Annotated in this window: 44 protein-coding genes, 1 pseudogene and 2 riboswitches; of the genes and pseudogenes, 31 read left to right on the forward strand and 14 right to left on the reverse strand. The window is 38.3% G+C overall.

Annotated features, from left to right (window positions below; translation table 11 throughout):
- The first annotated feature begins 264 nt into the window (after positions 1-264).
- Positions 265-390: riboswitch (FMN riboswitch) on the forward strand.
- A gap of 117 nt (positions 391-507) precedes the next feature.
- A riboswitch (FMN riboswitch) is annotated at positions 508-633 on the forward strand.
- 180 nt (positions 634-813) lie between these two features.
- From ribE to ACP3VS_RS18755, 4 genes and pseudogenes are all read left to right on the forward strand, one after another.
- Complete coding sequence (gene ribE, locus ACP3VS_RS18740) at positions 814-1,452, forward strand: riboflavin synthase (protein WP_036162654.1); 639 nt, start codon at positions 814-816, stop codon at positions 1,450-1,452.
- A gap of 26 nt (positions 1,453-1,478) precedes the next feature.
- A pseudogene (gene ribB, locus ACP3VS_RS18745) lies at positions 1,479-2,087 on the forward strand (3,4-dihydroxy-2-butanone-4-phosphate synthase); the annotation flags it as partial.
- Positions 2,088-2,113: 26 nt separating this feature from the next.
- Positions 2,114-2,581 (forward strand): 6,7-dimethyl-8-ribityllumazine synthase, encoded by a 468-nt coding sequence (ribH, locus tag ACP3VS_RS18750; protein WP_008176574.1) that lies wholly within the window; start codon positions 2,114-2,116, stop codon positions 2,579-2,581.
- Positions 2,582-2,731: 150 nt separating this feature from the next.
- Positions 2,732-4,198 carry a spore germination protein gene (locus tag ACP3VS_RS18755; protein WP_099806417.1) on the forward strand — a complete coding sequence of 489 codons (1,467 nt, stop codon included), beginning with the start codon at positions 2,732-2,734 and terminating at the stop codon, positions 4,196-4,198.
- A gap of 244 nt (positions 4,199-4,442) precedes the next feature.
- On the opposite strand, the gene ACP3VS_RS18760 is transcribed toward ACP3VS_RS18755, so the two are convergent.
- Entirely contained in the window at positions 4,443-5,750 is a 1,308-nt protein-coding gene (locus ACP3VS_RS18760) for a GHKL domain-containing protein (protein ID WP_012293715.1), read from the reverse strand.
- Between the two features lie 485 nt (positions 5,751-6,235).
- On the opposite strand from ACP3VS_RS18760, the gene ACP3VS_RS18765 reads away from it, so the two are divergent.
- The 5 genes from ACP3VS_RS18765 to ACP3VS_RS18785 all read left to right on the forward strand — a co-directional run bounded on the left by ACP3VS_RS18765 (position 6,236) and on the right by ACP3VS_RS18785 (position 9,423).
- Positions 6,236-6,802, forward strand: a complete 567-nt coding sequence (locus ACP3VS_RS18765) for a histidine phosphatase family protein (RefSeq protein WP_012293716.1) — start codon at positions 6,236-6,238, stop codon at positions 6,800-6,802.
- A 10-nt stretch (positions 6,803-6,812) separates the two neighbouring features.
- Complete coding sequence (locus ACP3VS_RS18770) at positions 6,813-7,679, forward strand: GNAT family N-acetyltransferase (RefSeq protein ID WP_426389608.1); 867 nt, start codon at positions 6,813-6,815, stop codon at positions 7,677-7,679.
- Between the two features lie 51 nt (positions 7,680-7,730).
- The gene (locus tag ACP3VS_RS18775) at positions 7,731-7,952 is read left to right on the forward strand and encodes a DUF2829 domain-containing protein (RefSeq protein WP_012293718.1); all 222 of its coding nucleotides are present in this window, start codon (positions 7,731-7,733) and stop codon (positions 7,950-7,952) included.
- 56 nt (positions 7,953-8,008) lie between these two features.
- Positions 8,009-8,764, forward strand: coding sequence for a 3-oxoacyl-ACP reductase (locus tag ACP3VS_RS18780; RefSeq protein ID WP_099806418.1), 756 nt, complete (start codon positions 8,009-8,011; stop codon positions 8,762-8,764).
- Positions 8,765-8,913: 149 nt separating this feature from the next.
- Complete coding sequence (locus ACP3VS_RS18785) at positions 8,914-9,423, forward strand: QueT transporter family protein (RefSeq protein ID WP_227256869.1); 510 nt, start codon at positions 8,914-8,916, stop codon at positions 9,421-9,423.
- 88 nt (positions 9,424-9,511) lie between these two features.
- Here the strand turns inward: ACP3VS_RS18785 and ACP3VS_RS18790 are convergent, their stop codons facing one another.
- The 3 genes from ACP3VS_RS18790 to ACP3VS_RS18800 all read right to left on the reverse strand — a co-directional run bounded on the left by ACP3VS_RS18790 (position 9,512) and on the right by ACP3VS_RS18800 (position 15,673).
- Positions 9,512-12,607: a copper amine oxidase N-terminal domain-containing protein gene (locus ACP3VS_RS18790; protein ID WP_426389611.1), complete on the reverse strand. Its 3,096-nt coding sequence runs from the start codon at positions 12,605-12,607 to the stop codon at positions 9,512-9,514.
- 330 nt (positions 12,608-12,937) lie between these two features.
- Positions 12,938-14,281: a TldD/PmbA family protein gene (locus ACP3VS_RS18795; RefSeq protein WP_031417192.1), complete on the reverse strand. Its 1,344-nt coding sequence runs from the start codon at positions 14,279-14,281 to the stop codon at positions 12,938-12,940.
- Positions 14,282-14,284: 3 nt separating this feature from the next.
- Complete coding sequence (locus tag ACP3VS_RS18800) at positions 14,285-15,673, reverse strand: TldD/PmbA family protein (RefSeq protein ID WP_012293723.1); 1,389 nt, start codon at positions 15,671-15,673, stop codon at positions 14,285-14,287.
- A 177-nt stretch (positions 15,674-15,850) separates the two neighbouring features.
- On the opposite strand from ACP3VS_RS18800, the gene ACP3VS_RS18805 reads away from it, so the two are divergent.
- The 4 genes from ACP3VS_RS18805 (at position 15,851) to ACP3VS_RS18820 (ending at position 19,528) form a co-directional block, all read left to right on the forward strand.
- Positions 15,851-16,075, forward strand: coding sequence for a transcriptional regulator SplA domain-containing protein (locus ACP3VS_RS18805; RefSeq protein WP_012293724.1), 225 nt, complete (start codon positions 15,851-15,853; stop codon positions 16,073-16,075).
- A gap of 12 nt (positions 16,076-16,087) precedes the next feature.
- The gene (gene splB / locus ACP3VS_RS18810; RefSeq protein WP_426389614.1) at positions 16,088-17,116 is read left to right on the forward strand and encodes a spore photoproduct lyase; all 1,029 of its coding nucleotides are present in this window, start codon (positions 16,088-16,090) and stop codon (positions 17,114-17,116) included.
- Between the two features lie 144 nt (positions 17,117-17,260).
- On the forward strand, positions 17,261-18,196 hold the full coding sequence (locus ACP3VS_RS18815; protein ID WP_036161210.1) for an arginine deiminase family protein: 936 nt from the start codon (positions 17,261-17,263) through the stop codon (positions 18,194-18,196).
- 15 nt (positions 18,197-18,211) lie between these two features.
- Positions 18,212-19,528, forward strand: coding sequence for an amino acid permease (locus tag ACP3VS_RS18820; protein WP_012293727.1), 1,317 nt, complete (start codon positions 18,212-18,214; stop codon positions 19,526-19,528).
- 11 nt (positions 19,529-19,539) lie between these two features.
- Here the strand turns inward: ACP3VS_RS18820 and ACP3VS_RS18825 are convergent, their stop codons facing one another.
- On the reverse strand, positions 19,540-20,286 hold the full coding sequence (locus tag ACP3VS_RS18825; protein WP_031417189.1) for a YqcI/YcgG family protein: 747 nt from the start codon (positions 20,284-20,286) through the stop codon (positions 19,540-19,542).
- A gap of 248 nt (positions 20,287-20,534) precedes the next feature.
- The gene (locus tag ACP3VS_RS18830) at positions 20,535-20,972 is read right to left on the reverse strand and encodes a MarR family winged helix-turn-helix transcriptional regulator (protein ID WP_036166027.1); all 438 of its coding nucleotides are present in this window, start codon (positions 20,970-20,972) and stop codon (positions 20,535-20,537) included.
- Positions 20,973-21,091: 119 nt separating this feature from the next.
- On the opposite strand from ACP3VS_RS18830, the gene ACP3VS_RS18835 reads away from it, so the two are divergent.
- Positions 21,092-21,679 (forward strand): NAD(P)H-dependent oxidoreductase, encoded by a 588-nt coding sequence (locus ACP3VS_RS18835; protein ID WP_012293730.1) that lies wholly within the window; start codon positions 21,092-21,094, stop codon positions 21,677-21,679.
- A 23-nt stretch (positions 21,680-21,702) separates the two neighbouring features.
- On the opposite strand, the gene ACP3VS_RS18840 is transcribed toward ACP3VS_RS18835, so the two are convergent.
- The 4 genes from ACP3VS_RS18840 to ACP3VS_RS18855 form a co-directional block, all read right to left on the reverse strand.
- Complete coding sequence (locus ACP3VS_RS18840; RefSeq protein ID WP_036161214.1) at positions 21,703-22,776, reverse strand: sensor histidine kinase; 1,074 nt, start codon at positions 22,774-22,776, stop codon at positions 21,703-21,705.
- Complete coding sequence (locus ACP3VS_RS18845) at positions 22,773-23,450, reverse strand: response regulator transcription factor (RefSeq protein WP_198696023.1); 678 nt, start codon at positions 23,448-23,450, stop codon at positions 22,773-22,775. The genes ACP3VS_RS18840 and ACP3VS_RS18845 overlap by 4 nt, the downstream gene beginning before the upstream one ends.
- A gap of 17 nt (positions 23,451-23,467) precedes the next feature.
- Complete coding sequence (locus tag ACP3VS_RS18850; protein WP_012293733.1) at positions 23,468-25,222, reverse strand: ABC transporter ATP-binding protein; 1,755 nt, start codon at positions 25,220-25,222, stop codon at positions 23,468-23,470.
- A 531-nt stretch (positions 25,223-25,753) separates the two neighbouring features.
- Positions 25,754-26,209: a hypothetical protein gene (locus ACP3VS_RS18855; protein ID WP_332291564.1), complete on the reverse strand. Its 456-nt coding sequence runs from the start codon at positions 26,207-26,209 to the stop codon at positions 25,754-25,756.
- Positions 26,210-26,445: 236 nt separating this feature from the next.
- On the opposite strand from ACP3VS_RS18855, the gene ACP3VS_RS18860 reads away from it, so the two are divergent.
- Together ACP3VS_RS18860 and ACP3VS_RS18865 are read left to right on the forward strand one after the other, a co-directional pair.
- On the forward strand, positions 26,446-26,658 hold the full coding sequence (locus tag ACP3VS_RS18860) for a DUF3955 domain-containing protein (protein WP_012293735.1): 213 nt from the start codon (positions 26,446-26,448) through the stop codon (positions 26,656-26,658).
- A gap of 500 nt (positions 26,659-27,158) precedes the next feature.
- A complete protein-coding gene (locus ACP3VS_RS18865; protein ID WP_197150512.1) occupies positions 27,159-28,406 on the forward strand; it encodes an MFS transporter in 1,248 nt (415 codons plus the stop codon).
- 327 nt (positions 28,407-28,733) lie between these two features.
- Here ACP3VS_RS18865 and ACP3VS_RS18870 read toward each other — a convergent pair whose 3' ends face one another.
- Positions 28,734-30,581 carry a multicopper oxidase family protein gene (locus ACP3VS_RS18870; RefSeq protein WP_197150515.1) on the reverse strand — a complete coding sequence of 616 codons (1,848 nt, stop codon included), beginning with the start codon at positions 30,579-30,581 and terminating at the stop codon, positions 28,734-28,736.
- Between the two features lie 287 nt (positions 30,582-30,868).
- Here ACP3VS_RS18870 and ACP3VS_RS18875 point away from each other — a divergent pair, with 287 nt between their 5' ends.
- From ACP3VS_RS18875 to ACP3VS_RS18905, 7 genes are all read left to right on the forward strand, one after another.
- On the forward strand, positions 30,869-32,302 hold the full coding sequence (locus tag ACP3VS_RS18875) for a tetratricopeptide repeat-containing diguanylate cyclase (protein WP_197150518.1): 1,434 nt from the start codon (positions 30,869-30,871) through the stop codon (positions 32,300-32,302).
- Positions 32,303-32,634: 332 nt separating this feature from the next.
- Positions 32,635-33,117, forward strand: coding sequence for a DUF5590 domain-containing protein (locus ACP3VS_RS18880; protein ID WP_012293740.1), 483 nt, complete (start codon positions 32,635-32,637; stop codon positions 33,115-33,117).
- 16 nt (positions 33,118-33,133) lie between these two features.
- Entirely contained in the window at positions 33,134-34,327 is a 1,194-nt protein-coding gene (locus tag ACP3VS_RS18885) for a pyridoxal phosphate-dependent aminotransferase (protein ID WP_012293741.1), read from the forward strand.
- A gap of 28 nt (positions 34,328-34,355) precedes the next feature.
- Positions 34,356-35,651, forward strand: a complete 1,296-nt coding sequence (gene asnS / locus ACP3VS_RS18890; RefSeq protein WP_197150520.1) for an asparagine--tRNA ligase — start codon at positions 34,356-34,358, stop codon at positions 35,649-35,651.
- Between the two features lie 77 nt (positions 35,652-35,728).
- Complete coding sequence (locus ACP3VS_RS18895) at positions 35,729-36,457, forward strand: DnaD domain-containing protein (protein WP_031419397.1); 729 nt, start codon at positions 35,729-35,731, stop codon at positions 36,455-36,457.
- Positions 36,458-36,469: 12 nt separating this feature from the next.
- Positions 36,470-37,132, forward strand: a complete 663-nt coding sequence (gene nth / locus ACP3VS_RS18900) for an endonuclease III (RefSeq protein ID WP_012293743.1) — start codon at positions 36,470-36,472, stop codon at positions 37,130-37,132.
- On the forward strand, positions 37,129-37,443 hold the full coding sequence (locus ACP3VS_RS18905) for a YpoC family protein (RefSeq protein ID WP_012293744.1): 315 nt from the start codon (positions 37,129-37,131) through the stop codon (positions 37,441-37,443). Before nth ends, ACP3VS_RS18905 begins: the two co-directional genes overlap by 4 nt.
- A gap of 73 nt (positions 37,444-37,516) precedes the next feature.
- On the opposite strand, the gene ACP3VS_RS18910 is transcribed toward ACP3VS_RS18905, so the two are convergent.
- Both ACP3VS_RS18910 and recU read right to left on the reverse strand, forming a co-directional pair.
- On the reverse strand, positions 37,517-40,195 hold the full coding sequence (locus tag ACP3VS_RS18910) for a penicillin-binding protein 1A (RefSeq protein WP_197150523.1): 2,679 nt from the start codon (positions 40,193-40,195) through the stop codon (positions 37,517-37,519).
- Between the two features lies 1 nt (position 40,196).
- On the reverse strand, positions 40,197-40,841 hold the full coding sequence (gene recU / locus ACP3VS_RS18915) for a Holliday junction resolvase RecU (protein WP_012293746.1): 645 nt from the start codon (positions 40,839-40,841) through the stop codon (positions 40,197-40,199).
- A 380-nt stretch (positions 40,842-41,221) separates the two neighbouring features.
- On the opposite strand from recU, the gene ACP3VS_RS18920 reads away from it, so the two are divergent.
- The 3 genes from ACP3VS_RS18920 to ACP3VS_RS18930 all read left to right on the forward strand — a co-directional run bounded on the left by ACP3VS_RS18920 (position 41,222) and on the right by ACP3VS_RS18930 (position 44,265).
- Positions 41,222-41,416 (forward strand): hypothetical protein, encoded by a 195-nt coding sequence (locus ACP3VS_RS18920; RefSeq protein ID WP_008176489.1) that lies wholly within the window; start codon positions 41,222-41,224, stop codon positions 41,414-41,416.
- A 217-nt stretch (positions 41,417-41,633) separates the two neighbouring features.
- Positions 41,634-42,017, forward strand: a complete 384-nt coding sequence (locus tag ACP3VS_RS18925; RefSeq protein ID WP_031419398.1) for a YppE family protein — start codon at positions 41,634-41,636, stop codon at positions 42,015-42,017.
- Positions 41,992-44,265 carry a DEAD/DEAH box helicase gene (locus ACP3VS_RS18930; protein ID WP_332291550.1) on the forward strand — a complete coding sequence of 758 codons (2,274 nt, stop codon included), beginning with the start codon at positions 41,992-41,994 and terminating at the stop codon, positions 44,263-44,265. Before ACP3VS_RS18925 ends, ACP3VS_RS18930 begins: the two co-directional genes overlap by 26 nt.
- Positions 44,266-44,488: 223 nt before the next feature.
- Here the strand turns inward: ACP3VS_RS18930 and ACP3VS_RS18935 are convergent, their stop codons facing one another.
- A complete protein-coding gene (locus tag ACP3VS_RS18935; protein WP_332291548.1) occupies positions 44,489-44,845 on the reverse strand; it encodes a hypothetical protein in 357 nt (118 codons plus the stop codon).
- A 544-nt stretch (positions 44,846-45,389) separates the two neighbouring features.
- Here ACP3VS_RS18935 and ACP3VS_RS18940 point away from each other — a divergent pair.
- The 5 genes from ACP3VS_RS18940 to ACP3VS_RS18960 all read left to right on the forward strand — a co-directional run.
- Complete coding sequence (locus ACP3VS_RS18940) at positions 45,390-45,857, forward strand: GNAT family N-acetyltransferase (protein WP_036215411.1); 468 nt, start codon at positions 45,390-45,392, stop codon at positions 45,855-45,857.
- Between the two features lie 41 nt (positions 45,858-45,898).
- Positions 45,899-46,423: a phage tail protein gene (locus ACP3VS_RS18945; RefSeq protein WP_289449232.1), complete on the forward strand. Its 525-nt coding sequence runs from the start codon at positions 45,899-45,901 to the stop codon at positions 46,421-46,423.
- A gap of 24 nt (positions 46,424-46,447) precedes the next feature.
- On the forward strand, positions 46,448-46,942 hold the full coding sequence (locus tag ACP3VS_RS18950) for a phage tail protein (RefSeq protein WP_031419402.1): 495 nt from the start codon (positions 46,448-46,450) through the stop codon (positions 46,940-46,942).
- A gap of 19 nt (positions 46,943-46,961) precedes the next feature.
- Positions 46,962-47,498 (forward strand): phage tail protein, encoded by a 537-nt coding sequence (locus ACP3VS_RS18955; protein ID WP_012293753.1) that lies wholly within the window; start codon positions 46,962-46,964, stop codon positions 47,496-47,498.
- A 24-nt stretch (positions 47,499-47,522) separates the two neighbouring features.
- Positions 47,523-49,536 (forward strand): cadherin-like beta sandwich domain-containing protein (locus tag ACP3VS_RS18960; RefSeq protein ID WP_426389626.1); only part of this gene is annotated, 2,014 nt, incomplete at its 3' end.

Consider the following 49,536-nt stretch of genomic DNA (forward strand, 5'->3'; position numbering starts at 1 on the left):
AAGAAACTAGCTACTTGGACGTGGCAGACAGCTTAAGAGAGCCTCTATGCTCGAAGAGTATGTTGGATACAGCAATGATTTACCAAATATTGAAAATGAAAGAGAAAGAAACATGACAAAAGCCATCGAGAATAACTTCTCGATGACTTTTGTCTACAGTCTGAGCCACCTCTATAGTAAGGGGTGGCACCTTTTTTAAAAAATACAGACAGAAGTATAGATAATATAATTAAATAGTGTTATCGTAAGAACTAGCTAAATAAAATGATCCTTCGGGGTAGGGTGAAATTCCCAATCGGCGGTGATGAAGTCATTCAAAGTCCGTGAGCGCAAGCTGATTTGGTGCAAATCCAAAACCGACAGTAACAGTCTGGATGGGAGAAGGGTATAAGTGTGAGCTTTTTAAATTCAATGTAATTTAAAAGGTCTATTTGATTATGCATTTATTACACTACTTCCCGCAAACTTGTAGGGAAGTTTTTTATTTAGCCAATCAATTGAATAGAAGATGTTCTTCGGGGTAGGGTGAAATTCCCAATCGGCGGTGATGAAGTTATTCAAAGTCCGTGAGCGCAAGCTGATTTGGTGCAAATCCAAAACCGACAGTGATAGTCTGGATGGGAGAAGAACAAATAAGATACTAGTCTATGGAAAAAATGTATATCCAAGTAGGCTTATTTATTGATGTCTTATACTCCCAAAACCCCTTTGTGAAAGGGGTTTTTCTTTTTATAGAAGCTTCAGAAGGGAGACGGATAGAAAAGAAAGAGTGACGGATAAAAGCTACGTAAATGAGTGAAAGCAGGTGAAGAAATGTTTACAGGTATTGTAGAGGATATTGGCACTATTAAAGCCTTGCAAAGCAATAAGAACAGTATGAAAATCACTGTTCACTCTTCAAAAGTTACAGAAGATGTAAGGCTAGGGGACAGTATAGCCGTCAATGGAGTTTGTTTAACGGTGACCCATTTTACGGATCAAGAGCTGACGATGGATGTCATGCCTGAAACCGTCAAAGCTACAAATTTACATCAGCTTGCAGTAGGCGATCCGGTTAATTTGGAGCGTGCGATGCCTGCGAACGGGCGATTTGGTGGTCATTTTGTTGCTGGCCATGTTGATGCAGTTGGGAAAATTTTACGAAAGCGTCCAGTCGCTAACGCGGTCTATATTGATATCGAATTGTCTGAGGAACTAACAAGTTTCTGTATTCCAAAGGGCTCCATAACGATTGATGGCACAAGCTTAACAATCTTTCATGTTGAATCGAATTATGTCACTATTTCACTGATTCCTCATACTTACAAGGAAACAATTTTAGGCATGAAAAAAATTGGCGCATTCGTCAATATTGAAACAGATTTAGTAGGTAAGTATATTGTAAACCAATTGAAGAACGGGCAAGACAAGTCTATGATAACAAGAGATTATTTGGCACGGCATGGTTTTTAAGATCACATAATAAGGAGATGACAAGAGTGCTACATGCAATTGAAGATGCCATAGAGGATTTAAAACAAGGGAAAGTGATTGTCGTGGTGGATGATGAAGATCGGGAAAATGAGGGGGATCTTCTTGCACTTGCTGAATATATCACTCCTGAAACGATTAACTTTATGGCGACTTATGGGAGAGGTTTAATTTGTACGCCGATTTCGCAGGAGCTAGCACATAAGCTAGAACTGCACCCAATGGTTCAGCATAATACGGATAACCATCAAACAGCATTTACCGTAAGTATCGACCATATAGACACAACAACAGGGATTAGTGCCTTTGAGCGGGCTTTCACTATACAAAAGATGCTGAAGTCTCAAGCAAAAAACACTGATTTTCGTCGGCCAGGACATATTTTTCCATTAATCGCAAAGGATAACGGTGTCTTAGAGCGAAGAGGCCATACGGAGGCGACCATTGATTTAGCTAAGCTTTGTCATAGTATTCCTGCTGGGGTGATTTGTGAAATCATGGGAGACGATGGTCACATGATGCGCTTTGAAGAACTGACAAAGTATGCAGCACATCATGGTTTAAAAATGATTTCCATTGAGGCGTTAGCCGCTTATCGTAGCCAAACATTAACAACAAACTACTAACAAAGGAGTTATAAAAAATGGGTCAAACATTTGAAGCACAATTAATAGGAACGGATTTAAAAATTGCAGTAGTTGTAGGTCGATTCAATGAGTTTATTACAAGCAAATTATTAGATGGAGCAATGGATGGGTTAAAGCGACATGGTGTTGATGAAGCATCTATTGATGTTGCATGGGTGCCTGGAGCTTTTGAGGTGCCTTTTATTGCGAAACAATTAGCAGAGACAAAAAAATATGATGCGATTATTGGTTTAGGAACGGTTATTCGCGGTTCTACAACACATTATGATTATGTATGTAATGAGTCGGCAAAAGGTATAGCAAATGTATCGTTAACGACCAATGTGCCAGTTATTTTCGGTATTGTTACAACAGAAAATATTGAACAGGCGATTGAACGTGCGGGGACAAAATCAGGTAATAAAGGGTATGATTCGGCAATATCGGCAATTGAGATGGCGAATCTACAAAAAATGATTGGCTAAGAACATACTGAATAGGTTATCACCGTACTGGTTGCTTGAATAATTTTTATATCCATGGGAAAAATATGCCTAAGTATATTTATTAAACGTCCAAGTTTTCATAAATGTACTAAATTTGAGCAGGCTCAGTAGGAGATGAGAAGTATTTCAATGGAACAAATGATGAATTTGAAAATGTTGAAATCACTATTTCAACGCTCTGCTGATGTGATATTCCAACAGTATAAATTTCAGCAACATACCGTCCATATGATAACCTGTGACGCCATGATAGACGAAGAACTTCTTCAAACCGTTGTAGTCGAACGTGTCCAATCCTTATTTAATAGTGGTTCTGATGAAACGTTAGAAGAACTAATTGAACAGCATCTTCATGTTCCTTATTTACAAAAGGTCATGAAGAAAGAGGATATTATTACAAGAGTCTATAAAGGCCACGTCTTATTATATTTTGAGGAAGATCACTTGATTTATTCCAGTGATATTTCAAATAGACCTAATCGTGAGCCTGGGGAAACAACGCTTGAATTAGTTGTGAAAGGGCCAAAAGATGATTTTATTGAAGATGTATTTATTAATGTAGCTTTACTACGAAAACGTTTACCTACAAATTCATTTAGTGTAGAAACATTAGAGATTGGTCAACGCTCTAAAACAACGGTAGCTGTGTTATATATGGAAGACATTGTGAATTTGAATATGCTAGAACAAATCCGTTTACAATTACAAAAAATTGATACAGATATTGTCGTTAATGGCGATTTGCTGATGGAGGCAATTGAACAAACGGCTAAAGTTCTCCCTAGACATGATTATACGGGAAGACCAGATTTTGCTCTTCAGGCATTAATGAGAGGACGAATACTAATAATGATCGATGGCGTTTCGTATGCCATGATTATTCCGGCCAATATTATGCTGCTCTTTAAAACAGCTGAGGACAATGAATATCCCATCATCGTCAGTTCAATGGAACGGGTGCTCCGAATATTTGGAATACTGATCAGTATGTTACTTCCTGGTTTTTGGCTTGCCGTAACCACCTATCATCAAGAACAGCTTCCATATCTTCTTCTTGCGACAGTGGTCGAGTCAAGAACGGGATTACCATTTCCGACAGTACTTGAAATAATGATGATGCTATTTATGTTTGAAATGTTTCGCGAGGCCAATTTGCGTTTGCCTAGTGCGATTAGTGGTTCAATCAGTGTGGTGGGAGGATTAATCATTGGAGATGCTGCGATTAAAGCTGGTGTGACAAGCCCTTCGATGATTGTTATCATTGCAATTTCAAGCATTGCTGCATTCACACTGGTCAATCAAGCCTTTGTGACAGCAATGAGTATTTTCCGATTAATCATCATTTTATTTTCAGCTTTTTTGGGTCTGTTTGGATTTTTTATTTCGGTCTTTTTCATTATCCTCTATGCAGCAAATATGCGTGTTTTAGGTGTGCCCTATATAAATTTTAGTGCTGATTACGAAAGTGGTGGAAATATCGGCAAGTCCTTACTACGTTTATCGCCAAAGGGCTATAGTCTACGACCGTCCTTCTTAAAACCACAAGATCGGACACGAACTGCTACTAATAAGGCAAAAAAAAATCAGGGTGTCTGACCGTTGACTAATATTTGGCTGTAGACAAGCTCAAAAAGTTTTTTTTCTTTCTTTTTCATGGAAATAACATGAGGCCGTTGGTTTTCATTACGGAAGGGGTCTAGCCGCATCTCTTGCTCTTTCCGAAAAAGTTGTTATGCTGTGCTGTACTTCTATTACTATGCGTACGAGGATGAGAAAAAACAAAGGCCATTGAGAATCATTTTCTCAATGGCCTTTGTCTAATGGTCTCTACATTTTGTAGCTATTTGAACGGAATATGGACGATGGCAGTCGTTTCAAGATGTTTCGATGATTCAATCGAAATATCTCCATGATATTTATGGACAATTTCTTTCACGATAAATAAACCTTGCCCTCGAATTTTACCATTTTCATGCTTTTTCGTAGAGAATCCTTGTTTAAAGATTTGATTCTCATCTACAATATTCGGTCCTGTATTCGTAATTTTAAATTCATATTGTGTTTCATTTGCTTGACAACAAATCATAATTTTACGTTGCCCCTCAGGCAATTCATTGGCAGCATCAATCGCATTGTCAATTAAGTTCGATAGAATCTTGATTAAATCTGTCGTTTTAATTTTATTAAAGTCGCCCTGAGAGATGGTAAAATCCATATCAATATTATGATTCTGTGCAGTTAGCTTTTTTGTTTGTAATAATATGGATAAACCTGGATGATCAATATTTAATTTTAAAGATTTAATCGCTTGTACTTCTTTAGACAGTGATGCTAAATATTGTTTTGCTTGATCTGTTTTTTCTAATTGTAAAAGGCCATGTAAAACTTGAATATGGTTCGTGAAATCATGACGTAACGAAGACACCGAGGTAATCAGCGTTTTGATTTCTGCTTGGTAAGTATCTTCTGTAGCGCCTACTTCCTTCGCTACCTCTTTTTGGTACCATCTTTGTAAAAATAAAAAAGAACCAGCAACAATTAAAATAAAGACACCATTGAAAATAAAAATAAATAGGTTATCTTCAATGACTTTTCCTTTAATACCATTTAAAGTATCTGCGCTTATATCAATACCTAGATAACCAATTATTTTGCCTGTATCATCTTTAATGGGCGCACCAACAGATAAATAAGAACCGTGGACTGAATCATGGATTACCTCTGTAACATAGGTTTCACCATGATAGGCTTTTTCTACTTGTTGAGCAGGAACAGTACAAACCTCACCTATTTCAAATCCTTTTTTTAGTTCACTCGGCATACCCATTACCATTGCTTTTGATACTTTTGGGTTATCCACCTGTAATGTATAAACAAATAATGCACCTAGCTTTACCCTTGCATCATTTAAGTAACTTCTTACTTCCCAATAATAATCATTCTTGTGCGGATTATCTAAAAATTGCTGATAGGCAATGGTATCGATGGAAGATGCAATGGTAGTGGCAGCCTCTAGACTTTGATTAGCAATTGATTCTTCAACGGTCTTTTTAATTTTTACATAGGATGTAATGATGTTTAAACTTGTAAACAAACATAATAAAATTGTTGATAGAATTAATATAAGCTTTATTTTTGGATTTTTCATATAACTCGGGACTTCCTCATCTATTAATATTCTAGAATATTAATTAACTCTATTTTTTGTTTGTAAACCAAACAATGCTTGTTTATCCTACATAAAATAAAACACAAAATCAATATGACTTTAAAATTACACACCGTAAACACTAGTTTAATAATCCTTTACAAGAAAGTAAACTAAAAAGGTGAAATAGCACATTTTATGTCTCAGTTCCTATACTCAAGGAAAGTTCATAAAATTCCTGAAACAAAGGTCGCATAAAAAAATCCCTTGCCTGTCATACATCATCTGTTCCATATTTTTGGTAGATAAAGTACTTTATCGAAAAATTAATTGGAACGAGGGAATGCGACTCCTGCTGAGAGCGTCTGCCAGAAGTGGAGATCGACAGCGTTACTTTATTTCCCTGTAAAAGAAAGAAGTTTCCTAAAAAATAGGGAGCTTTTTTCTATTTGTAAGACATACATTACAAAGAATAAAGTGATAAAATGAAGGGGATGAAAGAATTGGAAAAGGATCTCCTGCAATTATTAAAAGAAGGAGGACTTATTTTATATGCAAGGCATGGGACTGCAACAGTAGGTGTAGATCAAGCGAATGCTCTATTTCAAAGTTGTCAGTATCAAAGAAATTTATCAGAACAAGGTCGTCATGAGGCTGTATATTATGGCCAGATGCTACGTTATTGGCAAATCCCCATCCTTGCGCCTATCACAGCTAGTCCTTTCTGTCGAACGATTGAAACAGCTCAGTTGGCTTTTCCAAATGTTCAGGTACAGATTGACCCTTTTTTGTTTGAGATCTTTATGTTAGGTGGAAATTTGTCGACTGTTCAACAAAATACAATTTTAATGGCTTTTCAATCTATGATGGAAATGCAACCACCGAAGGGAATCAATAGAGTCATGATTGGCCATAGTTTTCCGAAAGATATGGGGCTAGGGGATATTTCGAGTATGGGCACCGTTATTGTAAAACCTAAGGGCTTAGGTCATGGGTATGAAATTTTGGGAAAACTGACATTAGAAGATTTAGCAAAATTAGATACAATTTGAGATGAGGGAAATGATGAATATCAAAACAGTTTCTCAATGTACATTTGAGGAAGTATTGCGGGCGTGGAACAAAGGCTTTGAAGGATACTTTGTGCCAATTGACATGTCGACAGAAATGTTTTTGCAGCGACTTGTTGGGGAGGGGCTGTCAGCTGAGCACTCCATTGTCGTTTTTGACCATGATGAACCGATTGGTATTGTTATGAACGGCTTTCGCATTATTAATGGTAAGAAAGTGGCTTGGAATGGCGGCACAGGCATTTCACCCTTTTATCGTGGGAAAGGCGTTTCACGATTACTAATGGAGGAAACACTAGCAATCTATGAACGTGAAAATGTTGAAATTGCTGTACTGGAAGCAATAAAGGAAAATTCAGTAGCGATTGCTTTGTATGAGAAATATGGCTATGCTATAACCGATCAACTTCAATTTTTAAGTGGGGAATATGCAGCGAGAGTAGAACAAACATCAGCTATTCGAGCAGAAATAATTCGTCCAGAGCAATTACCTCACGTGCCATTTTATCAGGAAGATGTCCCTTGGCAATGTAGCTGGCATAGCGTTAAGCAAGGAGAAGCTCGGGTTTTCTATAACGAAGCAAATGATGTGCTGGGCTATATGTTATATAAAATAGTTTGGGGTAAACAGGGTGAGTTGGAGCGGGTTATTCTTTATCAATTAGAAGTATTAGACGTGAGTAATGTCAAATTACTGCCGCATTTTTTAGCCAGTTTGACAGCTCAGAAGGTGAATATATCAGCTGTTAATTTCTTAGCAAGTAATCCAGCAACAAGCTATTTAGTGGCAAATGGACTAAAGGTGACGACAGAGCAGGTACAGATGAAAAAGCAATGCTACCCATTGTTGTCAACCTAATGAAAATCCAGTATACTAATGCGATAATGAATGGGAATAGAGGATGAAGACATGACGTTTGAAGAAATATTACCACGCTTAAAAGCAGGAGAAAAAGTAATTCGTAAAGGCTGGGGCGGGGCTGAACTATATGTGAAGCTAGTCGGCCAAAGTCAACACGATGGAGAGACTTTGAATCCTTATTTTTTGATTAATGTACGTGGAGAAGGCTATACAATGTTCACGCCTACAGTATGTGATTTATTAGCGGAAGATTGGATAGTAGTTGAATAATAATAGGAGAAGTCATCTCAATTTTGAGGTGGCTTCTTGTTGTAAGGAGACATGTTATGAGATTCGAAGAATATACAAATAAAACGATTTTTATTACGGGGGCTGCATCAGGAATTGGATATGCTCAAGCACTTGCTTTTTTAGAAAATGGCGCGAATGTATTTGGTTTTGATATAGAAGCGCAAGGGTTAGTCCAATTACAGCAGCAATATCCAGAGCATTTTGCCTATATGGTTGGTAGTGTTTGTAGCCAACAAGATGTGGAACAGTCGTACGAAGCTGCTATTTCTTCATTTACACAAATTGATATTTTATGTAATACAGCAGGTATTTTAGATGGCTTTGCAAAGACGCTGGATACGGACGAAGCATTATGGGATAAAATTATGAACACCAATGTTAAAGGAACGTTTTTTGTGACGAATAAAATCTTGTCTCATATGGTTGCAAGAGGAGCTGGTACGATTGTCAATATGGCTTCTATTGCTGGACTTGTTGCTGGTGGTGGTGGAGCGGCCTACACAGCCTCTAAGCATGCCATTGTTGGCTATACAAAGCAGTTAGATTTAGATTATTGTAGAGCGGGAATACGAGCAAATGCAATTGCACCTGGAGCCATTCAAACTCCGATGAATCAGGCAGATTTTGAGGGTGACGGAGAAATGGCGAAATGGGTAGCACAGGAAACGCCGGCTGGTCGCTGGGCACAGCCTCAGGAGGTTGCAAATTTAACCTTATTTTTAGCAAGCTCAGCAGCAGATTATATGCATGGTACTGTATTACCAATCGATGGTGGCTGGTTGACTAAGTAGGATTGTTTATCAAGTTATTCTTCTGCTATAATACGCAAGTAAGCAAAATTGCTTGCACTACGGCACTTCAGATAGGGCGCTAAGCTCTCTTCCTTTGGTCGTAGTTATTACTAAAATAGCGATTAGCTATTTTACAAAGGAGAATAAAATTGCATACATCGATTGTAAAAGATTCAAGCCGTATGTCAGTGAGTGAACTGACAAAGACGGCTCTTGTTGCAGCACTATATGTTGCTGTAACGGTTTTATTGTCAGTCATTAGCTTTGGCGCTGTTCAACTACGATTGTCAGAAATGTTTAATTATCTGGCCTTGTACAATAAGCGTTATGTATACGCAGTGACATTAGGCGTCATACTAGCAAATTTTATGTCGCCCACATGGATAGTAGATGTGCCAATTGGCGGGATTGCCACCTTCCTAGTACTAGTACTTTGTAGAAGCATTACAAAGCATATCGCCAATGATATCGTAAAAATGGTAGTGACAGCATTGATTTTTGCTGTATCCATGTTTACGGTTGCAGGGCAATTAACCATTCTTTATGACCTTCCTTTTTGGGCTACATGGTTCACAGTGGGGGTTGGAGAATTATTGTCTATGACAGTTGGTGGACTATCAATATATTTATTAAATAAAAAAATAGATTTGTCCAAATAATTTATTATAGCATGATCCATACAGCAAGAAGGGACTCCCATTGGTCGATGAAGACCATTGGGAGTCCCTTCTTTATAAACTATTTGTCTTATGGGTTAATTTGAGCGTCTTGGGACGCCGCACCACTAGTATTATCAGGCTTTTCCAGAAGCATCACTGAATTGGACGTAGTTGATAGATAATTTCCTTTGCCCACAGCTAAAACCTTAGCCACATATTCTATGGATGCTGTGAGTGGTTTTCCAAATGCATCTAAATCTATATTTAGACTTTGACTTACATTGGGGAGACCATTCTGATAAATTCTAGTACTATAATTATTGTTAATGGCATCACTATCTTTGAAACCATCTGCGGCATCTTTAGGTAGCATAAACACTCTATATTCCGTTACGTTTTGTCCGTTTTTGACATCGAAGCTAATGGTAATATCGGAATATCTATTTTGTTGACCTTGAATACTCAGTTGTACATTCTCTACCGCTACAGGTGCTGAATGATCCACTAAAGTAATAGAAGAAGATGGGTAGGATAAGTTATACATTGCCTTTGACGTGCCATTACCTACGGACAATATATAGATGCGATATTCTTCGCCATTCGTTATCAGTCTTCCTTCTGTATCTTTACTACCAGTTCCCAAACTTATACTAGATTGACCTTTATTTATATCCATAAAATTAGTGGCTTTAATAGCTGCGTTCACATCAAATCCATTTGCTTTTGATGCGGGTACGACAAGTATACGGTAGCTACCAATATTGGATTCATCAGAAGGCTTCGAGAACGATATTTGTAAATCTCGACCATCTCCATAATCACCAACATCGCTTACATTAATATTACTTACCGCCTGAACAGCTTTACTTTTACTAAGTGTAATGACAGGCGAAGCAGAGGATAGAGCATAGGTATTTGGAGAATTTCCATTGGATACAGTCAGTACATAGACGCGGTAGCTAGTTCCTTCCGTAATAAAATTACCACGTACATCCCTAATCCCATCCAACGTTCTCGTTGTAGTTATATTCCCACCTTTGCTTTCAGTGATGTAATAATTACTACTATTGGCTTGTGAAAGATTAAAGCTACTGTAATAAGCTGTCGGTACAATTAGAATTCGATAATGATTGACATTTGATTCATTCGAAGGCTTTGTAAACGTTACTTGCACATCACGGCCATCTCCATTATCGTCTATATCTGCCACATTTAGATTGGATACAGCTTGCACATTAAAGTTCTTATTTAGCGTAATCGTAGATGTCGGCGCAGATAGTGCATTGCTTCCTATTCCATTCGCTACAGTTAAAACATAAATGCGGTAGCTAGTACCTTCTTTGATTGTATTACCGCGCACATCTCGAGTATTTTCAGATAACGTTTGCTCGTATATGGATTTTCCAGATTTGTATACAGTTGTATAATTGCTGCTGGATATATTATTTGCTTCCGTCAGACTGAAGCTATTGTAATAAGCTGTTGGTACAACTAGAATCCGATAGTGACTAATAATGGACTCGTCTACAGCTTTATTGAAAGAGACAAAGAGGTCACGTCCGTTGCCATAATCACTTACATCGTTAGCATATAGATTCGATACTGCACCCGCATTGCTGCTATATAGCGTAATCGTATTCGAGGCTGAAGATAGCGTATTATTCGCTGAGTTATTTGTTACAGCCATAACGAACACACGATAGCTAACGCCATTCTGAATGGGATATCCGTCAGTATCTCTTGCTCCTGAAGAGAGTACCTGAGTAATATTGTAGCCTGTTTTGTTTACTTGTGTGTAATAAGTGCTAGATAAGCTGTTTGCCTTTGTCAATGTAAAATTTGAATAGTTGTTAGCTCTTACTACAAAAATTCTGTAAGCGCTAAGAGTAGATTCATCGGACACTTTATTGAAGCTAACTCTTAAATCACGCCCATCCCCAAAGTCATTGATATCACTCACTTGTGTAATAATCGGAGTAGACATTGTATTTTGACTAAGTGTTACGGATGATGAGCCCGATGACAGTTTATTTCCTAATGAATTCGTGTTACTTACAGACATAACGAACGCTGTATAAGGTACGTTATTCTTAATGAGATCACCGGCAGTATCACGTGCTGTGGAAGATAAAGTTCCTGTCAAAATACTGCCGTTATTTCCCGATTTATTCACGGTTGTATAGTAGCTGCTTGATAAATTATTGGCAGTAGTAAGACTAAAATTGCTAGCATCCCTAGACTTTACGATATACATACGATAATTGGAAATATTGTTATCATTTTGCGGACGAGTGAAGCTAACTGAGATATCGCGTCCATCGCCAAAATCGTTAATATCATTCATTTTCACATTTGTTACCTCTGTAACAGACGACAAATTCGTTAAGGTAATCTTTGCGGAAGAACTCGATAAAACGCTAGAATAAGAACCTTTCCCAACCGCAAGTATACGAACTACATAAGGCTGATCATTTCTAATGAAGTCTCCATCCACATCCCTTGAATTCTGCGATAAAGTAACAGCACGATTCGAATTTGATGTAGATACTACTGTATAATTAGAAGGGGAGACCTTCAAGGCAGATGCTAAATTGAAGCTTTTGGATGCCTTCAAAACCATTACCCGATAATGATCGACGTATGATTCTGTAGACGATCTGGAAAAGCTAATCTCCATGTCACGCCCATCTCCCTGATCATTAACATCGCGTACAGATACATTGCTCGCAGGAGAAATACTGATATAGCTTGGAGTGTCAGATATAATAGTGACAGTCTGATTTTTTGAGTTCCAGTCAACCTCCTGACCAAGCGCTTCACTAACGAAGCGAACTGGTACCATAGTTCTGCCTCTTAAAATTTGTGCTGGTACATCAAGCGTAACTGACTGGCCATCAATAGTAGCTACCTTCGATTTCATTTTGAGAACTACTGTAGTATCTCCTTTATACCCTGTTACAGTTTGACTCCTTGAATCCCAATTTACATTGGCACCCAATGCCTCAAAGATTGCTCTAAGTGGCAGCATAACACGCCCTTGAATCATCGCTGGCGGCTGATCGGTCTTCAATTGAACCCCGTCCACAGTAATTGTGATGGCTTTTGCCGCTTGTGCGGTTGCCGGTTGCAGCAATAGCGGTACAATAAGCATTGCTGCAAAAAATAAAGTCCATATTTTTTTCATATATTCCACCCTTCTTCATGCCATATAACTGACGCAGCATGACAACTTATTTAACGTATCAAAGGCCTAAAAGTTTCACCATTTTACCTCTAAAAGAAAATTTAACCATCAGTTGCTATGTCGCAGTATTTCCTTGTCTACATATCGTAGAAGCTGTAAGAGAATTTTAAGAGGGAAGGTGGTAGGAGGATTAGCAAAAATAGTGGATGACACTGGCTTTATACAATAAAGAAGGCAACTCTCTCACCCATAGTCACTTCCACTGAATGAGAGGTTGGTGACTATAGATAAAAGAATTGCCGAGAAATTAGAATGGCTTACTTTTTGGTGTTATTCCACTGTTACAGATAGTTCATTTACAAGTAGCGATGAGGAGCCATATCCTCCTGGTAGGAAGTAAAGCTCAGAGCTAGTTTCTTTAATATCCTGTAAAAACTCGAAAAAATTACCTGCTATCGTCATTTGCTTAACAGGGGAGGAAATTTTACCATTTTGAATTTGAAATCCTTTAGCAGCGACTGAAAAATCACCTGAAACCGTATTCGTACCAGAATGAAGCCCAGATAATTCAGTAATCAATACACCGTTACCAACCGACTGAATTAATTCATCTAGAGATTTCTCACCAGTTGAAATATATAAAATTTGGGGCGCAATCGTTAAGGCTCCTTTATAGGAATCTTTATGGGCATGCCCTGTTGTTTCACAGTTATCTTTTTTGGCCGTTTTTCTATTATGCAGAAGTGTTTGGAGTGTCCCCTCTAAAATAATTTCCTGCTCTTTTGTTGCAACACCCTCACCATCAAAGCTTGCTCCAGACAATGCGGCAGGATGGAATGGAGTACTTAGTAGGGAAACTGCCCCTGATGCCACCTTTTGTCCCACCTTTCCCTTTAATAGAGATTGATCTTTTTGAGCATTTTCAGCTGACAGTATCGGCATAAATGTTTCTAATAATGATGCTGATGCATCAGAGCGAAGTATGATTGGATACTTTCCACTAGGAATCGATTTTTCACCTAAATTCGCAAGAGCTTCCTCAGCTGCTTCCTTGGCAATATCATCAGCATGCAGAGAAGGAAAATCACGTGTCATTTTCAAATAACGTCCTGTTTTCATCTCTTCACCCTCTTTTACAACGGTGGAGAGGAAAATCACGAGGCCGTTCTCCTTATGTGATAAGGCAAGATTTTTACTATTCACTAATGAGCGTTCAGTCGTATATTCTTGCAGGAAACAATAATCAAGAGCAATGATACGTGAATCGTATGCGCGAATTTTTTCTTCGATGGAACGAAGGAGCTCTATTTTTTCTGGAATTCCGATAGTCTCTAATTCTTCATTGTAATATTCATAGGATGGGTATTTAGCGCTGCCATGAAAAATGGCTACGCCCTCATCTTCATCAAGTATGTTTGCATTTGCTTTTGCGCTATTAATTAAAAAGGAAATCGAATCATCGTCTAGTTTTTCTGTATAGGAATAGCCCATTTTTCCGTTGTAAAGCCCTCGTAGACTTAGCCCTCCGTCCTCAGACGTTTCGTAGCTATCTATCTCGCCCTTGTAGAGCATGCATCGAATTGATTTATTTTGTTCATAATAAACCTCCGCTTCTATAAATCCCGCTTCTTGTGCCTTGTCTAATAGTCTTTCCTGGTATTTAGCAATGTTCATTCATCATTCCCCCTTCGTTCCACCAACTGTTATTTCGCTTACCCGAATCATTGGCTGACCAACATTGACAGGAAGACTTCCGCTTAGAGAACCACACATACCTGCTCCATGAGCGAGATTATTACCTACTCGATCAACGAGCTGCAATGTTTTTGCGCCATTGCCAATGAGTGTTGCGCCCCGTACAGGGCGGTCAATTTTTCCATTTTTAACGATATAGGCCTCCATTACGGCAAAATTATAATCGCCAGTAGAAGGGGAAACTTGTCCACCTCCCATATACTTTGCGTAAATACCATACTCGGTCGATGCAATAATATCGGCTGGCGTAGATGTGCCTGGGGCAATATACGTATTTGTCATACGTGATGTGGGGTTAAATCGATAGGATTGTCGACGAGAAGAGCCAGTTGGCTGTGCATCCATACGGCGAGCATTAAATTTATCAATTAAATAGCCCTTTAAAATCCCATTTTCAATTAAAATGTTCTTTCTAGTTTTTTCTCCCTCGTCATCAATATTTAATGATCCCCACTCGTTCGGAAGTGTACCATCATCAATATATGTAACAATTTCAGGAGCGACTTGTTCACCGATACGATTGGCAAATACTGAATTATTTTTAGCAACAGCAGTTGCCTCTAAGCCATGTCCACAAGCCTCATGGAAAATGACACCACCAAATTCATTATCAATAATGACAGGGAATTTACCGCTTGGACATTCATCTGCATGAAGCATTGTGACTGCGATACGTGCAGCTTCTCCTGCATAATGGTTTAGGTCTAGCTTTTCAATAAATTCAAAGCCTGCATGTGCACCTGGGCCATAGAAGCCCGTTTGTACCTCAGTACCCTCTGTAGCTGTCGCTTGCATACTAAGTCTACTGTGAACGCGTGTATCCTCAACAAGCTTACCCTCTGAATTTGCAATCAGTACGTTTTGTTGTTCATCAAAATATCGAACTTTTACCTGATGAATTCGGGGATCATAATGTCTGGCAATAGAGTCTGCTTGTCGCATAATAGCTGTTTTTCTTGCGTGTTCCACTGTATGAGGCATGCGGAGAATTTGATGAATAGGAGTGATGATTTCTTTATGCAAAGGGTGAATGGTACCCGATTTACCGCCTTTGATGGCCAGGGCTGCACGCTCTGCCGCTGCTAATAAACCTGCCTCAGAAAAATCATTGGTGTAAGTATAGATGCTTTGAAGTCCTGAAAAAATGCGGATACCAATTCCAAAATCACGCCCAGTAATACTTTGTTCAATTTTGCCGCTTTGTAAGACAAAGTCATTGACATATTTATCTTCAATAAAAATTTCTGAAAAATCCCCACCAGTTGCTAGCGCTGCTTCAAGGACATTTTCAATAATGGATTGTTTGATCATATATCTTCCTCCTTTTCTTGATTATACCAAATAATTAAAAAATTCTGCATTATTCTATTTTCCTAGATTTGAAGATAGCTTCACATAAATTTATGTATATTACGTAAAAAATTTTTTTATGACATATTTCTCTAACCATTTCACCACACTAACAGAAAGACAGAGGAAGGTGAAAAGATGCAACAACCATATAATGTCGGTGATATCGTTTATATTTTTTATCGGAATCCTCATATTCAGGATGTAGCGAATATACAGGAAGCCGCGGTGGTTAATCATCCAGAGCAACCAGAGGAGCTAGCCGTATTCCTATTTGAAACCTATTATCCGATAACGAATGATATGTTAATTTTTTCAAGTGAAATGGCGGCTGAGCAAGCCTACCACCAGTATTTTCATTGAGGGAGGATAACGATGAATAAACCATTTATCCCTCAGCTCGTCTATTTTGAGCCTGATGCGCTCTACTATCCGTTAGGTCAGGAGTTAAAAGAAAAGTTTGAGCAGATGGGAATCGAAATACGCTATACAACTTCGCATAACCAAGTAAGAAATCTCCCTGGAGAAAATGATTTTCAAAAGTATCGAGTAGCCAAATCTACTTTGGTAGTGGGCATCCGGAAAACGTTAAAGTTTGATACATCCAAGCCTTCCGCTGAATATGCCATTCCATTTGCCACTGGCTGTATGGGTCATTGCCATTATTGTTATTTACAAACAACGATGGGTAGCAAGCCTTATATTCGTACGTATGTTAATGTGGATGAAATATTGGAGCAGGCTGATCATTATATGGCTGAACGTGCTCCTGACATTACACGTTTTGAGGCATCCTGTACGTCCGATATTGTAGGGATTGACCATCTCACACATACATTGAAACGTGCTATTGAGCATTTTGGACAAAGTGAATTAGGTCAATTACGATTTGTGACGAAGTTCCATCATGTGGATCACCTATTGGATGCTAAACATAATGGTAAAACAAGATTCCGTTTTAGCGTCAATGCGGATTATGTGATTAAGCATTTTGAGCCTGGAACTTCTCCATTAGCAAAAAGAATTGAGGCGGCTGGGAAAGTGGCAAGGGCTGGCTATCCGCTCGGTTTCATCGTTGCCCCCATTTATCTACATGATGGATGGCAGGAGGGGTATTATCAGATGTTTGAGCGATTAGATGCTGAATTACCAAAGGATGTGCGTGAGGATATTACGTTTGAGTTTATCCAGCATCGCTTTACGAAGCCAGCTAAACGTGTGATTGAAAAAAATTATCCGATGACAAAGCTAGAACTTGACGAAACCGTGAGACGATATAAATGGGGGAAATATGGAATAGGTAAATACATTTATCAAAAAGATGAGGAAGAAGATATTAAAGAACATTTATATGGCTATATGAAAAAGTTCTTCCCGCAAGCGAAATTAGAATATTTTACGTAATGAGAGAGAGCCTTTGTCGTTCTCTCTAAATTTTTATTTATGCTACATATAGTTCATGACATTGTTTGTGACTGTTCCTATTGTATAATCTCCCTTTCAATGGTAACGCTAACAGAGAACGACAAGCAGAAGAGGAGAACAAAGATGGACTCATTTCAAGTAAATTGTTGGTCGGAGCATGAGGAACTAAAGGTGGTCATGCTTTGTGCACCTTCGATAGTAGATGTAACTGATTCAAAAATAGCTGAGCAGGTTGGGTGGAGTGAGCCTGTCAACCATCATAAAGCTATGGAAAATTTCCTGGCATTGAAGACAACGCTTGAAAACGCTGGGGTAAGAGTAATCGATTATGCCAAAGAATTAACAAAAGAACAGCAGCTGTTAAGTGAACAGCTCATTAATCGTTATTTTGTGCGCGATTTAGCCTGTGTTGTGGGGCAGCAGCTTTTACCTGGTAACGCTGGAAGCTCGTTAAGACGCCCTGAGTATCCATATGCTCATGCTATTTTAGCCAAGTGGTTTCCCGAACAATTTATAAGCAATGCACAGCCTTCTCAATCCCTTGAATGTGGGGATGTCATGCTATTAAATAAGGATGCAATCCTCATGAATCTAGGGATGAGAACTTCATTAGAGGCTGTTGAAAGCTTGAAGGAGCGCTTCTTTCAACAAGGATTTTCAGAAATTGCGGTTATTGATTTACCGAAAGGCAATGATACGCTTCATTTAGATATGAATTGTAATGTTGTGAATCATAACTTAATGATTGCTAAAAGCTTTGTGCGTTATTTTCCTGTACAGGTGTTTACAGCCCAGGGAAGTTATTTTGATATGCCCGCACCATTTTTACAGCGTCATGGTTTTGATGTTTACTGGCTGGAAACCTATAAAACCATTCCGGACATTAACTTAATTAATCTTGATCCAGAAACGTTAGTAATCAGTAAGCAGGCATCTAAGCAGCAGTTATTGAAGCATCCAATATTAAGTAAAAAGAAATTACTGGAAGTGGACATCACAGAGCTTGAAAAAGGTGGTGGAGGCATTCGATGTATGACATTGCCTTTAGTAAGAAAGTAGTGAAGGGTTGATTACATGACATCAAATACAAGTAAGGGCAGGTTGTCCTGGTGGCAGCTTTCGCTTATCGGTATAGGCTGTACGCTAGGAACAGGTTTTTTTCTTGGAACAAGTATGGCCATTCATAAAAGTGGTCCGGCTGTTTTAATTCCTTTTTTATTAGCGGCTATTTGTACGTATATTGTTTATGATGCACTTGTTAAAATGTCTGTTGAGAATCCTGATAAAGGTTCATTTCGTACTTATGCTAAACAAGCATTTGGCAGGTGGGCTGGATTTAGTAATGGTTGGGTCTATTTAATCTCTGAAATTCTTATTATGGGGAGCCAGCTTATGGCGCTCGGAATTTTTACAAAGTTTTGGTTTCCCGCATTGCCATTATGGGTTGCAGCCTCTATCTATGCTGCTATAGGGTTAGTTGTGATTCTCACAGGGATGAAGGGTTTTGAAAACTTCCAAAACATATTTGGAGCTTTAAAGGCGGCAGCGATTGTGATGTTTATTATCGTAGCCATTGTCATCATCACGAAAGGGTCACAAGCCTCTACATTGGATTCACTCTATGCGAATTATGAAGAATTTTTCTCACAAGGTATAAAAGGAATTTGGCTCGGGCTATTGTATGCCTTTTACGCCTATGGAGGCATTGAAGTAATGGGGTTAATGGTCATTGATTTAAAAAATCCAAAAGAAGCACCAAAAGCAGGCAGAATAATGTTAGTAGTTATTACGATCATTTTTTTAATGGCCATTGCACTTGCGTTAGCGCTTGTCTCTTGGAAGGACTTTACGATTGATGAGAGTCCCTTTATTACAGCCCTTCAAGGTTATCACATTCCCTTTGTGGCAGATATTTTTAATGGTGTTTTAATCATTGCTGGATTTTCAACAATGGTAGCTTCTCTCTATGCGGTGATTACGATTCTTATTACACTGGCAGAGGATCATGATGCACCCAAAATACTAGCGAAGAAAGGGAAAAGAAAAGTTCCTATGCCTGCCTTTATATTTTTAACTGGTGGCTTAGTCATAACAATCGTTATTGGCTTTCTCATGCCTGAAAAAATCTTTGAATATTTGATGACAGCAGCAGGTTTAATGTTGATTTATAACTGGCTCTTTATTTTAATAACCTATATGAAGCTTATGGAGTTATCTAAGTGGGAGCATGTGAAAAATGGGTTGGGGATGCTGCTCATAGCGGTTACAGTATCGGGTACGCTAGGAGAAAAAACAAGCAGACTCGGCTTTTTCGTGAGCCTGCTCTTTCTTGTCCTTATAGGGATAGCAACCTGGATTGTTGTGAAAAGGCAAAGTCATAAGGAAGCCTAATGGTTTGGACGTTATTTTTGCGACCTTCGTAAGAACGGACATTTGGACGGACTTTGATGATCATCACTTAAAAAATATTGCTTCCATTCATAACTATCTTCTTGACCGTACCATTTTAAATCGGGATGTCCAGGGAGTGCATCATAATGGGCTATGCGTTGACGGATGAGCTTCTTTAATTTTCGCCCAAATGCAGTAGAGTCGTTTATTTCTTCAAAAATCCAGCGTGGCTGAATGGCCATGAGCAAAGTAGAGAAATGGCGACTCCTGCGCATTTTATGTGCGGGTGTTGCGCAGGAGATAAAATAGGGCTCACCGTTAAAACAAAACTCCCATTCATTGTGTGCGGGGTCGGTTGGTATTTGTTCAGGCCAATCGAGATCGTCGATGTTAGTTAATTGGTTAAGTATGGTCCAAAACAATTGCTGATAATCCTCGACTTTATAATTACCGAGCATATCTTGAGGGGTATGAAAGAATACAGTGAGTGTTGTATATTTACCAAAAGTTTGCGAGGATTTTGTGAATTCCTTTAAACAGTGTGCTAGCTCATGAATGGATTGCTCCTTCCGTGGATCTCCAATAAAACTATAGCGCAGATGATTCGATAAAAACCCCATTCTGGCAGGTACACACGGAAAGGTATTTTCTTCATCAGCAATCGTGTTGGCAAAATCCATGTAGGCAGACTGTTGCCAAATTGGAAGTGTATCCAAATTTTCCTCAATCCACTTCCTGTCAAATATTCCTACGTCCACTTGAGTCTCCTCCTTCTATACACCTTTATTCTATTAATGAAAAAGCCAATAGGTTACGAAATTATGATGAATATGTAAGGACATATGGATCAATTATAAATTACTCAATGGATGGCATGAAGAGTAGAGTCTTGCTTAATTTAGATTGTTTTGAGCATGGGAGGAGCGGCATATAAACTAAAGATATTTGTTTTGAAAAATAGTGCAGCTTCAATGGCTGACTGATAAGAACATTGAAGCTGCACATATTATTCTTTTCGTTGAAAGACCTTTTGTTCCAGGATAGTTAGGGCATGTTGAATATCCTTTATATCCTCCTGTGAAGCATGTTGAATAAGCTGTAAAAAGCGCTCCTCAATGCATGCAAAGGCCTCCTCCATCATTTTATCTCCCTCAATGGACAAGCGAATGTACTGCTTTCTTCGGTCCTCCGTGTCGTTGTATTTTTCAATGAGGTTTTGGTCTTGTAATTTTCGCAATTCACGACTTGTGTTGGGTAAAGACATATGCTGACATTCGCTTATTTCGGTAGGCGTTACGGGCTGGCTTACTTTAATATATTCAAGAATTTTATATTGAAGCGGTGTTATATTGGCAACGGTCACGTTTTGTGACAGCTCGTGTGTCACTTGATGGACACTTGCTGTAAACGTTACGAATTGATGAAATAAACTGCTTTTATCCATTTGGATCACCTCTTATTGTCAAGATAACAAATAACTTATCTTAAAACAATTATCATTTGACAATAAAAAATGAATCGATTATTATTTAGTTATCAAATGATAAGTAATGGAGGCGTAGTATGAAAACATTAATTGTCTATACATATCCAAACCACAAGAGCTTAAATTATGCATTTTTACAGGAAGTGATGAAGGGCTGTCAAGAGAATCCTGCCATTGATGAGATACAGCTACTAGATTTATATAAAGAAGAATTCGATCCGCGTTTAATTTTCCATGAGCATAAACGACGTCGGGATATGTATCGTGATCCGCAATTGGAAAAGTATCGTCAACAGCTGATTTGGGCAGATCAGATTGTATTTGTCTATCCAATATGGTGGGGGAGACCACCTGCTATGCTGTTAGGCTATTTCGATCAATTGTTTGCATCGAATTTTGCGTATCGAGATACTAAAGGATTATTCCCAGAAGGACTCTTGAAAGGGAAGTCGGTTGTATGTGTGTCCACGATGAAGGGACCAACCAATTATCCGCTGCTATGGCTGAATAATGCGCATAAAATTTTGATGAAAAGAGCGCTATTTAGTTTTGTGGGAATGAAGAAAGTGAAGTTTTTTGAGTTTGGTAACATGGAAAGTAAAAAAGGGAAGCACCAGCAAAAGCTGAACAAAGTGTATCAATATTTTAGAAAGGTGGCTTACTAATAAAAAAACTCGTGCAGACATCTCTAGTCGTTTGCACGAGTTTTTGTAGTATCAATGGGCAATGTAATCAAAAAGGCTGTAAATTCACCAAGCTTGCTTTCAACGGTGATGGTCCCGTGATGCATATCAATAATTTTTTTAACAATGGCTAAACCAAGCCCACTCCCACCATTTGTAGCTGTCCGTGATTGGTCGGCCTTATAAAATCGTTCAAATATATGCATTTGCTGTTCTTCGGATAGGCCTATGCCAGTATCTTGGACAATGATGGTAATGGTATTGTCATGCTGCGTCATAGACAAAGTGATTATTCCATTGTCGGGTGTGAATTTAATACTATTCGTTAGCAAATTCATCCAAACCTGATTCATTAAATCCTCATCTGCGGTAATAGTTATATTGTCTAGCTGGAGATCAAAGTCCAGTTGTTTAGCTACCCAATTAGGTTCAAGAGCCAGAATGACATTTCGCAATTGTTTATCCAGTCGATAGGTTGTTGTTTCAAATGGATGATGCTGTGATTCTAACGAAGTCAGCTTCAGTAAATTATCACTAATCTTGGACAACCGATTACTTTCCAATTCTATAATGTCTAAGTAATGTAGCCGCTTTTCTTCCGGTAGATGTATGTTCTTAAGAGCCTTCGCAAAGCCATTAATAGACGTTAAAGGTGATTGGATTTCGTGGGAGACGTTTGAAATAAATTCTTGTCGCATTCTTTCAAGCTCTCCTAATTCAATAGCCATATGATTGATGCCATGGATTAATTGACCGAATTGGTCTTCCTCATTGCCTTTTACATCTAATTGGATATTAAAATCTCCTTTCGCCATTTGTCTTAATGCTTCCACAATAGCGTCCCAGTAGTTCCGTTGTCGATTGAGCCCAATTAGGAAGATAATAGCGGCCGAACAGGCAAAGAGTACGAAAACACCGAGGACGGTGCCTAATTGCTGCCAAAAATCATGGGGTTCTGTACCTAACTGACCATACAGCCATTCCATTACATGATAAGAAATAAAAGCAAATAGAGTATTGGTAATGAGAAAGAGGAATAGAACAAATAGAACTCTGACAAGAAATTTTCGTTTTCTCATGAGGCTAGTTCCAAGCGATAGCCAAGACCGCGAAGAGTGCGGATGGCAAAGCCGCTGATCTCCTGAGGAAAACGCTCACGTATTCTTTTTATATGGACATCTATTGTGCGTTCGTCTCCTTCATAATCATAGCCCCAAATTTCTTCAATCAATTGTTCGCGTGAAAATGTTTTGCCCACATAGCTCGCTAATGTAAATAGTAGTTCGAATTCCTTTAAACGAAGGACAATGATTTCTCCATTCAGATCCACTTCATGTGTATGACGATTGAGTTTAACGTTGCCAGCTTCTACTACTTGAGAGAGCGCAATACGATAGCGTTTTAATATCGATTTTACACGTACAATTAGCTCGGCAGGCTCAAAGGGTTTTACTAAATAGTCATCTGTCCCTAAATGGAAACCCTTGACCTTTTGGGCGGTTTCTCCTTTTGCAGTGAGCATGAGAATAGGCAGGTCTGTATGATATGAACGAATTTCCTCACATAAAGCCCAACCATCCATTTTTGGCATCATAATATCCATGATAACCATATCAACCTTTTCAGAGGCTAGCTTGGACAGTGCATCGACACCGTCCGTTGCTTCAATCACCTCGAGACCTTCATTTTGAAGAAATACTCTTACTAATTCTCGAATATGGGCATCATCATCTACCATTAATAGTTTGGTCATTTAAATAATTCCCTTCGTTAGTTCTCTTTAATTCGTAATTGCTGCATGGCAAACTCACGATACATGGCATGCGTCTCAAAGAGTGTTTCATGTGTGCCACACCCTGTAATCTGTCCTTTTTCTACAAATAGTATTTGATCGGCATCTACTACCGTTGATAGGCGGTGAGCAATGACTAATGTTGTGCGACCTTGCATTAAATTATCTAACGCTTTTTGTACATATATTTCAGATTTACTATCTAAACTTGATGTAGCTTCATCCAGCATTAAAATTTGCGGGTTCCGTAATAGCGCTCTCGCAATAGAAATGCGCTGACGTTGCCCTCCTGAAAGCTTGATGCCTCTTTCGCCTACTTCTGTATCAAACTTATCGGGAAGATCGTTAATAAATTGATCAGCATAAGCCATTTTGGCCACTCTTTCTAGCTCATCATCCTGCACTTCACGGTCAACACCATAACAAATATTTTCTCGAATCGTTCCAGACAACAGGGCACTTTCTTGAGCTACATAGCCAATTTGACTACGCCAGGAGTGAAGTGAAAATGTCTCGATGGGCGTTTTTCCTAGCGTAATAGTACCGCTAGTTGGTTGGTAATACCGTTCTAATAGAGAGAATGTAGTTGTTTTACCGCCACCACTTGGACCTACAATGGCCGTTACTTTGCCGGGCTCTATTGTGAAGGTTATATTGGATAAAATCGGATCCTCACCGTATGAAAAGTCAACATTGTTAACATAAATAGGCTGATCTATTTTATTAACTGTGATGCCTTCTTCGATATGCTCCTCTTCATGCTCCAATAAAGCACTAATACGTTCAGTGGCACCCATTGCTTTTTGAAGTTGAGTAAAGAACATGGTCAATTGTGTCATGGGCATGATGATTTGGATTAAATATAAAATAAAAGCCACCATATCACCAGCAGTCAGTTCACCAGAGGAAACACGAACGCCTCCATAGCCAATAATAGCAACTAGAACCGACATCAGAACGAATGAAATTAATGGTGAAATAAGTGCATGGATTTTAGCCTCTTTTAAACCAAAGTTAAAGAGATTCGTAATGCCCTTTTTCCCACGCTCATATTCTACTTGCTCCGCATTAGAAGCTTTAACTAAGCGTGTTTCAGGTAAAACTTGATTTAATACCGAAGTAAACTTAGCAGTTTCGTCTTGCATCCCTTTCGAAATCACAAACATGCGTTTTCCTAGTAGCATTAAAATAACCATCGCTAGGGGCACAGCGATTAACATCACTAATGTCATTTTCCAATCTAAAAATAAAAGAATAATAATGGAGCCGATGATGGAAATAACACCCGATAAACAGTTTGCTAGATGCTCTGTAATGAGCTCTTTAACGACTGCTGTATCATTTGTTACACGACTTAATGTTTCACCTGTATCGTTTTCGTCATAATAGGGGATAGGTAAATGCAGCAGCTTGCGCCAAAGTTGATCACGTAATTTTGCCACTACATGATGACCTACACGATTCAAATAATAGATCGATAATCCACTTGCAATGGCTTGAGCGATAAAAGCAATACCAAGCAAAATGATTTGCCAATAATTAAGCGATTCTAATGAAAAGCCGTCCACTAATTGTTTTGTAAATAATGGGACGATAAAACCTACGCCCGTAGTCGCTAAACTCATAATTAAAGCGATAACTAGGAGCCAAATAGGTGGTTCAGCTCGTTTTACTAATTGTATAAATCGTCGCCAATCTGGTTTTTTTGTAGTTTCTTTTGATGTTTCTTGCAAAGCAATAAGCCTCCTTCAATGTCTTCAAACAACGTAAATCGTTCCTATGGCTTTTACTATAGCACGCGTTTATGAACTGAATGTGAAATGAAATAAAAGGTGATGTTCAAATCATCATCACCTTCAACATAGGGCTAGTGAGCGAGGCATAGATGTTTTAGAAGAAGCGGTTTTAAGATCAGCTTCAAACAACTAGCATTATACGGGACTAAGTTTTATCAGGAAGTTTAAAATATAAAAGAGTGTTTTGCAATAGGGGGAGCCTGATATAAAAATTATTGGTGGAAAAATAGTGGCTATGCCTAGTAATTAAAGGTGTTTTCTCTTGTGTATCCGATCAAGGAGATTAAGATATATTTCAAGAGGTGAATATCAGAAATCTATTAAACAAGATAATACCATTTATAGAAGTCTAACCTTCATTGTTCAGTTAGACTTCCTTTTTTTCATACTATGCTTGATCGGCAAGGGGCCAAGTTTGCGGGTTATATTTATCGGAATGAAACAGGCAACAAAATAACGTTTCCTGTTTTAGAAATTATTCACTTGCTTATATAGAGTAGGTTTATCGAATGAAACAATATCAATTATATGGTCTAAACAAACAATCTGATAATGGAATAGCTCTTTATAGGAGTATATATCTAAAGCTATAGTCCCTTTGCTTATAAAATCTAAATAAGCTGATTTTGTAAATAAACGTACGGAATTACCTATGAATTCATCCTCCTGACTTACAAAATGAAATGACTCATCATAAATAGAATAGGATACATAAGAATCGAATTCTATATCTATGACTGGGAGGGTCGTATCAATTTCAATAGAATAGACATCGTTAAATGTAAATTCATCAAAGCTTACATCATCACTTTTAGAACTAATGGCAGCTCGTTTAATAGATATTCTCAAAGAGTTTGTCCCTGGCTCTACTAAATTATCTAAAAACAAATAACCTTTCCATTGCATTAAATCTTCATAGCTCATAAAATCACCCTTCCAAATTTACAATAGAGCTTTATGGTCATTCTATCGATAGGGTTTTATAATGTCAATTAAAAAACAAAGTGCATAAGAATAAAAATTTATTGTTTTTCGATAAAAAATGATTGACTTAAAATATATCCGTGATGTATCCTATTAACGAAATCATAGGATGATTGCGGTAAAGGTTAAAAAAAGTTTTGTACAGGAATATTAGTAATTTAAGGAGAGTTATAATAATGAAAAAATACATTTTAGCTTCAACCCCATTTATTTTAGGGTTACTTAGTTTTTTGATCTTTATGATAAAAGGAAGTAGTGTAGCATCAGATGGCACACTAGAGGAGCCATTCTTTTTAATTCCTATTGGATTTTTATTGTTATTTATTGGGGTAGTTTGTGTAGTAGGGCTAGCATTAATTTCACTAATAAAGAAAACTCAACATATTTAAATATTTGGTTATATAGTAGAAACAAGGACCGTTCTTTTCATCAAAAATTTCCACGGGTAAAGCTTAAAATCCTTGCTTCTATTGATATCATGAAGCAGATGAATAGGGACGAATGTTTTCTAGTTCGTGCGAATATAGGGCTACGGGCAGCCGTATCTATTAATTCAGCAAATGAATGATTCGTAATTGCGTATCATTCGTATGATAGATGCTACTCCTAGTCTAAGTGCGTTTCATTATTTACCGAGTGAACCGCTATGTAAGTCATGCCATGACAGCTTTTATTGACCAAATAAACATTTAGTCAACAGAGGAATTTTGAAAAATTATTAAAATAAGTTCCTTTTTTTGGAGAGTTCCCATATACTAATCATAAACCGACAGTCGGTCTAAAAGTGTGGTATAAGTTTTAGTCACAACCAAAATCTAAACTTATCACTACACTTTTTTTATACAAAAACAATGACAGACAGTCGGTCTAATTAGGGGGGAGTCATTACATGGAAACATACGTAAAAGGTAAAGGATTTTCAAAAGATTTTAAAATCCTTGTATTTGGGCAGATTATCTCTATTTTAGGTTCTGCCTTATTAAGATTTGCACTATCCCTTTTTGTTTTAGATGTGACGGGTAGGGCAGACCTTTTTGCCGTCCTTTTTGCTATTTCAAGCATACCTATACTTCTCACGCCATTCGGAGGTGCCCTTGCCGATCGTTTTAATCGACGTCATTTAATGGTGTTATTTGATGCCATTAGTTGTGTCGTTGTATTGATTTTCTATATTACATTGTGGACAGAATATCATTCAGTTCTAGGGATAGGGGTAGTTATGGTGCTCCTGTCCATCATTAGCGCTATGTATTCACCAGCGGTAATAGCTAGTATTCCATTATTAGTAAAAGAACAGCACCTTGAGCAGGCAAATGGGATTGTGAATGGGGTGCAAGCTTTAGCTGGTGTGGCTGCACCTGTCCTAGGAGGAATACTTTATGGAATGCTTGGCATCAAAATTCTTGTCCTAGTAAGTGGGCTATTATTTTTCTTTACAGCAATTGTAGAAATGTTTTTGACCATCCCTTTTGAGAAACGGGATGACGATGGACAATTAGTTTTGACTTTATTCAAGGATATAAAAGAGGGATTTAAATATGTTGTGAAGCAATCCTTTATTTTAAAATGCACGATACTGGCGGCTTTCTTAAATTTATTATTTACACCGCTCTTTATCGTAGGAGTCCCCATCATCCTTCGTGTCACATTAAATGTTAGTGATTCATTATACGGAATAGGGATGGGTATGATTGATTTAGCAACCATATTTGGAGCATTAACGATGGGCTATTTTGCTAAAAAGCTAAAAATTAATAGGCTATATGTTTGGGTATTGCTAACTGCTATTTTGGTCATTCCTATGGCCATAGCCGTTATTCCACCAATGCTTCAAATAGGCTATTATGCTTCATACTTATTATTTATTGGCTCTGCTCTTGTCATGGCAATGATGATGACTATTATTTCAATTTACGTAATGACCCTTGTGCAAAAGGAAACACCCAATGAAAATTTAGGTAAGGTTATGGCTATCATGATGGCTGTTTCACAATGTATGGCCCCCATTGGGCAAATGGGATATGGCCTATTGTTTGAGACCTTTCGCGTCAACATCTTTATACCGATTCTAACGATTTGTATGATGATGCTGCTATTAGCGATCCTCACGAATAGATTATGGCGTGTACACACTTGAAAACAAAAAAACTACCGCTTACACGGTAGTTTCAGACTGTGGACAAACTCAATGAATTTCGAGTTTGCTTACAGTCTTTTTTCTTTACAGTAAAATAAAGTAAAACCGTTGATTTCCTTTACGGGCGGGGGCGAGCTGCTTCCCAAGCTTCGTTGCTGCCGCTTCACTTTCGTACAGAACACATCCACTCCATCCAGCATCTCGACTTTCTAGCTTTTCCTGCAAGAGTCGCCACCCTTCGTTCCCATCAACCTCTACATAAAAACTCCTTATTCCTACATATATCTATCCTTTTGTAGAAAACCTCTACTTTTCAATGGTTAGTGACTAAAATCTTCTATGTCCACGTCGTCTTGGCCTACTCGTACCCGCAGGTGTGGACTTAGTTGGGAAAAGCAAAATGGGCCTGTGTTGAACATTATTTCCGATATGCACAGACTCCTCTACTAATGATTCCTTTATTTCCTCTTCCTCTGTGGAAGGAATTTGAGAAGTATTTAATAATGGTACGGGTGACTCATTATGATGTGTCGTACTAGTATTTGTTGTAGGTGTAGAAGTGGTAGTAGTAGTAACCTCCTGATGGGATGACGGCTCTATTTCAGCATGAGGCTGTTGAACAGCATGGACATCTTTCATCACAAGAATAGGTCGCATCATATCATGGTCTTCGTGCTCAAGGAAGTGACAATGCCACATGTAATTCCCCACATGATCCTTCCAATGCATAATAATTTTCGTAATTTTGCCCGCATCTACTTTCACTGTATCTTTCCAACCACGCTCATAGTCCCGTGGTTCCTCAGGGGGGCCTGTAAATGATACTATTCCCTCATTTTGATAGAGGTCTAAATCAAATGGGCGACGTTCAAGAATTTTAAATTGAATGAGATGCAAATGAATAGGATGAATAAAAGGCGTTGTATTAATAAAACTCCAAATTTCAATAGTATCTAAAGAAGGTTTTTCTGTCGCTGGGTCATGGTACATTCGATTGTTCAACAACAACATAGGTCTTCCGAATTCATCAGTTGTTGCCGTCAATGGTAATTGTCTTTCAATATGTGCATGATGTGGGTGTAAATCCATTGTGACTGACAGCCTCTCTGGAACTTCACTCGTATCTTCATATTTTAAGGGAAGTGATACTCTAAATTGCATAATGACGTTCGTATGCTCATCGATAAAATCTGTATCGGTGTTAAGTAAGGTGATTTCCTGACCCTCACAAGCTGAAAAATCGATGATGACATCTGTGCGTTCAGCAGGTAGTAACTCTACAGATTGAATCGCTTGTGGGGTTGATAAAAAACCGCCATCTGTCCCTATTTGTATCATAGACTGCTCATTTGACAAGCTGATGACATAGCCTCTTCGATTGGAGCCATTGAGGAACCGGAATCTATATTTACGTGGCTCGACGTCTAAATAGGGCCATAGCTTGCCGTTGACAACAATCGTATTACCTACGAAACCTGGAGTAATGGACGGATGTACAGTAACTGGAAATGGTGGCTCATCAGGATAAAAAAGGGAGCCATCCTCATTAAATGATTTATCTTGAATTAAAATAGGATATTCGTATTCACCACATGGCAAATTAGAACGTTCCTCAAGAGCATCTCTAAGTAAATAAAAACCTGCCAAGCCAGCATAGACATTAAGGCGTGTTAAAGCCATAGCATGGTCATGGTACCACATTGTAGTACCAGGCTGGTGGTTCGTATATTCATGAATTTCTTTATTGAATTTTGGACCGGTATGTCGATAATCTCTTGTGTACCATGCCTCAGGATGACCGTCGCTCTCCCAATCCACATTGGCACCATGTAAGTGAGTGACAGTTCTTACCTCTTGGGAATCGTTGGCGGCATGAAGTGTAAAATCCACTGGTAAAAAATGCTGTAGTGGTAATTGATTTTTATATTTGACATAAATGGTTTTATCTTTCGTCGCTTCTATAGTGGGTCCTGGATAAAGGCCGTTGTACCCCCATATTAATGTATTAGGAAAATGCTTGTGAAAGCGGTGCTCGCCCTCCATCATGACTAGCTCGTAATAATCATGTTTCTTTTGTCCTCTACAGTATTTTGGTTTTGCGGTCACCGGCTTCTGTAGAGCATCTACAAATTTTGGAATGGTAGCTGGGTCAGAAGGGTTAATTGGTAAACTCAAAACATCACATCCCTTTTCAATGTCTTAAAATGCCTAGTTATCACATCATATGGGTAAAAACAACAGTTGACTGGGACAAAAATGGAGAAAAATGTGTAATGGTATAAAAATTTAATGGAAGGGGAAAACAAAAGGACATTCAATAGCTGTCTTATAAAAGTTTTTTTTGAAATCGAGGTAATAGTTGGGATATTGCTAAAAAGTCGAACGAAGTGAATGAATATGTCTTATAATTGTTACAGAACAAAGTGAAGGATTAAATAGGGGCTTGGAAAAGTGGTGAGACAGTGGAGTTAACATTAGAGGAATTAAATAAGACAATCATGGAAATGCGCATAAAGGGGTTTTTAACAGAGGCGTTGAAACTGGCAGATCAAGGTCTTTTAGTAGCTTTAGAGGGAAAAAACTATGAAATTGTATTGGACTTGTACTATCAGAAAATTTTAGTACATCATTCTTTGGGCGATACGCTAGCCATTGTCAGCCTTATTTTCGAGTATGAGGCTATTTGTGAAAAATATGGTACTAGCAAAGATTTGATGCATTATTATTTGGCCATGTCGTTAATATACGATATGGTAGGAATCCGTGAAAAAACAGCAGAGATGACGAAACAGTCAATTGCTTTTGCTCAAGAATTACAAGATTTTATGATGCTTGTTCGTTGTCATAATAATTTGTGCTATATAGAGGTAGAGAAGGGCTGTACGAAGGAAGCCCTTCAAGCGGGGTTGTTAGCAAGAGAGTATAATAAAACGCTATATGAGACACAACCAGATTTAGCAAGATTATTAGATATTCGCATCAATAATAATTTAGCAGATGTATATATTTTGGAAGGGGATTTTTTAGCAGGAAAGGCATTGCTTGATGACTCATTAACGTCTAGCATAATTTCTCAGCATAAACCTGAAAAAGTAGCAGCCTTGTTTGGCTATGGCTTTTTATATGAAAAGCAGCAGAAGCTTGAGGAAGCAGTGCAATATTATCAACAAGCAATAGATCTAGCCAAATCCTATGGTGATAAGCCCATTATGAAAAAAGTGATGCGCTTATTGTTGAATGTCCTGTACCAATTGAATTGGCGAGATGAAATTTTTGATGTCCAAAAAGAGTATATTGACCTTTCGGAACAGATGAGCGTTGATAATTTACTACAGCAAGTGTTGAATTTGGAGTTTAAGCGTCAAAAAGAGAGATTAGAAAGAAAAGCACATTATGATCCTTTAACAGGTGTCTTGAATCGCCACTTCTTAGATCATGAGCTACATGAATGGTTACATGCTGCCAAAATAGCAGAATCCTATGTATGTATTACAGTTTTGGATATTGATAATTTTAAACTATTTAACGACAGGCATGGTCATTTGTTTGGCGATAGGGTCTTACAACTTTTAGCTAATGGCTTAAAGGAATTTTTGCGAGATGAAGACGTCAAAATTATCCGTTATGGTGGAGATGAATTCATTGTCTGTATTCGTCACCCCAAAAAGGCATACATCAAGGCACTTGTCCAAAATACACACGCCCATTTGCTAACGTTAACATTAGAAAAAGACCAGAAAAGCTATCCACTAAAAGTAAGTATGGGGGCTTGTATAAACAATCAAAAAAATTATTATTATAATGATTTATTTGAGCAAGCTGATCGTTGTTTATATGAGGCAAAAGATAATGGCCGTGCCACCCATATTTTATACGAACTATCATCATTTGAATGATTCCTATTTACTGTGTTGAATAGGAATTTTTCTATTGTTTCAGTAAATATTCTTTACAGAAATTGAAGTGCCATCACAATTTACAACGAGGCAGAATGTTACAGAATAAAATTTACTGTACCAATCATTTGAAAACGTTATTCTAGCAACGTACAATATATGAAATTAAGAAACACGACAGCATAAAATTGTTGTATAATGTTGTGGTATGAGGAAAGAAAGCAGGTTGACAAAATGGAAAGCAAAATGAATTGTAATGTAGTTAAATACACACACAAACATCCGCTATGTGTTGTGCCAAAAAAGCACGATGTGAAACAACAGGTGAATAGATGAAAAACTGGTTAATTTTCATTTCTGTCTTTATTGTTTCGTTGTCACTTGTCATTAGCATTTTAGTACTCTGGAAAGCCGAGGCTCCGTTCCGTTCAATTGAAGAGCAGGCTGAACAGTTGGCACTCGATGCCAAAGCCCTCGCAATTGTATCGGAGTCCTACACATATAATGGCAAACATTCGTATGTTACTGTGTTCGGGGTAGACGAATACGGTGATAAAAAGGCTGTCTTTGTTCCGACGAATCTAGACAAGGATTCCATGCAGGAAGTGTTATTAGAAGATGGTATTACGGAAAAGCAAGCATTATCGGTTTTTAAAAATGAAGGAAATGTACAGAAGGTCCTCCACATGAAATTGGGCTATGAGGAGCCAGGCGTTGTTTGGGAGATTACATACCTAAACGACCACGACAAACTCAACTATGTCTATATTATGTTTAAGGATGGCGACTGGTGGAAGCGCATTACGAATTTATAAGAGGAGTAGATCCCGGATGAAAAACTTATTAGCAACACGTGTAAAAACTTTAACACCATCTTCAACATTAGCTATTACTGCGAAAGCAAAAGCACTAAAAGAGCAAGGTATTGATGTCATTGGCCTTGGTGCTGGTGAACCAGACTTTAATACACCTCAAAACATTTTAAATGCGGCCATTGATTCAATGGAAAAGGGCTATACAAAATATACACCTGCTGGTGGACTTCCAGTTCTAAAAAAAGCCATTATCGATAAACTACAGCGCGATAATAACCTTTCTTATCAGCCTAATGAAGTGATTGTGGGTGTAGGTGCAAAGCATATTTTATACACGTTATTCCAAGTCATTTTAAACGAGGGCGATGAAGTTATTATTCCTATCCCTTATTGGGTGTCTTATCCTGAGCAAGTGAAATTAGCGGGCGGAGTACCTGTATACGTTGAAGGTACACGTGAACAAAGCTATAAAATTACTGCCGATCAATTAAGAGCTGCTGTAACTGATAAAACAAAAGCTGTCATTATCAACTCACCTAGCAACCCGTCTGGTATGATATATTCACGTGAAGAGCTTGCAGAACTTGCTGCAGTTGCAGAAGAAAAGGATATTTTAATCGTGTCAGATGAAATTTATGAGAAGCTTGTATACAATGGTATTGAGCATTTTTCAATTGCACAACTTTCTGATGCAGTGAAAGCACGTACAATTGTTGTGAATGGTGTGGCAAAATCTCACTCTATGACAGGCTGGCGTATTGGTTATGCTGCAGGTGATGCGGACATCGTTAAAGCAATGACTGACCTTGCATCACACTCAACATCTAATGCGACAACAACTGCACAATATGCAACTGTTGAAGCGTATAATGGCCCACAGGACGCTGTAGAGGAAATGCGCCAAGCATTCGAATCTCGTCTTGAGAAAATTTACCCACAGGTAAGTGCAATTCCTGGCTTCCATGTCTTAAAACCACAGGGTGCATTCTACTTATTACCAGATGTAGCAGAAGCTATGGCTCACACTGGCTATGATTCAGTAGACGCATTCGCTGCGGATATTTTAACAGAAGCAAACGTGGCTGTGATTCCAGGCTCTGGCTTTGGTGCACCAACTACTATGCGATTATCTTATGCTACATCTTTAGACTTACTAGAAGAGGCAGTCCGTCGTATTGATACATTTGTAAAATCAAAATGGCAAGACTAATCCCTCTAGACAACTTTGGAGGATTTCTATGAAAAAAATTATGATTAAAGATATGCCACAGCATATCGGTGAAACAGTCAAAATTGGCGCTTGGCTAGCTAACAAACGTTCAAGTGGTAAAATCGCCTTCTTACAACTTCGTGATGGTTCTGGCTTTGTTCAGGGTGTTGTCGTGAAAGAAGAGGTGGGGGAAGAAATTTTTGCAACAGCTAAGGGACTAACGCAAGAAACTTCTATGTATATTAGAGGAGAAGTGAAAGCTGACGAACGTTCAAGCTTTGGCTGTGAGCTAGCTGTAACAGGAATTGAAGTTCTACATACAGCGACAGATTTCCCAATTACACCAAAGGAACACGGTCCTGAATTTTTAATGGATAACCGTCATTTATGGTTACGTTCTCGTAAACAACATGCCATTATGAAAATCCGTAATGAAATCATTCGTGCTACTTACGAATTTTTCAACAATAATGGTTTTACAAAGATGGACCCACCAATTTTAACAGGGTCTTCACCGGAAGGTACATCTGAGCTCTTCCATACGAAATACTTTGATGAGGATGCTTTCCTTTCTCAATCAGGACAGCTTTATATGGAAGCGGCAGCTATGGCACTAGGGAAAGTATTTTCATTCGGTCCAACTTTCCGTGCTGAAAAATCTAAAACACGTCGTCACTTAATCGAGTTCTGGATGATTGAGCCTGAGATGGCCTTTGTAGAATTTGAAGAAAATCTAGAGGTACAGGAGCAATATGTAACGCATATTGTACAATCGGTTCTGGCTAACTGCAAATTAGAATTAGAGCGACTTGACCGTGATACATCGAAACTTGAAAATATTAAAGCACCATTCCCTCGTATTTCATATGATGATGCGATCAAGCTTTTACATGAACAAGGTTTTGACGATATTGAGTGGGGTGACGATTTTGGTGCACCTCATGAAACAGCCATTGCTAATTCATTCGACAAGCCCGTATTCATTACATGCTATCCAGTAGGCATTAAACCATTCTATATGCAACCACATCCAGATCGCGATGATGTTGTATTATGTGCTGATTTAATTGCACCTGAAGGCTATGGTGAAATTATTGGTGGTTCTGAGCGTATCCATGACTATGATTTATTAAAATCTCGTCTTGAAGAACATAACCTATCTTTAGATGCATATGCATGGTATTTAGACCTTCGTAAACATGGTTCTGTTCCACATTCAGGCTTTGGACTTGGATTAGAACGAACTGTGGCATGGATTTCTGGTACAGAACATATTCGTGAAACCATTCCATTCCCACGTTTACTGAACCGCTTATATCCATAAGCAAATCAATTTCAAAGTCGCGTAGTGAAATATCTACGCGGCTTTTCTACTTACTTAAAGAAGGAGTCAAGAGAAATATGAATGCAAATAATCATCGACTCCGTACATGGACTGAGCAGAGAATGATTCCCATCCCTCAGCTTTTTTTTCAGTTTTATAAGGAGTTAAATATAGAGGATGAAGAGGCGCTAATTGTCATGCACTTATTAGCCTTTCATATGGAAGGGTATGACTTCCCTACACCGAATGATCTAAAGAATCGTCTCACAATGCCAGAAAATGAACTAACATCCCGTTTACAACGATTAATGCAAAAGGGCTTCCTTGAAATTACTCGTGATGTGGATACAGGTGGCAAGCTCTATGAAAAATATTCGGTTTATCCACTCTGGGAGCGAATTGTGCAGATGATCGAGATGAAAGAGCAACAAAAATCTACCACAACACTTCAACAAGAAGAAGGAGAGATTTTCCGACTCTTTGAAGAAGAAATGGGACGTCTTTTATCTCCTTTAGAGCTTGAAAAAATAGGATGTTGGCTTGATGAGGACAACCATAGTCCAACACTCATTAAAGAGGCATTAAAAGAAGCTGTGTTTGCTGGGAAACTGAGTATTCGTTATATTGATCGGATTTTGTTAGAGTGGAAGAAGAAAAATATTACGACACCACAGGCTGCACAAAAGCAAAGTGAGCAGTTTCGTGAGAAGCAAACCTTTAGTAGAAATCCAGCACGCACAGTTCAGCAAGATGCTCAACCAACCAATAAAGTACCATTTTATAATTGGTTAGAAGAGAGAGAATAGGGGGCGTCCGGTTTGTTAACAAAAAAACAGTGGGAGCATTGCCTAGAAGAAATGGATCGAATGTTTCCTAATGCACATTGTGAGCTTGTGCATGACAACGCTTTTGAGCTCACAATTGCGACATTATTATCTGCACAATGTACGGATGTACTTGTTAATAAAGTAACAAAAACATTATTTCAGAAATATAAAACGCCTGAAGATTATTTGGCTGTCCCATTGGAAGAATTACAACAGGATATTCGCTCTATTGGCTTATATCGCAATAAGGCGAAGAACATCCAGGCTTTATGTCAACGTTTACTAGATGAATATAATGGCGAAATACCCGCAACCCGAGAAGCACTTGTAACATTGCCAGGTGTGGGGCGGAAAACAGCCAATGTAGTGCTATCAGTAGCCTTTGATATTCCTGCACTGGCAGTCGATACCCATGTAGAGCGTGTTTCTAAACGTCTAGGTCTTTGCCGATGGAAAGATTCCGTGCTTGAAGTCGAAGAAACGATTATGAAAAAAACACCTATGGATAAGTGGTCGAAAACGCATCATCAGTTAATCTTCTTTGGCCGTTATCATTGTAAGGCTCAAAATCCTGGCTGCCATGCCTGTCCTTTACTCAGCGATTGTCGTGAAGGTCAAAAGCGTTTGAAGAAAGGTTTGGTGAAGGAAGCATGAATAGTGAAGCTATTGCAAAAGATCAGGTAGATGCTTGGTTTGCCCAATGGACAACCCTTCAAGCGAATATCCACGAAGCCCATGATGCTCGAAACGGTACAGCAAAAGGCTTAATGGAAGAAGCAATCAAGTTGTTTGAACAACTTGTACAGGCGGCAGGAGACGAGGTGCTGCCGATTAATGGAGTTGAACGGCTTGCCTTTATCAAAGCTAAGCCAGGACAATACGCTTGTTATCGTCAGCTTGATGAATTGTTTAAGGAAACGAAAAAACGGACAGCACGTTTGCGAATTCAAGCTAGTAAAAAATAGAGTGGGTAGGATAGTTTAAGCTCTTTATAGAATGAAAAAACCGAGAAGCATCCTGTGCTTCTCGGTTTTTCGTTTATTCTGAGCTTTGTTCTTCATCATTTGGGTCTACAGGATCAGTAGGCGGCGTTGGTTGCTGACTTCCATCTGAACCACCATTATTGCCACCGTTGTTGCCGTTATTCCCATGCCCATTGCCATTATTATTATTGCCACCGTTGTTGCCATTTCCGTTGCCGTTGCCATTATTATTACCATTATCTTGATCTCCTTCACCAGGATCTGTTGGTAAATCAATGTTTGGCTCTTCCGGATTTTCTGTTTCTACATCCTCTTCTTCCGTTGTACTAGTAATTTGGAAAGTAGTGGTACCAGGTTCACTTCGTGTACCATCCACAATGGCTACGACTGAAATCGTGTAATTGCCATCTTCCAGCGTGTTGGCCACTGTTAAACCTTTACTCTCTGTTTTACCAAGGTCAAACTTTTTACCGTCATCACGGGTTGCAGTTACTTCAAAGGAAGTCGGTAATGGTTCGTCTGTCTCTGGATTCAAGCTAGCATCATGTTCCCAAGAAATGTTGATGGACTGTGCACCTAAATCTAAGCTTGCAGATACGTTGTATGGCGTAGCCAATTCTGGTGCCTCATAAACACTCGACACTTCTGTTGGCTCAGTACCACGAACGAATAGCTCTGTTTGACGTAATTCATTTGGTGTAAAGTCACTTGCCAATTTCAATGGCTTAGACCCTACTTCAATCGTTGCTTCTACAACTGTACTTGGCTTTTTAAAGCTTTCTGTTTCAACGTTTGCTGAAATATCTTGCATAATCGATTTAAATAGATTTTGTGGTAAACGTCGTTCTTCCCACGTTGTAATTGGATCAAAATGTTTTTCATAGCCACTCCATATAGCAATGGAATAGTTTGTCGTATAACCAGCAAACCATGAATCTGGAACGCTTGTGTTCGGTAAATTATATTTATTAAAATCTTCAGCTGAATAGTTGGTTGTACCTGTTTTACCTGCGATATCTAGTCCAGGGACGTTAGCTGCAGTACCTGATGCGTCAGGTTTGTTGCCAACTACATCACGTAGCATATCTGTTACCATATAAGCTGTAGCTTCACTCATCGCTACATTAGGCTCAGGTGTATAATTTTTAGATGTTTTCCCATCACGGTAAACAATTTTTGTAATAGCGTGTGGGTCCGTGTAAACGCCGTTATTTCCGAATGCTGCATAGGAAGCCGCCATTTGAATTGGGGAGATAGTAATCGCTCCACCACCAATTGCGTCTGATTCGTAAAGGTTTTCTGTTTCAATCCCTAAACGTCCAACAAACTCCTTCGCATTTTCAGTACCTACTTCTTGTAATGCTTTGACAGCGGGTACGTTACGTGAAGCATATAATGCCTTACGAGCGGTCATGGCACCCATATATCTGCCATCCCAGTTTGTAATAGTTTGTTTTGAATTGGAATAGTTCATAGGTTCATCTACAAGTGTATGGCCTGTAGACCATTTTAAATATTCAATGGCTGGACCGTAGTCCACTAATGGTTTCATGGTAGAACCAGGTTGATTTTTTGTTAAATCATCTGCATAGTTCCAGCCACGTTCAGCACCATAATGTCGACCGCCACCAACAGCTTGAATAGCACCTGTTTTCGTATCAATGACCGCTACACCTGACTGAATATCTTCTGTCGGGAAATTGCTGTCATCGTTCATGACATTTTCAACAACTTTTTGGGCATTTGGATCAAGTGTTGTATACACTTTAATACCTTCTGCCATGGCTGAACCATCACCGTTATTTTCCAATTCATTAATAACGACATCTAGGAAGGCATCGTATTTCGAACCAGCAAAGGATTGACGCGTTGCATCGTCTGCAAGACCTGCTTGGACATCAACGTTTTTAGCTTCTTCCATTTCTGTTTTCGAAATTTTTCCGTGTTGATACATTAATCCTAAAACCGTATTTCGACGTTGCTTGGCAAGATCAGGGTTTTTCAATGGATTATAAGCATTTGGCCGTTGTACTAATCCTGCTAATAATGCTTCTTCATCTAATGTTAAATCTTTTAATTCTTTTCCATAGAAATATTGGGCTGCTGTACCAAATCCATAAATACGGCCTGACATTAGCATTTTATTGAAATACATTTCAAAAATTTCTTCTTTTGAATATTTACGTTCTAATTGAAATGCTAGCCAAGCTTCCTGTGCTTTACGCTTTAATTTCTTTTCATTTTGTAAAAATGAGTTTTTGACCACTTGCTGTGTTAGGGTAGAGGCACCTTGTGCACCAAAGCCATCACGGAAGTTAGCAAGTATGGCACCACCTAGACGGTAGAAGTCCATGCCGTGATGTTTAAAAAAGCGTACATCTTCCGTTGCAAGAATAGCGTTCACCATGTCTTCGGGTATATCTTCATATTTTATATATTTGCGGTTTTCAGCACCAATTGTTGCAAATATTTCACCGTTTTTATCGTAGAACTCTGAAGACACAGGGTCTTTCAATAATTCCTCATCAAGCTTAGGAGCGGTGCTCGCATAGTAAGCAAATAAACCTGCTCCTCCAATGAAGCCTACAACACCGATGACTAATAGAGTTAAGAAAATACGTTTTATCCACATTTTAGCGGGTGTTGACGATTTTGTTGTTGTTTTCTTACCTTTTTTATTTTTTTCAGCGAGAGCCTTTTGATGCTCTCCACGTGTTCGACGACGTTCAGTCATTCTATTTCTCCTCACTTTCAAACCTGTAGCATTTTGCATCGATCAGTTGTTGGATGATGGGTAAATAATCGATACGTGGATAATAGCTAGTAGGAATTTCATACGCCTCTTCTACAATTGTTGAAAAGGGTATGGATTTACGATTGCCACTTTCCATTGCTTTCCAGGCCTTTTGTAAAACTTCATATGGCACAATAAAATATCGTTCAAAAGCTGAAAAGCGAACGATAATAAAAGCCACACCATTTTGTTCAGTCACTTGCTGCATATGGGTCATTTGATGCTCATGAATGTTTTTTAAGGGGAAACTGGTTTTGGAAGCAGTTTCCTTTGCATCAAAATCAATATAATGCCCATTCCAAACACCATTGTAGTCGGTTGTAGAGGGTGTTCGAAAATATGCTTCACGAATGACAGCAGCACTTCGTGAAGGGTACTCTACTTTGACGATTTGTACAGGGACAGGTTTCTTGTGAATAATAGCAAGTCGTCTTTTTATATAATAGTCGTTTGCTTCATTAATTTCATCTTCTAGCGTCTTTCCACGATTACTAAAAGACAAATCTTTACTTTTACTCTTTTTTTCTGTTTTCTGTACAGAAGTATTGGGGGTATACAATTTCCCATTTGGATAGCGAATTGTCATTTAGCTCACCCTTTATCAAACTGCTTTCCTATATAGTAGTTTACCATGATTTGATGGCTCTTCTCTACCTACATCCGTGTTGTCTTTGTTACAAGACTAGTAGACAGTGGATGCAATGAATAAACAAATTGCGTCGAAAAAAAGCTCATGATTGTCTTCCTCGAATCGTCAAAATAACTGATAAATTTAAACATAAAAACGTTTGAAGAGTGGTGAAATATCTACACCTTTCATTCAGGACGCCTTTTTAGTTGGAAGGTTCATTTTTAAAAATTTATCGAAAATCTTCTTCTTTCAGCTAACTTACGCTTATTTTGTCACGCATGAAGGTAATTTTATACATGCGAGGAATACTTAAGTAAAGCAAAGGGGGCGTTATTTTGAACAAGTTAGAACAATTAGTTGCGCAGTTAGATCTGGTCAATCAATTACTTTTCACGAGAGTGTCTCTGGAGAACAATGCTCAGAATATGCACTTTTTTTTGCAGCTCAAAGCAGTTAGCCAGAAAGTAAGCTTAGCAGAAAAGAACTGGCAAGTAAAGAATGCTTGTTCGCCTATTAGTAGTGAAAAATGATAGACTTTGGTACACTTATCTCATAAGCAATTGAACTAACTCAATAGCATTAAAATTGATACAGTATTTACCACAAAACAAGTAGGTAAAGGTAAGGGTATCAAGAGATGCCATATTTTCGTAGTTGAAATGATGGACAAGACATACTCATCATATATATGTACTTGCTACGAAAAATATTTGCTTACGTGTAATTGATGAGAGATGAGGTGCAAAATTGTTAGTTATTCAGCAAACATCCAAATTATTAGATGAATGTGATCGATGTGTTTCACGTTTTTGGCAAATGCGTGAGGAGGACCGTACACCTGATTTTTTTCAAGAGGTGAAACCACATGCTGATAAAATTCACCAACTGTTGAAGGAATGGCAGCAAGAGGCCAATAAATGGATTCAAGAGAATCGACCGAAATATATGCATACACAACAAATTGCTTCAACGGTAGAATCGATGGAGCAATTTGTTGTGCAATCTTTTTATAAGGAAACAAGTAAAAAACGTTTTTTAGATGCTATTCATTCTACCTCCTTTACAATGAAAAACTTCGAACGACTGGTAAAGGAGGAGGCAGTAAATGCTATCGAAGAAACGAACGATTAGCGAGCTTTTACATGAATGGAGATATGATGAAGAATTAAAAGAACGCATTCTTCATTGGCAAACACTTGAAGCCCGTCCTGCTAGTTATGCTTCTTTCCCAGAAAATTTACATCCTTCTTTAGTGAAGGCTTTAAAGGCAAGAGGGATCGAGCAACTTTATACGCATCAGCGAGAGGCCTTTGATTTGGCACAGAGTGGTACATCTTTTACGGCTGTTACACCAACCGCATCAGGTAAATCGTATTGCTATCATTTACCGGTGTTGCAAAAAATAGTAGAGGATAACAACGCACGTGCCATTTATTTATTTCCAACAAAGGCTTTAGCACAGGATCAAAAAAATGACTTGAATGAACTTATTGAACAAAGTGGTGAAGAAATTTTAAGTTATACTTATGATGGTGATACGGCTCCAGGCATTCGTCAGAAGGTTCGTAAAGCAGGACATATCGTTATGACGAATCCTGATATGCTTCATTCAGGAATTTTGCCACACCATACGAAATGGGTATCGCTATTTGAAAATTTGCAGTATATCGTTATTGATGAATTGCATACATATAAAGGGGTATTTGGTTCTCATGTTGCTCATGTTATTCGTAGATTAAAACGCATATGTGAATTTTATGGGAGTAACCCTGTGTTTATCTGTACTTCAGCCACGATAAAAAATCCTAAGGAGCTGGCAGAGCTGCTAACAAATGAATCACATGCGCTCATCGCAAACTCTGGAGCACCTGTCGGTAAGAAAACATTTCTTTTCTATAATCCGCCCATTATTCACAAAACTTTTGGGGTGCGTAGAAGTGCCGTATTAGAGGTAAGTGATTTAGCAAAGAGGCTTTATATAGCTGGTATTCAATCCATCATTTTCGCTAAAAGCAGGGTACGGGTTGAAATGATTGTCACTTATTTAAAGGAACTCACACGCAATAAGCTGCTTGATGAATCCGTGCGTGGCTACCGAGGTGGTTATTTGCCATCTGAACGTCGGGTCATTGAAAAAGGCTTGCGTGATGGAACTATTCAAACCGTTGTCAGTACAAATGCGTTAGAATTAGGGGTCGATATTGGCCAGTTACAAGCATGTATTATGACAGGTTATCCAGGTAATATCGCAAGTGCCTGGCAACAAGCAGGACGTGCAGGAAGGCGGCAAGATGAGGCTTTAATTATCTATGTTGCACAATCGACTGCTCTTGATCAGTATGTGGTTAATCATCCTTTATTTTTACTTGGTAGTGCACCAGAGGAGGCACGTATTTATCCAGAAAATATGTTAATTCTAATGGATCATTTAAAATGTGCCGCTTTTGAATTACCTTTTTCTATAGAAGATACTTATGGTGAATATGACATACAAGAGTTGTTAGAGTATTTAGCCGAAGAAGGCGTTGTCTTTAAGACGAGTGATAAGTGGCATTGGATGAGTGATCGTTTCCCAGCACATGATATTAGCTTACGGTCTGCTTCGCAGGAAAATGTGGTAATTATTAATCTGTCTATTCCTGCCCAAACAAAGGTAATTGGAGAAATGGATCGTCATAGTGCCATGACATTATTACATGAGGAAGCGATTTATTTACATCAAGGGATTCAATTCCAAGTAGAGAAGCTCGACTGGGAAGAAAAGAAAGCCTATGTCCGTGAAGTCGACGTCGATTATTATACAGATGCCAATCTTGCCGTTGAAATGAAGGTATTAGAGGAAGATCGAAGCCGAGGATATAATGGTGGTACGATTAGCTTCGGGGATGTTGGATTAGTCGCACAGGCAACTATTTTCAAAAAAATTCGCTTTGGTACGCATGATAATATCGGATCGGGGCCCATTCATTTACCTCCAGATGAAATGCATACAAGTGCATCATGGCTTTCACTTCATCTAACAGAGCAATGGTCAGAGGCGGAATTGACAGAGGTAATGATTGGAGTAGCCTATGCCATGAATGCGTTTATTCCTTTGTTTATTCAATGTGATAGCAGTGATGTAGCAGTTGTCCCACAAGTTAAAGCATCCCATAATGAGTTGCCCACATTTTTTGTTTACGATAAATATCCTGGTGGGATTGGTTTAAGTGAAAAGGTCTATGACTTATGGGAAGATCTATTAATGAAAACCTTAGAGCATGTTTCAAAATGTCCTTGTGAATCTGGATGTCCATCATGTATTGGAGCGCAGGACAGTTTGCAGGAAGGAAAAAAGAGGGTCATTATACTTCTTCAGAGATTAAATCAAATTAATTAAAAAAGAAAAGAGGGCTTGTGGTATATCTGAATGATTTCCTCAAGCTCTCTTTATCTATCTATTAATGTATATACCTGACAATTTTTTTAGAAGGATTTATTTCTTTTTTTACACTTTTTCCTCTACGTTTATTGGCAATGCAAGAGGTATATTAATAAATTTGTGAAGACAATACTGTTCTGATTCGAGTGCTGAACATTTGGTGTAGTAGAATAGTCAAAAATTAGTCGATAGAAATTTTGTGTTTCTCATGAAGTAGTATTGTACCATTTACTTTAACGACGATATTTAAACTGAGTAATCCACCTATTTTTACTTTTACTGTTGATACTGTTCCATTAGTTTCTGTAATTTCACCTTTCAATTTTACAAAGGGATAAACTTGTTTGAACATACTGTCTCTACTCTTTTTATCTACTACTTCATTATTAATATAAAGAACCTCTTCCGTCACAGCATTTACAATGCGAATAATATGCCCCTTATATTCTAACTGCCATACTTTAAATACTTCTTTTTCTAAATCCTCTGTTGTGTTTTTCCATTCTTTTTTTAGGTCTTCACGAAAATTTTTAAACAATGCGTTTCCTCCAAGAAAAGTTATTAATGATTACATAAATATTTTTACTTCATTTCAAAGTAAGGGTGGCATTCATCTAACGCACCTTATATATGTAATTTCATTTTATAGAAAATACTTGCAATAGTACAAGCGAATTAGATAAAAGTGTTAGTTTTCTAGAAATAAAATTATTTAAATGGTCAACCAACAAGGATGCCGTAACTTTATGGAGAATGGACTTTTTAAATAATAATTCAATGTATGATTACACAATAATTAGAATTAAAAAGGAGTTAAGGCTAAATAAACTTTATTCAAACATGTTTGTGTTGATTAATTCGGGGCTTTGTCTCGTTTGTGTGACTTACACCAACAATTAGAAAAGTAAGGTAAAGAAAATTTTAAATATACAAATATTTGTTGAATGTTAACTTTAAGTAATATATAAATAAATAGGAATATATGGTTTTTAACTAGGAGGACAATTATTCTCTCCTAGTTAATCTGAAATGGGACATAATTTTATAGGTTTAATGACTATTTGATGAAATGGTGGTGGAATATGGTACAGACTCGAAATGTTGTATCTCAAGATGATGCGTTTCTTTACGAGTTATATATTTCTACACGAAAGAACGAGTTTTCGACGCTTGCCCTAGATGAACAACAATTACACGCGCTTTTACTGATTCAATACGAAGCGCAAAAGAGATTTTATCAACAAAATTTTCCGCAAGCAAAGCATGAAATTATTTTTCATGAAGGTTTGGAAATTGGTAGGATGATGACTGAATGTAAAAGTGGGAATATTCATTTAATTGATATTTCTTTATTGCCTGATTTTAGAGGTAAGGGCTATGGAACCAAGTTATTAAAGCAATTACAAAACAGTGCGGCTAGTCAGAATTTGTCTGTTACACTCCATGTATGGCATGGAAATCCTGCAAGGCGCCTATATGAAAGATGCGGATTTTACGTTACCGAAGACATTTCTCCGTATATTGCCATGAGGTTTGAGTCACTCGATTAAAAGACTGAATTTTCAATTTATTCGAAAGGAGGTGAGAGTCAATGAGTGAGTCTTATTTAGGAGAGATTCGTATGTTTGCAGGAAACTTTGCTCCTCAGGGATGGGCTTTATGCAATGGACAACTTCTTAGTATTTCAGAAAATGAGGCACTTTTTGCTTTACTTGGAACAACATATGGAGGGGATGGTCAAACTACTTTTAAGTTGCCAGATTTAATGGGACGTGTTCCTATTCATGTTAGTCCACAGTACGGTATAGGTGTTGCTGGTGGTACAGAATTGATTACGTTAAATGCCAATCAACTGCCAAATCATACACATACTGTTCAAGCGGCTACAGCTGTTGGGAATACCTCAACACCGACTAATAAGCTGTGGGCAACGACAAGTGGATATTCTAATTACTCAAATGATAAAGATGGAGCTGGCAATCCGTTAACGCCAGTTACAATGAACGCTAATGCTAGCTCGGTTGTTGGTGGCAATCAGTCACATGACAACATGATGCCAACAGTAGCAATTTCCTTCATTATTTCGTTATATGGAGTATTTCCTACCCAGCCATAAACATATGTACAAAGGAGGATGAAAATGGCAGAACCATATTTAGGTGAAGTTCGATTATTTGCGATGAATTATGCGCCAAGATACTGGTTATCTTGTGAAGGGCAATTGCTTCCTATTAATCAGTATCAAGCTTTATACGCGCTGTTAGGAACGGTTTATGGAGGGGATGGGGTAAAAACATTTGCCTTACCAGATTTGCGAGGACGTGTCCCAATCCATGTAGGTCCTTCATTACCTTTAGGAACAAAGGCGGGTGAAGTGACACATTCTTTAACAGTTAATGAAATACCTCAACATACTCATCAAGTGTACGGCTCATCAAACCTTGCAAGTGTACCCTCCCCTAAAGGAAATGTATGGGCACAAAAGGATAACTTATATGCAGATGGTCCGACTGTAACGATGAATTCAGCTGCATTATCTTCTGCTGGAGGAGGACAGGCCCATAATAATATGCAGCCTTATTTAGCCGTACATTTTTGTATCGCTACTCAAGGTATTTTTCCAACAAGAAATTAAGTAAAAGGAGGTGGTATGAATGGCAGATGCGTATATCGGTGAAATCCGAATTTTTTCAGGAAACTTTGCGCCAAAGGGGTGGGCGTTATGTAACGGTCAATTGATGAACATTCAGCAAAATACAGCACTTTATTCTATATTAGGTGTTCAGTATGGTGGCGATGGGAAGACAACCTTTGCATTACCGAATTTAATGGCGTCAGCACCTATGAATCAAGGATCAGGAATGGGATTAACACCGCGAAAAGTTGGTGAAGCGGTAGGAACACAAACAGTGACGCTTTTGGAGTCCCAAATACCTGCTCACTCTCATACTCCAGTAGCTATACAAAGTGTTGGAACATCAGGTAATCCGATTGGTTTATTTTGGGCAGAGGGAGTAGGGGCCGGGAGACCACCCAAACAACCACATTTGTATGATACCAATTTGGATGTTCAAATGAACACGCAAGCTTTAGGTTTGACAGGTGGGAGTCAGCCACATAATAATATGCAGCCCTTCTTGGTGATGAATTATATTATTTGCTTACAGGGTGAGTTTCCATCTAGAGGGTAACAGGAAATTTAAAGGGGTGGAACTATGAATCGATCGCAGGCTTTCAAAAATGGCAGGAATGGGATTAAAATGGTCCGTAAAAAAATGAGATTTTATGTCCGTATTTTAATAGTCTTAATTTTAATGATGGCATCGATTGGCTATATCCCTGCCATAGAGGTAGAGGCTGCTGTGAATGGAACTGCTGATGGTACATATGATTTCGGTGGATCTGTCAGTGGTGATAACAGTGCGGGTGCAGGATTTTCAACCTTTTCGGATAAGTTTATAATAAGCAACGGTTTTGTAGTTGATCCAGCAACATCACAATTGTATACACAAAATTATACACCTAAGGCTCAGGAAACTCTGATTATTAAAGCAGAGGGAGGGAATATATGTAAAACATTCACGTTTAAAGACTTAGGGATAAGTATTGTTCCAGATCTTCCTAAACTCACATTTAGTAAGCTTTCCTTAGTTGTAAAAGATACGAATGGAGCTACGTTAGGCTCTCACTCAATTGCTAATAAGGAGATCTCTGGGAATGGAATGATCCATCAATTAAGTACTCTCTTAAATAATGGTAATGAATTTGATTACAATGGTGCTGAATCCTTAGAAATTACGTGGCAATTTGATTTCCCTACTAATGATCCAAATACAGAGCCATCAAACTTAAACTTTGATAATATAACAATTGCCAATGTGAGCGACAGTTTTTCTGATACTCAAACTCCTACAATATCAAACAAAACAATTACATCTTCAAATGTCAGTACAACAGGTGTAACGCTTGGGTGGGAAAAGGCAACAGACGATGTGACACTACAGGGCGATTTAGAGTATCGAGTCTATCAATCTAGCAGTAATAATATGGATACTGTTAGTGATATCGAAGTAAATGGTTTAGCATTAGGAACTGGATTTTCAAAAGATTTAGAAGTATTTAATGTGACGGGGTTATTACCAAGTACGACATATTATTTTAATGTCATTGTAAAAGATGCTGCAGGCAATAAAAGTGCTTATACAATGAAGTCAGTGACGACCTCTATTCCTGCTAATGCTCCAACTGTAACTACAAATACTATCCCATCTAATGTGACAACAACAGGAGCAACGGTTGGTGGGTATGTTACAGCTGATGGTGGAGCGATAGTTACAGAAAGAGGAATTGTCTATGCAACGACTGCCAATCCGACGACCAGTAATAGTAAAATAACGATAACAGGGACAACAGGTACTTTTACTGCTGACCTAAGTGGGTTAAATCCAAATACGACGTACCATTACAGAGCATATGCGACAAACTCTATAGGTACAAGCTATGGAAGTGATCAAACCTTTACAACAGGGTCATTAAGCAATAATGCAGACTTAAGCAACTTAACCCTTTCAACAGGAACGTTAAGTCCAGCCTTTGCTTCAGGTACGACAGATTACACTGCAAATGTAGCTAGTAATGTAGGAAATATTCAGGTTACACCGACATTAGCTGATAGTTATGCAACGCTAACGCTGAATGGGGCAGCTGTCACAAGTGGAATTGGTAAGGATATTGCCTTAAATGTCGGATTAAACACCATTACTATTATTGTAACTGCACAAAATCAAACAACAAAAATTTATACGATTACAGTTACTAGAGCAGCACCAACATATACAATTGATACAATCAGTAATCAAATGTTCCCAGCACTAACAGCTGGATACACAAGCGGCACTCAAGAAACAAAAACGTTAACAATCGCAAATACAGGAACAGGCAGTTTAGCGAATGTATCGGTAGCGATAAGTGGTGCTAATGCGGATGATTTTGATATTACGCAACCATCAGCGACGAGCTTACCAAGTGCGGGTAATACAATATTTACTGTGAGGGCAAAGGATGGCTTGGCGGTAGGAACCTATACAGCAACGGTAACGGTAAGCGCGACAAACCTAACACCAGTGACGTTCACAGTTATGCAAGTGGTCCAAGCAGCACCAACATATACAATTGATACAATCAGTAATCAAATGTTCCCAGCACTAACAGCTGGATACACAAGCGGCA

The organism is Lysinibacillus sp. VIII_CA, assembly GCF_049943995.1.
Lineage (GTDB): Bacteria > Bacillota > Bacilli > Bacillales_A > Planococcaceae > Lysinibacillus > Lysinibacillus pinottii.

Excerpts from the sequence above, each read along its gene's own strand:
- ribE (WP_036162654.1), top strand. The coding sequence starts at position 814 with ATGTTTACAGGTATTGTAGAGGATATTGGCACTATTAAAGCCTTGCAA.
- ribH (WP_008176574.1), top strand. The coding sequence starts at position 2,114 with ATGGGTCAAACATTTGAAGCACAATTAATAGGAACGGATTTAAAAATT.
- ACP3VS_RS18755 (WP_099806417.1), top strand. The coding sequence starts at position 2,732 with ATGGAACAAATGATGAATTTGAAAATGTTGAAATCACTATTTCAACGC.
- ACP3VS_RS18760 (WP_012293715.1), bottom strand. The coding sequence starts at position 5,750 with ATGAAAAATCCAAAAATAAAGCTTATATTAATTCTATCAACAATTTTA.
- ACP3VS_RS18765 (WP_012293716.1), top strand. The coding sequence starts at position 6,236 with ATGAAGGGGATGAAAGAATTGGAAAAGGATCTCCTGCAATTATTAAAA.
- ACP3VS_RS18770 (WP_426389608.1), top strand. The coding sequence starts at position 6,813 with ATGATGAATATCAAAACAGTTTCTCAATGTACATTTGAGGAAGTATTG.
- ACP3VS_RS18775 (WP_012293718.1), top strand. The coding sequence starts at position 7,731 with ATGACGTTTGAAGAAATATTACCACGCTTAAAAGCAGGAGAAAAAGTA.
- ACP3VS_RS18780 (WP_099806418.1), top strand. The coding sequence starts at position 8,009 with ATGAGATTCGAAGAATATACAAATAAAACGATTTTTATTACGGGGGCT.
- ACP3VS_RS18790 (WP_426389611.1), bottom strand. The coding sequence starts at position 12,607 with ATGAAAAAAATATGGACTTTATTTTTTGCAGCAATGCTTATTGTACCG.
- ACP3VS_RS18795 (WP_031417192.1), bottom strand. The coding sequence starts at position 14,281 with ATGAACATTGCTAAATACCAGGAAAGACTATTAGACAAGGCACAAGAA.
- ACP3VS_RS18800 (WP_012293723.1), bottom strand. The coding sequence starts at position 15,673 with ATGATCAAACAATCCATTATTGAAAATGTCCTTGAAGCAGCGCTAGCA.
- ACP3VS_RS18805 (WP_012293724.1), top strand. The coding sequence starts at position 15,851 with ATGCAACAACCATATAATGTCGGTGATATCGTTTATATTTTTTATCGG.
- splB (WP_426389614.1), top strand. The coding sequence starts at position 16,088 with ATGAATAAACCATTTATCCCTCAGCTCGTCTATTTTGAGCCTGATGCG.
- ACP3VS_RS18815 (WP_036161210.1), top strand. The coding sequence starts at position 17,261 with ATGGACTCATTTCAAGTAAATTGTTGGTCGGAGCATGAGGAACTAAAG.
- ACP3VS_RS18820 (WP_012293727.1), top strand. The coding sequence starts at position 18,212 with ATGACATCAAATACAAGTAAGGGCAGGTTGTCCTGGTGGCAGCTTTCG.
- ACP3VS_RS18830 (WP_036166027.1), bottom strand. The coding sequence starts at position 20,972 with ATGGATAAAAGCAGTTTATTTCATCAATTCGTAACGTTTACAGCAAGT.
- ACP3VS_RS18835 (WP_012293730.1), top strand. The coding sequence starts at position 21,092 with ATGAAAACATTAATTGTCTATACATATCCAAACCACAAGAGCTTAAAT.
- ACP3VS_RS18840 (WP_036161214.1), bottom strand. The coding sequence starts at position 22,776 with ATGAGAAAACGAAAATTTCTTGTCAGAGTTCTATTTGTTCTATTCCTC.
- ACP3VS_RS18845 (WP_198696023.1), bottom strand. The coding sequence starts at position 23,450 with ATGACCAAACTATTAATGGTAGATGATGATGCCCATATTCGAGAATTA.
- ACP3VS_RS18855 (WP_332291564.1), bottom strand. The coding sequence starts at position 26,209 with ATGAGCTATGAAGATTTAATGCAATGGAAAGGTTATTTGTTTTTAGAT.
- ACP3VS_RS18860 (WP_012293735.1), top strand. The coding sequence starts at position 26,446 with ATGAAAAAATACATTTTAGCTTCAACCCCATTTATTTTAGGGTTACTT.
- ACP3VS_RS18865 (WP_197150512.1), top strand. The coding sequence starts at position 27,159 with ATGGAAACATACGTAAAAGGTAAAGGATTTTCAAAAGATTTTAAAATC.
- ACP3VS_RS18880 (WP_012293740.1), top strand. The coding sequence starts at position 32,635 with ATGAAAAACTGGTTAATTTTCATTTCTGTCTTTATTGTTTCGTTGTCA.
- ACP3VS_RS18885 (WP_012293741.1), top strand. The coding sequence starts at position 33,134 with ATGAAAAACTTATTAGCAACACGTGTAAAAACTTTAACACCATCTTCA.
- asnS (WP_197150520.1), top strand. The coding sequence starts at position 34,356 with ATGAAAAAAATTATGATTAAAGATATGCCACAGCATATCGGTGAAACA.
- ACP3VS_RS18895 (WP_031419397.1), top strand. The coding sequence starts at position 35,729 with ATGAATGCAAATAATCATCGACTCCGTACATGGACTGAGCAGAGAATG.
- ACP3VS_RS18905 (WP_012293744.1), top strand. The coding sequence starts at position 37,129 with ATGAATAGTGAAGCTATTGCAAAAGATCAGGTAGATGCTTGGTTTGCC.
- ACP3VS_RS18910 (WP_197150523.1), bottom strand. The coding sequence starts at position 40,195 with ATGACTGAACGTCGTCGAACACGTGGAGAGCATCAAAAGGCTCTCGCT.
- recU (WP_012293746.1), bottom strand. The coding sequence starts at position 40,841 with ATGACAATTCGCTATCCAAATGGGAAATTGTATACCCCCAATACTTCT.
- ACP3VS_RS18930 (WP_332291550.1), top strand. The coding sequence starts at position 41,992 with ATGCTATCGAAGAAACGAACGATTAGCGAGCTTTTACATGAATGGAGA.
- ACP3VS_RS18940 (WP_036215411.1), top strand. The coding sequence starts at position 45,390 with ATGGTACAGACTCGAAATGTTGTATCTCAAGATGATGCGTTTCTTTAC.
- ACP3VS_RS18945 (WP_289449232.1), top strand. The coding sequence starts at position 45,899 with ATGAGTGAGTCTTATTTAGGAGAGATTCGTATGTTTGCAGGAAACTTT.
- ACP3VS_RS18950 (WP_031419402.1), top strand. The coding sequence starts at position 46,448 with ATGGCAGAACCATATTTAGGTGAAGTTCGATTATTTGCGATGAATTAT.
- ACP3VS_RS18955 (WP_012293753.1), top strand. The coding sequence starts at position 46,962 with ATGGCAGATGCGTATATCGGTGAAATCCGAATTTTTTCAGGAAACTTT.